The sequence below is a fragment of the Wenyingzhuangia gilva genome (genome assembly GCF_030519655.1).
GTDB classification, from domain to species: Bacteria; Bacteroidota; Bacteroidia; order Flavobacteriales; family Flavobacteriaceae; genus Wenyingzhuangia; species Wenyingzhuangia gilva.
Genome location: NZ_JAUMIT010000002.1, coordinates 57,672 through 115,342 on the forward strand (window position 1 = coordinate 57,672; position 57,671 = coordinate 115,342).

Sequence of the window (57,671 nt, forward strand, 5' to 3'; positions counted from 1 at the left end):
CGTGATCTGCACGTTCCATAATGTCTTTATCGTGTTCTACTACTAAAACAGAATTTCCAACATCTCTTAATTGTTCTAAAGAGTTGATAAGTTTTTCGTTATCACGTTGATGTAATCCAATACTAGGTTCATCTAAAATATAAAGGACTCCAACCAATTGAGATCCAATTTGGGTGGCCAATCGAATACGTTGTGCTTCTCCTCCCGATAATGATTTTGAGGTTCTGTTTAGTGTTAAATAATCTAGACCAACATCCAATAAAAACTGAATTCTTGTTCTGATTTCTTTGGTGATTTCTGCTCCAATGGTTTTTTGCTTGTTGCTTAATTTGGCATCAATAGTATCAAACCAATGAGCCAATTCTTTAATATCCATAGAAGTTAACACTCCTAAATCGTACCCATCAATTTTAAAATAAAGTGATTCTTTGCGCAAACGACTTCCATTACATTCACTACAAATTACATCATTCATAAAATCTTTTGCCCAACGTTGTATGCTTTTAGAGTCGGTATTTTTGTGTTGACTTTCTATAAAAGAAACAATTCCTTCAAAATCTATCTCGTAACTTTTAGTTACTCCTGCAACTTTGGCCTTTACTTGTATAAATTCTTTACCACCATTTAAAATAATATTCATGGCAGTTTCTGGAATTTTAGCAATAGGATCCTCTAAGCTAAATTGATAGGCATTGGCAATGGTTTGCAACTGCTTAAAAATCCAGGTGTTTTTTTGAGTTCCTAAAGGAATAATTCCTCCATCTTTGATAGAAATACCATCATCTGGAATTACTTTTTTTAGTTCAATTTCTGCCACATGCCCTAGTCCATTACATTTAGGACAAGCTCCTTTTGGCGAGTTGAAAGAAAAAGAGTTGGGTTCTGGCAAAGGATAGGAAATACCAGTGGTTGGACACATTAAAGCTCTACTAAAATAACGAGCATTTTTTTCGTTAAATTTCATTACCATTAAAACGCCATCACCAGCATACATGGCAGTTTTAATGGTTTCTTCTAAGCGTTTTTCTTGCTCAGCATTGATGACCAAACGATCGATGACAATTTCAATATCATGTGTTTTGTATCGATCTACTTTCATGCCTTTGGTAATTTCCAGAATTTCTCCATCTACACGAACTTTGGTAAATCCTTGCTTGGCAATTTGCTCAAACAATTCACGATAATGTCCTTTTCTAGATTTTACTACGGGAGCTAAAATCAGCGTTTTTTCACCATCAAAATCTTGTAAAATTAATTCTTTGATTTGCTCATCAGAATAACTCACCATTTTTTCATTGGTGTTGTAAGAATAAGCATCGGCTACACGAGCATATAACAAGCGTAAAAAATCGTAAATTTCTGTAATGGTTCCTACGGTAGAACGTGGACTTTTATTGGTGGTTTTTTGCTCAATGGCAATCACAGGAGATAATCCATCAATTTTATCAACATCGGGTCTTTCTAAACCACCCAAAAACTGACGGGCATAAGCAGAAAATGTTTCTATGTATCTACGTTGTCCTTCGGCATAAATGGTGTCAAAAGCCAAAGATGATTTTCCGCTTCCGCTTAAACCAGTAATTACAACCAGTTTGTCTCTTGGAATTTTAACATCAATGTTTTTTAAATTGTGAGCTCTAGCTCCTAAAACTTCTATGTACTCGTTTGTTGCCATATGTTTTTTGCAAAAGCACGAAGTTAAGATTTTTTACTGCGATTTGGGAGTGGATGAAGTTGTTTGTTTTAACTGAGAATGTTTCTAAATGTTAAATTAATTCTGGGAGATTTTACCAAAGTAGTGGCGGGTAATTTATGTAACCAATGGGTTTGGGTGTCTCCTTTCATGATTAACAAACTTCCTTTTTCTAAGACCAAAGAAACGGTTTGTTTGGTGGTTTTGTGCTTAAAAGAAAATTTTCTATCAGCACCAAAACTAATAGAGGCAATAACAGGTTGGTTGCCTAATGCTTTTTCATCATCGGAATGCCAACCCATATTTTCGTTTCCGTTGTGATATAAATTTAACAAACAAGCATTAAAAGAAATGCCACATTTTTTCTCTGCTAGTTTTTTAAGATTTAAAAGCTCTTTTGTCCATGGCAAAGCTTGTTTTGTGGTGTTAGAATATCCGTATAAAAAATTGGAATCACCATACAATGCAACTTTTCTGTCGGTAACAATATGTTTACCAAACATGATGGCTTCATCGTTTTTCCATTCAATATTATCTAATAAAATTTGATAATATTTTTGTGCAGTTGCCAAATTGACCATATTAGGATAGTAATATACTTCTCCATCAAAAGGTAAAAGGTTGGTTGGATTGGGGTTGAATAAATCCATTTACAATTCTGTTTTTGCAGCTTCCCAACCAATGATAGAAGTTTTTCTAGTAGCTCCCCACATATAATTTCCAAAAACTCCCGTAGATTTAATCACTCTGTGACAAGGAATTAAAAAAGCAATGGGATTATTCCCAATAGCTGTTCCTACTGCTCTGCTGGCTTTTGGTAGTTGAATTTGCTGAGCAATATCTCCGTAAGTACTCAACTTTCCTAAAGGAATTTTTAACAAGGCTTCCCAAACTTTTAATTGAAAATCGGTGCCTTTAATATGTAGTTGTAAAGATGTTTTATTGGTTAGTGGGTTTTGAAAAATATCTACAGCTTGATTTTGCAATAGGTGTTTTTCGTTTTTATAAGTTGCATTTGGATATCTGTTTTTTAAATATTGAATATCGTTCTCCAAATCATCAATAAAAGAAATATGACAAATACCTTTATCTGTATTGGCAATTAAAATAGTTCCAAAAATGCTTGAGTAGTCTTGATAATAAATAGTTAAGTTTTTTCCTTGATTTTTATATTCTCCGGGAGTCATTCCCTCAATTTTAATAAATAAATCATGGAGTCTTCCCGTGCCAGATAAACCTGTTTCTATGGCGGTATTAAATAGGGTTTGTTCTGGTGTTTTTAATAAGTTTTTTGCGTGTTGAATGTTTAAGTATTGCAAAAACTTTTTAGGGCTAACTCCTGCCCATTGCGTAAACATTTTTTGAAAATAGTGCGGACTTAGGTTTACCGCTACAGCGATGGTTTCTAAACTAGGTTGCTCGTTTTTATGTTGCTCAATAAAGGCAATGACTTTTTCTATAATTTGATAATTGCTGTTGTTTTCCATTGATGTTGTATTGAGTCTCTACAAATGTAAGTTTCCTGAAGGATATGTAAAACCCGATTCTTGTTCTCGATATAATTTTATTTCGTTTCACCTCATAAAATCACTCGAACTGACAAGGTTCTCGATACGCTAACGCTACTCGACCTGACATTTTTATTCCATGTTTAAGATATGAAGAGGCCACTTCGAGTTGAGTTTGTCGGAGCAAAGAGGAGACAAACGAAGTGTCGAGAAGTGTTTTGTTGTTGGGCTTTTATTACTTTTAGAAATTCACTTGAACAGAGAAAGTTCTAGATACGCTAACGTTACTCGAACTGACAATGGGATGTTGATGTCACTTCGAGTTGAGTTTGTCGGAGCAAAGAGGAGACAAACGAAGTATCGAGAAGTTATTTTTTATGAGGAAATTTCTTTTTTGCCAAATTAGGAAGTTTATCAAATTCATTATTAATCAATGCTTCTTTTTTAGCTTTCGACCATTTTTTGATTTGTTTTTCCTTTGCTATGGCAACTTCTACATTGGTGAATGTACAATAATAGACTAATTGTACAGGTAATCTTCTTGAAGTGTAACTGTTAAAGTTTTTTCCACTTTGATGTTCTTCAATTCTTCTGTTTAAATGGTTTGTGATACCTGTGTAATAAGTGTTATCTGAGCAGTGTAGTATATAAACAAAGTAAATCATAGAGATTGTAATTAACTGATTTTTTTTGATAGTTGTTCTCGATACAATTTTTTCGTTCCTCAAAAATCACTCGAACTGACAGGGTTTTTGATACAACTTTCTTTTATTATATTTCGGAAATTTACTCGAACTGATATTTTTGTGTCATATTTAAATTTCCATAATTAAAGATATGATTATGTCACTTCGAGTTGAGTTTGTCGGAGCAAAGAGGAGACAAACGAAGTATCGAGAAGTTTTTCTGACAAGGTTAATTCGTAACAGGTTAAAATGCTGTTTTTTTTTGATGTGATTAACAAAAATAAAAAGATGAAACTTTAGGGGTTTCATCTTTTGGGAATATTTTGTTTTAATACTTCTTCTACGGACTCATAAAGCATTTGCTTTAAATCATCATCCATTTGGTTTTGAAGGGCAAACTTATGATTTATTTCTAGTTCAATTCCAGCATATTTTTCTGGGAATTCTTTTCTAAGCGTTTTGGTAAATCCATCACTTACTCCTTTGTAAGGATAGTTAAAACGAACATTTAACTGAGGAGCTCTTTTTTTTAGTTCAATCTTTAATTGTTTGGCAATGTTTTTTTCTAATTCTTTAGCAGGATCATATAAAATACCAATATCACATTTACGAGTGACTCCTTTAAAAACAGGAGTAAACGTATGAATGGATAAATGAAACACACTTTTATTACAATCTAAAATGTTTTCTATTTGTTGAGTGATTTTACTTCTGTAAATTACGTAGTACTGTTTTATTAAAACTTGTTTTTGCTCTTTATTTAAAGATTTTGTGCATTCTGAAAACAAAGCAGGGTGATGTAAAGATCTGTTTAGTTCTATTAACAAACGACTGATTTCATTGCTTTTATAATAAGTTGCAAGTGGACGTAAAAATTTAAACAAATCTAAAGCACCAGGATCATAACCTTTATGCGTTTTTAAAACTGTTTCATGTTTTTGAAACAGTTTGTCGTAGGCTAAAGGAATTTGATTTCCTCCGTGTTCACAAGAAAGAATTAATTTCATGCTTTAAATATCGAATAAAATATTGGATTGTAAACAATCAGCTAATTTTTTATAAACCATTGTAATGTTTTCAGGAGAAATATCATCACCCAAAGCTTTTTCAATTCGGGTTGACAAGGTTCCTTTTGATAAAATAATTTCTATGGCTTCTCTGTAATGAGGAGCAATATTGTTTTTAACATGTTCATATAAGTGTTTCCAAACATCGTTCACCAAACAATGATCTCCTAAACCTAATTCTTCTAAATAACCAAAGTTGGTAATTTCATAATTCTCTCCTTCTTTGATAATTTTATTTAGAATGCCAGCCAACTCATTTTGATGCCAATCTTTTTGTGATGTTAAAGAGGTAAAAGGATGGTATACCAATAATTTTAAAACTTCAATCACCAATACAGCTATGGCAATATCTGCTTTTGGGCATTCTTGAATATCAATCACTCTAATTTCAATCGCATTTCTATCAAACCTAGCAATGGCACCTCTTGAGTTTACAAAATGATAATCTAAAATTCCATCCTCGTTATATGGTGCTATGGCTTTTTGAATAGGTAAATAAATTCCAGTTTCGTAGGCTGCTTTACTAAAAGCTTGTTCTGGAACTACTTTACCCGCAATGACAGGTATTTCTTTTTGATTGGTTTTATAACTTTCTAGTCTACTATCTTTAAAACCAGTAATTTTTCCGTCTAAAATAGGGGAACTAGCACACAATCCTGGAAGTATAGGTAATAAAATACGAATGGCAGCATGTAGTTTTTCAAATTCTTCATCGTTTGCAAAAGGCAAGTTGATGTGCATACTTTGTAAGTTGCTCCATCCGTGACCTCTACAATCAAAAATTTTGTTGTACAATTCGTAAATTTCGTTAGAACCGTGTTCCCAAAGTTTGGTTTCCTCAAAAGGATTCATCAATGGGTGACAAGCAGTTCCTAACAATTCACTATCAAAAGGTTTTAATAGTTTGTTGATTTCTAAAATGTTTTGATGAAATGCATCAGCCAAACCATTCAATTCATCTGTAGGACCATTGGTTTTAATTTCTATTACATGAGCAACCAACTCGTTACTCCAGGCAATGGCTCCGTTTTCAATATCATCAATTAAAACGCCATTTTTAGCAGTTAAAACCTCTGCTACTTTTGGATTTACTTTAAAAGTTGAATTGTTAATTAACATGTATTCTAGCTCAATACCGAATACTTCAAATAAATGATACATAGCACTCATTTTATTCTAAGCGATTTTTAAGGGCAGTTAAAATTTTTGTGTATACCAAATCACCATAATATTCATCTTCTACACCCACATCAATGTTTGGGTTGTCGTTAATTTCTATCACCATAGGTTCATTGTTTATGACTTTGATGTCTATTCCATACAATCCTTTTCCCATCAACTTGGCAGATTTAATAGCCATGTTAATTACTTTTTTAGGAACTTTTTCTATAGGTAAACACTCAGACAATCCGTCTTGTTCTTTTTTCTTTTTGGCACTCCAGTTATAAATTTGCCAGTGACCTTTGGCCATGTAATATTTACATGCATAAAAAGGTTCTCCATCAATAATTCCTATTCGCCAATCATAATCCGAAGGGCAAAATTCTTGAGCAATAATTAAGTCTGATTCTTTTAGCATATCACCCACCATGGTATTATATTCCTCTTTAGAAGTGGCTTTTTTAACACCGAAAGAAAAAGTAGAATCAGGAGCTTTTAACACGCAAGGAAAACCAATACTATCTATTACTTTTTCTTTGTTATCGCTGTGAATAATGGCTGTTTTAGGAGTACTGATATTGGCGTTTTGTAAGGCTTCTGCCATGTACACTTTGTTACAGCATTTTAAAATCGCATCAGGATAATCTACAATGGCAATAGATTCTTGTTGTGCTTTGCGGGCAAACATATAAGCTTCGTTATTCACCTCGGTACTTTGTCTAATAAACAAAGCATCAAAAGAAGTGAGTTTGGACAAGTCTTTAGGCTGAATAATTTCAGTATAAATATGCATTTTCTCAGCAATGTCCATAAATTTTTTAATGGCTTTGGCATTGCTAGGAGGTGCAGGGTCGTTAGGATTTATCAGAATAGCCAAGTCAAAATCGTATTTGGTTAATTTAGGTTTGTCATAACGTTTTTTAGAAAAATATTGATTGGCAAAAACTTGTACATCTTCCATGTGTTCCAAAGGAATTTCTGCTTCGGAAATAGGTTTAATACTTTGTACCTGCCATTTGTTGTTAAAAACAAAGTTGACACGTACAAATGGAATTTGAAAATGCTTGTAGAACAAACTACTCAACTCCTTGTACTTTTGAGCCACGTTTTGACCAAAGTAAATACTTAAGGTAAATTCTCTAGACTTAATGTTTTTTAAACTTTGTTGGATAACATTATCGAATTCATCAGATAAAATCCTAACAATTTTCAGGGTTTTTAAATCTACTAAGTTTTTAACAGTTGGCGATACCAAATGGCCGCGAGCCTCCGCTAATAAAGAAACATAGTATCCTTTAGATTGATAGCTGTAGTCTTTACAAAGGTTGAATATTCTTGCTTTTTTAAGCAAAGCATAATCTGGGTTGGTAAGGTATTCTTGTGGAGAAATCACAAAAATTGTGTCAATCGAAAAATTCCATTTCTCAGGTTGGTTTACAACAATATACTTGTTCATTTAAGGGTGTTCATCTTGCTTTAATTTTAAGATAAATGTATATTAAAAAACAATACGATTTTAGAAAAAGCATTAGAAGATTAAAAAAATATTCAGTTGTTTTTTAGACTGTTATAATTTCATTGTCAAACCAATACGCTTGTTCTCTAAGTCTAGTTGAATGATTTTAACTGTTACAATTTGGTTTAAATGCAAAACATCATTTGGGGAGTTGATAAATTGATTGGTGATTTGAGAAATATGTACCAAACCATTTTCTTTGATTCCTAAATCTATAAAAGCTCCAAAATTGGTAATGTTGCTAACTTGTCCTTGTAAGATCATTCCGTCATATAAGTCATTAATAGTTGTAATGTTTTGACTAAACTCTAGTTGATCTTCTTGTTTTCTTGGATCAATGTTCGGTTTTGCCAGTTCGTTTAGTAAATCGCTTAAAGTAAGCTTTCCTATTTGTTCTTGTAAGTTGAGGTTGTTACTTAAAGATAAAATGTCTTTGTTACCAATCAAATCACCTATAGATAATTTTTGTTGTTTGGCAATTTGAGTAACTACGTTGTATTGTTCTGGATGTATTCCTGTATTGTCTAAAGGTTGTTTTCCTTGAACTCTTAAAAACCCTGCACATTGTTCAAAAGCTTTATCTCCCAAACGAGGCACTTTTTTAAGTTCGTTTAAACTGTTAAACTGTCCGTTTTTTGCTCTGTATTCTACAATGTTTTTTGCCAAACTAGGACCAATTCCAGCAATGTATTGTAATAGGTATTTACTAGCGGTATTTAATTGTACGCCAATTTTATTTACACATTTTTCTACTACGTGATCTAATTCAGTTTTTAAAAGTGTTTGGTCAACATCATGTTGATATTGTCCCACACCAATAGACTTAGGTTCTATTTTAACCAACTCGGCCAAAGGATCCATTAATCTACGACCGATGCTTACCGCTCCACGAACAGTAATATCGTGGTTAGGGAATTCTTCTCTCCCAATTTCTGAGGCAGAGTAAATAGAAGCTCCGTTTTCATTTACCAAATAAATAGCAATGTCTTTAGCAAGGTTTATAGATTTTATAAAGGTTTCAGTTTCTCTTCCTGCTGTTCCATTCCCAATAGCAATGGCTTCTATTTTGTGTTTATTTAGTAATTGTAATACTTTATCTATGCTTTTGCTATGCTGTTTTTGTGGTGGATGTGGATAAATAATAGTGTCTTCTAATAAATCTCCTTGCTTGTTTAAGCAAACTACTTTACAGCCTGTTTTAAAACCAGGATCTATGGATAAAACATTCTTTTTTCCAATGGGAGCTGCCAATAATAATTGTTCTAAATTTTTAGAAAAAACCTGAATAGCTTCTACATCTGCTTTTAATTTTAGCTCGTTTAGTAATTCTTTTTCTAAAGAGGGTTTTAAGTTTTTTCCATAAGTGTTGGCAATGGCTTGTTTTACAATTTCAGCGCTTTGGTTTTTACTTTTGATAAAATTGCGTTCTAACAACTCAATAGCGGTTTGTTTGTCTATGCTAATTCCAGAACTTAAAAGTCCTTCGTTGGTTCCTCTTAAAATGGCTAAAATTCTGTGCGAGGGTAGTCTGGTTGCTTTTTGTTCAAAATCAAAATAAGTTTTGTATATCTGGGCTTCTTGTTCTTTTCCTTTTTTTATTTTACTCTTTAAAACTCCTTCTCTGTTAAACAATCTCCTTAGTTGATTTTTAGTATAAGTATGTTCGGTAATCCATTCACTAATAATATCAATAGCACCGTTAATGGCATCAGTTTCATTTTTGATGTTGTTTTTGATAAAAGGTTGAATGTTGATATGATCACTTTTTTGCGACATGATGATTTTTGCCAAACCTTCCAAACCGTTTTCCTTAGCCACACTGGCTTTGGTTTTACGCTTGCTTTTATAAGGGGCAAATAAATCTTCTAACTGTTTTTTATCCCAACAACTTTCAATGTTGTTAATTAGTAGAGGATTGTCAACTTTTAATTCTTTAATGGTTTCTAAAACATATTCTTTTCTTTTAACCAATTCTTCAATAGCAGTGGCTTCTTTCTGAATTTTAAAAATCTCATGATCTTCCAATCCACCTGTTTGATCTTTTCTATAACGTGCAATAAAAGGAACAGTGGCTCCTTCATTCAATAAATTTAGAACTGTTTGAATTTTGTTCTGAGCTAATTGGGTATTGTTTGCTATTTGTAAAGATAAGATGGCTTGACTCACAAGTTAAATATTTTAAAAGGGAACTGTAAATATAATAGTAGAGGGTGAATTGTTTGTATAATTTTAACAATAAATCTTCTTTTTTAATTACAAATAAAAAGAAGATGAAAAAATACATGTTTTAAGTCATATAAAGTTATGTTGTTACTTAGTTATTATAAGTAGTAACATTTTGTTAACTTGCGCTATATTGATAAAAAGAAATGAGTTTGATAAATGATATTCGACATTTTTTTGAAAAACATGGTTTTGATGTTTCTTCAAGGTTGGCTGATCGTATGGGAATAAGAACGGCCAATGTACGATTGTTCTTTGTGTATATATCATTTGTAACCTTTGGTTTTTCGTTTGCTATTTATTTAACCTTGGCTTTCCTATTAAGGTTAAAGGATATGATAAGGACTAAAAGGACATCTGTATTTGATTTATAAAAACCCTATGCTAAGCAAGATTTATAAAGGTTTAATTTTATTTGCCATTGTTCTGCTTATTGGGACTCTGGGATATTATTTAGCGTTTGACTATTCTTGGTTAGATGCTTTTTTTATGACCATTATTACTACATCAACAGTAGGTTTTGGAGAAGTAAAACCCTTAGATGATTCAGGTAAATTATTTACTATTTTATTAATATTTATGAGTATTGGGGTTTACGGATATTTGGTTACTGTAATCTCAGATTTTTTTTCAAACAATGTACTTATGGAAGCTTTTCGTGTAAAAAAAGAATTAAAAGAAATTGCCAAATTAGAAGGACACACCATTATTTGTGGTTTTGGAAGAAATGGAAGACAGGCTTATGAAAAATTAAAAAGATTTAATAAAACTTGTGTTGTTATTGAGCAAAGTGAGTCTTTTATAGAAAATCCTATGTATCAAGATGTACAGTTTGTAAAGGGAGATGCAACCAATGATGATGCACTTAGAAATGCAGGGATAGAAAAAGCCTCGAGTTTGGTAACCGCTTTGCCTTCGGATGCAAATAATTTATATGTGGTATTGTCTTCTAGACAAATTAACGAAAGGTTAAATATTGTAAGTAGAGCAAATGATGAAAATGCGACTAAGAAATTAAAAATTGCAGGAGCCAATCATGTCATTATGCCCGATAAACTCGGAGGAGACCATATGGCTTCTCTTTTGGTAACTCCCGATTTGGTAGAGTTTGTCAATAGAATTAATATGGAAGGAGATTCTAATGCCAATTTAGAAGAAATTGGTGTGGATGAATTACCAGAAGAATATTTAATGAAATCCATTCAGGATTTAGACGTTCGCAGAAATTCAGGATGCAACGTCATTGGCTTTATTACCCAAGAAGATGAATATATTGTAAATCCTTCTTCTCAAATGATTTTAAAGCCAAAGTGTAGATTAATCGTCTTAGGAAGACCTGAACAAATTAAAAAATTTAAAGAAATTTATGAGTAAAGCTATTAGAAAAACAATTCAAAAAGTATTAGGGGTGCTGCTGTTAATGTTTCCAGCGATGTCTTTTGCCTCCATAGATCAAATTATAGAGGAAAAGTTTCAGCCCATTTCTCATGTAGTTACACAAATAGTGTTTTACCCTGTAACTATTGGTCCTAAACAGGTTCCTATAGTTTTAATTATACTGTTAGGGGGGGCTTTCTTTTTTACACTGTATTTTAAATTTGCTAACATTCGTCTTTTAAAAGTAGCCATCAAAGCTACCAAAGGAGATTATGATGAAATAGATCATACCTTTGAAGAAGATGATGATATTGAAACCATTAAAGAAGTTGCAGATGCTGATAAACAAAGAAAAACAACTCCAGTTATTGGTGTTGTAACCCATTTTCAGGCATTAACGGCGGCACTTTCAGCAACAGTTGGTTTGGGAAATATTGCAGGGGTTGCTGTAGCCATTGCCTTAGGAGGGCCTGGGGCTATTGTATGGATGATACTAGCTGGTTTTCTAGGGATGTCTACCAAGTTGGTAGAGGCTACTTTGGGAGTAAAGTATAGAGAAGTAAGTCCAGAAGGTAATATTTATGGAGGACCTATGTATTATTTAAGACAAGGTCTAAAAGAAAAGAATATGGCTCGTTTAGGAAAGGTATTGGCAACCATGTATGCTATTTTTGTGGTTGGTGGTTCTTTTGGAGGCGGAAACATGTTTCAAGCCAATCAGGCAACAGCCCAGTTCATGTCTTTAACAGGGATGAAATCAGGATTTATTTTTGGTTTGATCTTAGCAGCACTTGTAGGGGTTGTGATTATTGGAGGGATTAAAAGAATTGGAAAAGTAACAGAAAGAATTGTTCCTTTTATGGGAATCTTATTTGTGGGAGCCTCTCTTGTTATTATCTTTAAGAATTTTGATATGATTCCAAATGCAGCCATTCAGATTTGGCAAGGAGCTTTTGGAGGAAATGCAATGATGGGAGGATTTGTTGGAGTGATGATTGTTGGTTTTCAACGTGCAGCTTTTTCTAATGAAGCCGGAGTAGGATCTGCTTCTATTGCCCACGCAGCAGTAAAGACTAAATTTCCTGCAAGTGAGGGAATTGTAGCAAGTATAGGGCCTTTTGTTGATACTGTTATTATATGTAGTATGACAGCCTTGGTAATTGTGATTACTAATTTAAAATATGATTTATTTAGGTATGCAAACTTAGATGGTAGTAATGTAATTATGAACGGAACTGGTGAAAAGTTAGGTGGAGTAGATTTAACTTCAGCCGCTTTCGATTCTTCAATTCCTCATTTCTCAGTAGTTTTAACAATTGCAGTTATTTTATTTGCCTTTTCAACTATGTTGTCTTGGTCATATTATGGGATTCAAGGATGGAGTTACTTATTTGGAAAAGGAAAAGTTGCAGATATTACATATAAAGTGTTATTTTTATTTGTGATTGTTGTTGGAGCTTCGTCTTCTTTAAACTCAGTTGTAGAATTTTCGGATTCTATGATTTTTGCCATGGTTTTTCCAAACATTATTGGTTTGATATTGTTGGCTCCAAAAGTTAGGCAAGAGATAAAACGTTATTTAACAGCTATCAAATATCAAGTAGAAGAATAACTATGTAAATATTTCCTGTTATGAAATTTAAGATGTCCCATTTTGTTTACTCCAAGAGTCAGCGAAATGGGATTTTCTTTTTGATTTTTATCGCTATTGTGTTTCAATGTGTTTTGTTATTTTGTAGCAACTCCCAGCAATCGTCTTTTACAGTTTCTCCAGTATCTAAAAAATTACAATCTCAATTAGATAGTGTTTTATTGATTAATGAAACAAAGAGATTAAAAATCTTTCCTTTCAATCCCAATTATTTGTCAGATTACAAAGCATACCAATTAGGAATGTCTGTAGATGAAATAGATCGATTGATGACTTTTAGAAGTTCTGGGAAATATATCAATTCCTCAAAAGATTTTCAAGAGGTAACCCAAGTCTCAGATTCTTTACTCAACATCATTGCTCCTTATTTTAAATTTCCAGATTGGGTATCTAAGAAGACTTCTGCATCAATGAATATTAAAAAAACAAAAATCATTGTTAAAGATATCAATACAGCTACTCTAGAGGAGTTGATAAAGGTAAAAGGGATTGGTGAGAAAAGAGCTAGTAGCATTATTAAGTATCGAAGTTTGTTAGGAGGTTATACTTATAATGAGCAACTCAAAGAAGTTTGGGGAATTCCACCTGATGTTTTAAAACAGATACAAAAAGAATTTCAGGTATTGTCAATACCTAAGATTGACAAAATTAATATCAATACAGCTAGTGAGAATCAGCTTTCTAAAATTGTTTATATTAATTCTAAACTAGCAAAATCAATCATCGCATATAGAAAAGAAGTAGCTGAAATACAGAACTTAGCTGAGTTAAAAATAATAAGAGATTTTCCTAAGGATAAATTTAACTTAATAAGCTTATATTTGCACGCTTACTAAAAAAACACAAAAACTTTTTTGAATGAATTTCGAGACGAATGAAACCCAAAAAATGATTGCATCATCTATTCAAGATTTTGCGAAAATTCATATTACTCCCAATGTTTACAAGTGGGATGAGTCACAGGAATTCCCTGTGGATTTATTTAAAAAGTTAGGAGAAATGGGGTTTATGGGAGTATTGGTTCCTGAAAATTATGGAGGATCAGGATTAACTTACCATGAATACATAACCGTTATTGAGGAGATATCTAAAGTAGATCCTTCTATAGGTTTGTCTGTAGCGGCTCATAATTCACTTTGCACAGGTCATATTTTGCAATTTGGTAATGAAGCGCAAAAAGCAAAATGGCTACCAAAATTAGCAACAGGAGAGTGGATTGGTGCTTGGGGATTAACAGAGCATAATACAGGTTCTGATGCGGGAGGAATGAATACCACAGCTGTTTTAGATGGAGAAGATTATGTGTTGAATGGAGCTAAAAACTTCATCACACATGCTATTAGCGGGAACATTGCTGTTGTAATTGCTAGAACAGGAGAGAAAGGAGATTCCCATGGAATGACTGCTTTTGTGATAGAAAAAGGAACGCCAGGTTTTAGTTCAGGAAAAAAAGAAAACAAATTAGGAATGAGGGCATCTGAAACTGCTGAGCTTGTTTTTGATAACTGTAGAGTTCCTAAAGAAAATGTGTTAGGAAAGGTTGGAGAAGGATTTATTCAGTCTATGAAAATTTTAGATGGTGGTAGAATTTCTATAGCAGCTTTATCTATTGGGATTGCCAAAGGAGCGTATGAAGCAGCATTAAAATATTCAAAAGAAAGAATTCAGTTTGGAAAAACTATTTCTTCATTCCAAGGTATTTCTTTTAAGTTGGCAGAAATGGCCACAGAAATAGAAGCTTCAGAATTGTTAACGCATAAAGCGGCTGCTAAGAAAGAGTTAGGGGAAAAAATGACCACTATTGGAGCTATGGCTAAAATGTATGCTTCAGAAGCGTGTGTAAGAGTGGCAAATGAAGCGGTGCAAATACATGGAGGTTATGGATATACAAAAGATTATCCAGTAGAGAAATTTTATAGAGATAGTAAGCTTTGTACCATAGGAGAGGGAACCACAGAAATACAAAAAGTAGTGATTTCAAGAAATATTTTAAAATAAAGTATTTATATCGTTTTAAAAACTATCTTTGCAGTCCAAAAATCTGAATTAAAAACATTAAAAATATATTACGACAATGAAGGGAGGTGCTAAATTATGTTAATTATTCCAATTAAAGACGGAGAAAACATTGATAGAGCTTTAAAGCGTTTCAAGAGAAAATTCGACCGTACGAAAACAATGAAACAATTACGTGAGCGTCAGCAGTTTAATAAACCATCTGTAGTAAACCGTAAACAAAGAATTAAAGCTTCTTATGTTCAGCGTTTAAGAACTAACGAAGAGCAAGCTTAATTACTTGTTACAACGTATTAATAAAAACCCTGTGAATTTTCACAGGGTTTTTTTATGTCTTAACTTTCGCTAAGTAAAAGATTCAAACATGGAATTGATTCATAAATTTTTAGAGTATTTATCCTTAGAGAAAAATTATTCTCCACATACCATTACTGCTTATCAAAAAGATCTTAATGATTTCTTTGGGTTTATAGAAAGTGAGTATCAGGAGATGGATCCTTGTGCTGTTGAATATTCTTATATCAGGTCTTGGATTATTAGTTTAAATGCCTCAGGAATCGTTAATAGGTCTGTGAATAGAAAATTAACGGCCTTAAAAAGTTTTTATAATTATTTGCAAAAGATAGAAATGATCACTAAAAACCCACTTTCAAGCCAAAAAAGCTTAAAAACGGCAAAAAAAGTCATCATTCCCTTTTCAGAAAGAGAAATTGAAGAAGTTTTTTTGATAGAAGATGATTACTATACTCCTTTTGAGCAATTAAGAAACAAGTTGATGATTCATTTGTTGTATGCTACTGGAATTAGACAAGCAGAATTAATCGAGTTAAAAACACAAGATGTGGATTTTGAAACTAGAACAATAAAAGTGCTAGGAAAGAGAAATAAAGAGCGTATCATTCCTATTTACACAGAAATTTTAAAGGAATTAAAGCTCTATTTAAATCAACGAGATGGTATGAATGTTGCTACTTTAAATTTGTTCGTCACAAAACGAGGTGGAAAAATGTATGGAGCGCTTGTTTATCGAATTATTAATTCCTATTTTAGTAAGGTCTCGACGAAGGAAAAAAAGAGTCCACATGTATTAAGACATTCTTATGCTACGGATTTGATAAATCAAGGAGCAGACTTGAATTCGGTAAAAGAGTTACTAGGGCACTCTAGTTTAGCCGCAACTCAGGTTTATACCCACAATAGTTTAGACAAGTTAAAACAAGTTTATAACCAAGCACACCCTAGAAGTGCGAAAAAAAAATAAAGTATATGAAAATATTTGTTCAGTCAGTAAATTTCAACGCCGACAAGGATTTGGTAGAATTTGTAAACAAAAAAGTAGAGGGGTTAGAGAAATTTCACGATAAAATAGTAGATGGTGAAGTGTTCTTGAAAGTGCAACAGACCAGTGAAAAGGAGAATAAAGTAACGGAATTAAAATTGAATATTCCTGGTCATGATTTGATGGTTAAGAAAGAGTCAAAAACTTTTGAAGAAGGAATAAGTTTGTGTGCTGATGCCATGAAAAGACAGTTAATGAAGACCAAAGAAAAGGAAAGAGTTGCCTAATGATAAAAAAAAGTAAAATATTTTTAAAATGTTTTGCATGATATCGAAAACTTTATAAATTTGCAGTCCGTTAAGATAGCGGGCTGCTTTTTTGTGGATACTATCTAAAAGCCGATATAGCTCAGCTGGCTAGAGCAGCTGATTTGTAATCAGCAGGTCGTAGGTTCGAGTCCTATTATCGGCTCAACAAGAAAAGAAAGCGTTCTTTTAAATTATTGGATTGGTGGGATACTCAAGTGGCCAACGAGGGCGGACTGTAAATCCGCTGACTATGTCTTCGAAGGTTCGAATCCTTCTCCCACCACAAATAAGGCGTAAAGTAATATTTATGTTCCTTCTGATGAAAATCAGTAAAATGCGAAAGTAGCTCAGTTGGTAGAGCGTCAGCCTTCCAAGCTGAATGTCGCCGGTTCGAACCCGGTCTTTCGCTCAAATTTAAATCCATGCCGGTGTAGCTCAGTTGGTAGAGCGCATCCTTGGTAGGGATGAGGTCACCGGTTCAAATCCGGTCATTGGCTCAAAAGGATTAAAATAGGTTTAAAATAAACACTAATATATAACTAAGAATTAAAATTTATAATCATGGCAAAGGCAACATTTGATCGTTCGAAACCACACTTAAACATCGGTACTATCGGACACGTAGATCACGGTAAAACTACTTTAACAGCTGCTATTACTACTGTATTAGCTAACGCTGGTTTATCTGAATTAAGATCTTTTGACTCTATTGATAACGCTCCAGAGGAAAAAGAAAGAGGTATTACTATTAACACATCTCACGTAGAGTATTCTACAGCTAACCGTCACTATGCTCACGTTGACTGTCCAGGTCACGCGGATTACGTTAAAAACATGGTAACTGGTGCTGCTCAAATGGATGGTGCTATTTTAGTAGTTGCTGCTACTGATGGACCAATGCCACAAACTCGTGAACACATCTTGTTAGGACGTCAGGTAGGTATTCCTCGTATCGTTGTTTTCTTAAACAAAGTTGATATGGTTGATGATGAGGAGTTATTAGAGTTAGTAGACATGGAGGTTCGTGATTTATTATCTTTCTATGACTATGATGGAGATAACACTCCTGTAATTCAAGGGTCTGCTTTAGGTGGATTAAACAATGAGCAAAAATGGGTTGATTCTATTATGGAATTAATGGATGCTTGTGATTCTTGGATTGAAGAGCCAGTTCGTGAAGTTGAGAAAGATTTCTTAATGCCAATCGAAGATGTATTCTCTATTACAGGTCGTGGTACTGTTGCTACAGGACGTATCGAAACTGGTGTTGCTAATACAGGAGATACTGTTGATATCATTGGTATGGGAGCTGAAAAATTATCATCTACTATTACAGGAGTTGAAATGTTCCGTAAGATATTAGATAGAGGTGAGGCTGGAGATAACGTAGGTATCTTATTAAGAGGTATTGCGAAAGAAGATATCAAAAGAGGAATGGTAATTTGTAAGCCAGGTTCTGTTAAACCACACGCTAAGTTTAAAGCTGAAGTTTATGTATTGAAAAAAGAAGAAGGTGGACGTCACACTCCATTCCACAACAACTACCGTCCACAGTTTTACGTACGTACAACTGACGTAACAGGTACAATTAATTTACCTGATGGTGTTGAAATGGTAATGCCAGGTGATAACTTAACTATTACTGTTGATTTACATTCTCCAATTGCAATGAACGTAGGTTTACGTTTTGCAATCCGTGAAGGAGGTAGAACAGTTGGTGCTGGTCAGGTAACTGAAATTTTATAGTCGAAAGATTATTATCATATAAAGAGCTTGTTTTAAAGCAGGCTCTTTTTTTACGGGCGTAGCTCAGTTGGTAGAGCACTGGTCTCCAAAACCAGGTGTCGGGAGTTCGAGTCTCTCCGCCCGTGCAAAATAGAAGGAATTATAATTTTTATAATTCCTTTTTTTAGCAAACAAGTCAAAAAAAGATATAAAGTTATTTACGTGTTGAATAATTTTATATCTTTGCACGACTTTTCAAGAAAATATTATGAATATTCTTAATTACATAAAATCGTCATTTACAGAGTTGAAAGACGAAATGACATGGATCTCTAAGGAAGAGGCTCAAAAATCTACTGTAGTGGTGGCTGTGTTTACAATCATTTTTGCGATCGCTGTTTTTTTAGTAGACCAAGGGTTTCAAAAAACATTAGAAGGTTTTTTTAATTTTATAAAGTAAAGGTAAATTATGGCTGATTCTGTAAAGAAGTGGTATGTAGTAAGGGCTATTGGAGGTCAGGAAAACAAAGTGAAAAATTATATTGAAAATGAAATTTCACGTTTGGGTTTGTCTGATTATGTAGATCAGGTATTGGTACCAACAGAAAAAGTTGTTCAAGTTCGCAACGGAAAAAAATCAACGCGTGAGCGTGTTTATTTTCCTGGTTATATTATGGTAGAAGCTAATTTAACAGGAGAAGTTCCTCACGTTATTAAAGCTGTAACTGGTGTTATTGGATTCTTAGGTGAAACTAAAGGAGGAGAACCAGTGCCAATGAGACAAAGTGAAATTAATAGAATGTTAGGTAAGGTTGATGAATTAACTGTGCAGCCAGATCATAACATAGCTATTCCTTATACAGTTGGTGAAACTGTAAAAGTAATAGATGGTCCGTTTAATGGATTTGATGGTGTGATAGAAAATATTCATGAAGAAAAGAGAAAACTTGAAGTAATGGTTAAAATCTTTGGTCGTAAGACGCCATTAGAATTAAACTATATGCAAGTAGATAAAATATCATAAATAAAGAGTGTTACAAATTAATCTTGTGTTTGCTTCCAACTAATGCACAAGGTTTAATTTAATTTTATATTAAAAATGGCAAAAGAAGTAAGTAAGATTGTAAAGTTACAGGTTAAGGGAGGGCAAGCAAATCCTTCACCACCAGTAGGTCCTGCTTTAGGTGCTGCCGGGGTTAACATTATGGAGTTCTGTAAGCAGTTTAATGCTAGAACTCAAGACAAACAAGGAAAGGTTTTACCAGTTGCAATTACTGTATATTCTGACAAATCTTTCGAGTTTATTGTTAAAACTCCTCCAGCTGCAGTTCAAATTTTAGAAGCTGCTAAACTAAAGGGTGGATCGGGAGAACCAAACCGTAAAAAAGTTGCAAGTATCTCTTGGGATCAAGTAAAAACGATCGCAGAAGATAAAATGCCTGACTTAAATGCATTTACTGTAGAGTCAGCAATGAAGATGATTGCAGGTACTGCAAGATCTATGGGAGTAACGGTAAGCGGAGACGCTCCATTTTAATTGATAAACAAGAAAACATGGCAAAATTAACAAAAAAGCAAAAAGAAGCTCAAGCTAAGATTGACAGTTCTAAAGTTTATTCTTTGAATGAAGCATCTTCTTTAGTAAAAGAAATTACATTAGCTAATTTCGACGCATCTGTAGATGTTGCTATTCGTTTAGGAGTAGATCCTAGGAAAGCAAATCAAATGGTACGTGGGGTTGTAACATTACCACACGGGACAGGTAAAGATGTAAAAGTATTAGCGTTGGTTACACCAGACAAAGAAGCTGAGGCTAAAGAAGCTGGAGCAGATTACGTTGGTTTAGACGAGTACTTAGCAAAAATAAAAGCAGGTTGGACAGATGTTGACGTGATCATCACTATGCCAGCTGTAATGGGTAAATTAGGACCATTAGGACGTATATTAGGACCAAGAGGTTTAATGCCTAACCCTAAGACAGGAACCGTTACAATGGATGTTAAAAAGGCAGTAGCAGAAGTAAAAGCTGGTAAAATTGACTTTAAAGTTGACAAAACTGGTATTGTACATGCTGCTATCGGAAAAGTATCTTTCGATGCTGAAAAGTTAACTGAAAATGCTCACGAATTAATCCAAACAATTATTAAGTTAAAGCCAACTGCGGCTAAAGGAACTTATATCAAGAGTGCTTTTATATCTAGTACTCAGTCTCCTTCAGTTCAGTTAGACCTTAAATCGCTTTAATTAGCTGTTAAAACTCATAGACAATGACAAGAGAAGAAAAATTTCAAGTAATTGAAGATTTAACAAGCCAATTAGCGGAGAATACAGTAATCTATTTAGCCGATATTTCAGGGTTAAATGCTGCTGCAACTTCTAACTTAAGAAGAGCTTGTTTTAAAGCAGATATCCAATTATCTGTAGTGAAAAATACATTGCTAGAAAAAGCAATGGAGAAGTCTGATAAAGACTTTGGTGATTTACCATCAACATTAAAAGGTAACACATCTGTGTTTTACGCTTCAGTAGCGAATGCTCCTGCAAAAGTAATTCAAGATTTCTTAAAGAAATCTAAAGGTGAGAAACCATTATTGAAAGGAGCCTTCATCGCTGACGAAGTATATGTAGGAGCTGATCAATTACCTGCTTTAGTTGCAATTAAATCTAAAGAAGAACTTATTGGTGATATCATCACTATCTTACAGTCTCCTATTAAAAACGTTGTTTCAGCGTTGACTAATGAGGAACGTCCAGATAGAGCTGGTGCTGCTGTAGAAGCATCTACAGAAGAATCAGCAGAATAATTACGCGCACAAATAAATTATAATACACCACGTTTAATAAACGTACAAAAAGAATCAAAATGGCAGAATTAAAAGATTTCGCAGAACAATTAGTTAACTTAACAGTTAAAGAAGTAAATGAATTAGCTACTATCTTAAAAGATGAGTACGGTATCGAACCAGCTGCAGCAGTAGTTGTAGGAGGTGGAGCTGCTGAAGGTGGAGACGCTGCAGAAGCTCAAACTGAGTTTGATGTTATCTTAAAAGAAGCAGGAGCATCTAAATTAAAAGTTGTAAAAGCAGTTAAAGAATTAACTGGATTAGGATTGAAAGAAGCTAAGGAATTAGTTGATGGAACTCCATCTGCAATTAAAGAAGGTGTTTCTAAAGAAGAAGCAGAAGGAATTAAAGCTTCTTTAGAAGAAGTTGGAGCTGTAGTTGAGTTAAAGTAATTTTTTTACTACAAAACCTTATAGGTTTAGGTCTTTCCCACATGGGTTAGACCTAAACCATTTTTTGCGTTTAAATAGTTCCTATATTTATTCGCCCCTATACAAGCTTAAAAAAGAAAATAGAATTATTAATTCACCTAAATTTTTCCCCTTTGGCAACGAAAAATAATACAAGAGTTAACTTTGCTTCAGCCAAACTAAGTACAGAATATCCGGACTTTTTAGATATTCAGATTAAATCTTTCCAAGATTTTTTCCAGTTGAAAACTAAGGCTGACGAAAGAAGCGATGAAGGTTTGTATAAAACTTTCATGGACAATTTTCCAATTACTGACACGCGTAACAACTTCGTGTTAGAATTTTTAGACTATTTTGTAGATCCACCTAGATACTCAATTGAAGAGTGTATTGAGCGTGGTTTGACTTATAGTTTACCATTAAAGGCAAGATTGAAATTGTACTGTACAGATCCTGAACATGAGGATTTTGAAACAATTGTGCAAGACGTGTACTTAGGTACGGTTCCTTACATGACCAATTCAGGTACCTTTATCATCAACGGAGCTGAGCGTGTTATCGTTTCTCAGTTACACCGTTCTCCAGGGGTATTCTTTGGACAATCTTTCCATGCAAACGGTACAAAATTATATTCTGCAAGAGTAATTCCTTTTAAAGGGTCTTGGATTGAATTTGCTACCGATATCAATCAAGTGATGTATGCTTATATTGATAGAAAGAAAAAATTACCTGTTACTACTTTATTCCGTGCGATTGGATTTGAAAGAGATAAGGACATTTTAGAGATTTTTAACCTTGCAGAAGAAGTTAAAGTTTCTAAGTCTGGATTAAAGAAAGTACTAGGAAGAAAATTAGCTGCTCGTGTATTAAGAACTTGGTTTGAGGACTTCGTTGATGAAGATACAGGAGAAGTTGTATCTATTGAGCGTAACGAGATTGTATTTGACCGTGACACTATTTTAGATAAAGAACATATTGATGAAATTGTTGATACAGGAGTAAAAACAATTTTATTACACAAAGAAGATAATGAAAGTGGAGATTATGCAATTATCCACAACACATTACAAAAAGACCCTACTAACTCTGAAAAAGAAGCTGTAGAGCATATTTATAGACAATTACGTAATGCTGAGCCGCCAGATGAGGAAACTGCAAGAGGAATTATTGAAAAATTATTCTTCTCTGAGCAACGTTACAACTTAGGTGAAGTAGGACGTTTTAGAATGAATAAGAAGTTAGGACTTAACGAATCTTTAGAGGAGAAAGTTTTAACTAAAAACGATATAATCACTATTATCAAAAACTTAATTGAGTTGGTGAACTCAAAAGCAGAGATTGATGATATTGACCACTTATCTAACAGACGTGTGCGTACAGTAGGTGAACAATTAGCTGCTCAATTTGGAGTAGGATTGTCTCGTATGGCTCGTACTATTAGAGAAAGAATGAACGTTCGTGATAACGAAGTGTTTACACCGATTGACTTAATTAACGCGAAGACTTTATCTTCTGTAATTAACTCATTCTTTGGAACCAACCAGTTATCTCAGTTCATGGATCAAACAAACCCATTAGCGGAGATTACTCACAAACGTAGATTATCGGCTTTAGGACCTGGAGGTTTATCTAGAGAAAGAGCAGGATTTGAGGTTCGTGACGTTCACTATACTCACTACGGTCGTTTATGTCCAATTGAAACTCCTGAAGGTCCAAACATTGGATTGATTTCATCTTTAGCGGTATATGCAAAAGTGAACAATTTAGGGTTTATTGAAACCGCATACCGTAAGGTAGAAGATGGACAAGTAAACATTACAGATGAACCTATCTATCTAAGTGCTGAGGAAGAAGAAGGAATGAAGTTTGCACAATCTAACATTGATATTGCTGAAAACGGACAAATCAATTTAGAAAAAGTTATTGCTCGTGAAGAGGCTGATTATCCAGTCGTAACTCCACAAGACATTGACTATATGGATGTATCTCCAAACCAGATTGCCTCTATTTCAGCTTCATTGATTCCTTTCTTAGAACATGATGATGCGAACCGTGCCTTGATGGGATCTAACATGATGCGTCAAGCAGTACCATTATTACGTCCTGAAGCTCCTATTGTAGGAACAGGTTTAGAGCGTAGAGTTGCCAAAGATTCAAGAATCTTAATCAACGCAGAAGGAACTGGTGAAGTGATTTATGTTGATGCTAATAAGATTACTATTCGTTATGAAAGAACTGAGGAGGAAGCTTCTGTAAGTTTTGATTCTAACGAAATTACATACGACTTAATTAAGTTTAGAAAAACCAACCAAGGAACTTCTATCAACTTAAAGCCAATTGTTAAAGTTGGAGATACTGTTGAAGAAGGACAAGTATTGTGTGAAGGATATGCTACTCAAAAAGGTGAATTAGCCTTAGGACGTAACATGAAAGTAGCCTTCATGCCTTGGCAAGGGTACAACTTTGAGGATGCGATTGTGATTTCTGAAAAAGTTGTAAGAGAAGATATCTTTACTTCTATCCATATTGATGAGTACTCTTTAGATGTAAGAGACACTAAATTAGGAGCAGAAGAATTGACCAATGATATTCCTAACGTTTCTGAAGAGGCTACTAAAGACTTAGATGAAAACGGAATGATTCGTATTGGTGCTGAAGTGAAGCCTGGTGATATTTTAATTGGAAAGATTACTCCAAAAGGAGAATCTGATCCAACACCTGAAGAAAAATTATTACGTGCTATCTTTGGAGACAAAGCAGGGGATGTAAAAGATGCTTCATTAAAAGCATCTCCATCATTAAGAGGAGTTGTAATTGGTAAAAAATTATTTAAGAAAGCAGTTAAAGATAAATCTAAGAGAGTTAGAGATAAAGAGCAAATAGAGGCTTTAGAAGCACAGTTTACTCATGACTTTGAATCTCTAAAAGACACTTTAATAGACAAGTTGTTTACTTTAATTTCTGGTAAAACTTCTCAAGGAGTTCAGAATGATTTAGGAGAAGAAGTATTCCCTAAAGGTAAAAAGTACACTTTAAAAATGTTAAACTCTGTTACAGACTTTACACATTTAACTAAAGGAGCTTGGACAACAGATGATCACTTAAATAACTTGGTTGCTGAATTAATTCACAATTATAAAATTAAAGTTAGTGATTTACAAGGTGCTTTAAGACGTAAGAAATTTGCGATTACTATTGGAGATGAATTACCAGCAGGTGTCTTGAAATTAGCTAAAATTTATATCGCTAAGAAACGTAAGTTAAAAGTAGGGGATAAGATGGCAGGACGTCACGGTAACAAAGGTATTGTTGCTCGTATTGTTCGTCAAGAAGAAATGCCATTCTTAGAAGATGGAACACCAGTAGATATCGTATTGAATCCATTAGGGGTACCATCACGTATGAACATTGGACAGATTTATGAAACTGTATTAGGATGGGCAGGACAAAAATTAGGTCAAACTTATGCAACTCCAATTTTTGATGGGGCAAAGTTAGATCAAATTAACGCCTTAACAGACGAAGCAGGAATTCCAAGATTTGGACACACTTACTTATATGACGGTGGAACAGGAGAAAGATTTGACCAACCAGCAACTGTAGGTATTATCTACATGATTAAGTTAGGTCACATGATTGATGATAAGATGCACGCACGTTCTATTGGACCATACTCTTTAATTACACAACAACCATTAGGAGGTAAAGCTCAATTTGGAGGTCAGCGTTTTGGAGAGATGGAGGTATGGGCATTAGAAGCCTATGGAGCATCTAGTATTTTACGTGAAATTTTAACAGTGAAATCTGATGATGTTATTGGTAGAGCCAAAACTTACGAGGCAATCGTAAAAGGAGAACCGATGCCAGAACCAGGTTTACCAGAATCATTCAACGTGTTGATGCACGAATTGAAAGGTTTAGGATTAGACGTAAGATTAGAAGAATAGAAATTTAGTACAGAGTATTTAGTATACAGTCCTCAGTTTTTACTGAATACTGTATACCGAGTACTGAAAACTTAAAAAGATCATGGCAAGAAATAACGATAAAAACCCTACGCAAAAGAGATTTGAAAAAATTTCTATTGGTTTGGCTTCACCAGAGTCTATTTTAGAGGCTTCTCATGGTGAGGTTTTAAAACCAGAAACAATCAATTACCGTACACACAAACCAGAAAGAGATGGTTTGTTTTGTGAGCGTATCTTTGGACCTATAAAAGATTTTGAATGTGCTTGTGGAAAGTACAAAAGAATCCGATACAAAGGTATTGTATGTGATCGATGTGGTGTAGAAGTTACAGAAAAGAAAGTACGTAGAGATAGAGTAGGTCACATTAATTTAGTGGTGCCTATCGCTCATATTTGGTACTTTAGATCATTACCTAACAAAATGGGATACCTTTTAGGGTTACCATCTAAAAAGTTAGATATGATTATTTACTACGAGAGATACGTAGTAATTCAACCAGGAAATGCAACTCAATTAGATGGAACGCCATTACAAAAAATGGATTTCTTAACAGAAGAGGAGTATTTAGATATTTTAGAAACTGTTCCTATGGAAAATAGATATTTGGATGATGATGATCCAAATAAATTTATTGCCAAAATGGGGGCTGAGTGTTTAATAGAGTTGTTGGATCGTATTGATTTAGAAACTTTATCATATGAATTAAGACACAAAGCAAACACAGAAACTTCTAAGCAACGTAAAACAGAAGCTTTAAAACGTTTGAATGTTGTAGAAGCTTTCCGTGAATCTCAAAAGAACAGAGAAAACAATCCGTCATGGATGATTTTAAAGGCTATTCCTGTGATTCCACCTGAATTACGTCCTTTAGTACCATTAGATGGAGGTCGTTTTGCTACTTCTGATTTAAATGATTTATACCGTAGAGTAATTATCCGTAATAACCGTTTAAAGCGTTTGGTAGAAATTCAGGCTCCTGAAGTTATTTTACGTAACGAAAAACGTATGTTACAAGAATCTGTAGATTCATTGTTTGACAATACTCGTAAATCATCAGCAGTAAAAACAGAATCTAACAGACCCTTAAAATCTTTATCAGATTCATTAAAAGGTAAACAAGGTCGTTTCCGTCAAAACTTACTTGGTAAGCGTGTAGATTATTCTGCTCGTTCGGTAATTGTTGTTGGGCCTACTTTGAAATTATCTGAGTGTGGAATTCCTAAAGATATGGCAGCTGAATTGTACAAACCATTTATCATCCGTAAGTTGATTGAGCGTGGCGTTGTAAAAACAGTAAAGTCTGCTAAGAAAATAATAGACAAAAAAGAGCCTGTAGTTTGGGATATTTTGGAGAATGTAATTAAAGGACACCCAGTTTTATTAAACCGTGCCCCTACGTTACACCGTTTAGGAATCCAAGCTTTCCAACCTAAATTAATTGAAGGAAAAGCAATTCAGTTACACCCGTTAGTATGTTCGGCATTTAACGCCGATTTTGATGGGGATCAGATGGCGGTACATTTACCGTTAGGACCTGAAGCTATTTTGGAAGCTCAAATGTTATTGTTAGGTTCTCACTCTATCTTAAACCCTGCTAACGGTGCACCTATTACAGTACCATCTCAGGATATGGTATTGGGTCTATATTATATGACCAAATTACGTGTTACTGATGAGAAGCATACGGTAAAAGGAGAAGGATTAACTTTCTACTCACCAGAAGAAGTTACCATTGCTTTTAACGAAAAGGCAGTTGAATTAAACGCTGGGATTAAAGTTAGAACTAAAGATATTGATGAAAACGGTAACCAAGTAACTAGAATTATAGAAACTACTGTTGGTAGAGTATTGTTCAATGAACATGTACCACCAGCAGCAGGATATATCAATGATATTTTAACTAAGAAATCTTTAAGAGGAATTATCGCAAAAGTTTTAAAAGCTACAGATATTCCTACAACTGGAGAGTTCCTGGATAATATTAAAGACATGGGATTCAAGTTTGCCTTTAGAGGTGGATTGTCATTCTCATTAGGAGATATCATTATTCCAGCTGAAAAGAAGCAAATGATTGCTGATGCCAATGTTGAAGTTGAGATGATTATTCAAAACTATAACATGGGTATGTTAACGAATAAAGAGCGTTACAACCAGGTGATTGATATTTGGGGATCTACAAACAACCAATTGACAGAATTGTCTATGAAACGTTTGAGAGAAGATCAACAAGGATTTAACTCTGTGTTTATGATGCTTGATTCTGGAGCCCGTGGTTCTAAGGAGCAAATTCGTCAGTTAACAGGTATGCGTGGATTGATGGCGAAGCCTAAAAAATCTACTTCATCAGGAGGAGAAATTATTGAAAACCCAATTTTATCTAACTTTAAGGAAGGTTTATCAATTTTAGAATACTTTATCTCTACGCACGGTGCTCGTAAAGGTCTTGCCGATACGGCATTAAAAACAGCCGATGCAGGATATTTAACACGTCGTTTGGTAGATGTTGCACAAGATGTAATCATCAATGAATTTGACTGTGGTACTTTAAGAGGTTTAGAAGTATCTGCTTTGAAGAAAAATGATGAAATTGTTGAATCTTTAAACGAGCGTATCGTAGGTCGTGTTGCATTACACGATGTTAAAGATCCAGTAAATCATGAAGTAATGGTAACTGCAGGTTCTGAGATTACAGAAGAATTAGCAGCTATTATTGAAGAGTCAGGATTAGATACTGTAGAAGTACGTTCGGCTTTAACTTGTGAATCTAAAAAAGGTATTTGTTCTAAGTGTTATGGACAATCAATGTCAACACGTGATATGGTTCAAATTGGAGAGTCTGTTGGAGTTATTGCTGCACAGTCTATTGGAGAGCCAGGTACACAGTTAACATTACGTACTTTCCACGTTGGAGGGGTAGCAGGAAACATTTCTGAGGATAATAAGTTAATAGCTAAGTTTAGTGGTGCATTAACAATTGATGACTTAGTAACAGTACCAGGTAAGAATCCTCAAGGTGAGCCAGTAGAGATTGTTATTTCTCGTACAGCAGAAGCTAAGATTATTGATGATAAAATTGGAACTGTATTAAGTACTACAGTAATTCCTTATGGTTCTTACATATTTGTAAACGGTCAATCAAAAATTAACAAAGGAGATGCTATCTGTCAATGGGATCCATTTAACGGTGTAATTGTTTCTGAGTTTGCAGGTAAAATTGCCTTTGAAGATTTAGAACAAGGTACTAACTATGCTGTTGAGATTGATGAACAAACAGGTTTCCAAGAAAAAGTAATTATTGAATCTAAAGACAAGAAGAAAATTCCTGCTTTATTGATTCAAGATCTTGATGGAAATACTTTAAGATCATACTCTTTACCTTTAGGAGCACACTTAATGGTGAATAATGGTGAAGAAATTGAAACAGGTAAAACATTGGTTAAGATCCCTCGTAAGTCTGGAAAGGCTGGGGATATTACAGGAGGTTTACCACGTGTAACAGAATTATTTGAAGCACGTAACCCATCTAACCCAGCGGTAGTTGCTGAAACAGATGGAGTGGTATCTTTTGGTAAAATTAAGCGTGGTAACCGTGAAATTATTGTTGAGTCTAAGTTTGGTGATGTTAAGAAATACTTAGTAAAGTTATCTAGTCAAATTTTAGTACAAGAGAATGATTACGTAAAAGCAGGTATGCCTTTATCAGATGGTTCTGTAACTCCAGAAGATATCTTGAGAATTCAAGGTCCTTCTAAAGTACAAGAGTACATTGTAAACGAAATTCAAGAAGTATATCGTTTACAAGGGGTAAGAATTAACGATAAGCATTACGAAGTTGTAGTACGTCAAATGATGCGTAAGGTTAGAATTATTGATTCAGGAGATACTTTATTCTTGGAGAACTCTTTAGTGCATAAGAATGACTTTATAGAGAAGAATGATGAGATCTATGGAATGAAAGTAATTGAAGATGCTGGAGATTCTGCCATCTTTAAAGCTGGTCAAATTATTACTGCTCGTCAATTAAGAGATGAAAATTCAAGATTGAAGCGTGAAGATCGTGCTGAAATTGTTGCAAGAGATGCTAGACCTGCAACGGCAGAGCAAATTTTACAAGGGATTACAAGAGCATCTTTACAAACCAAATCGTTTATTTCTGCAGCATCGTTCCAGGAAACAACAAAAGTGTTGAATGAAGCAGCTGTAAGTGGTAAAATTGATTACTTAGAAGGATTAAAAGAAAACGTTATTGTTGGTAAGAAGATTCCTGCAGGTACAGGAATGAGAGCTTACAACAATGTTATTGTAGGTCCTAAAGAGGAGATTGAAGAAAGTTTTGAAATTAAATAAGTAACTTACTTGATATAAAAAGAAAACGGATTCCTATAGGAATCCGTTTTTTTTTGGTTTATAAATATGCTATTTTAGTGCAGATAATAAGAACATACATTATGGAAGAGTCTAAAGACAAACAAGGAAATATAAATATAGAATTAACACCTGAAGTTGCAGAAGGAACCTATTCTAATTTGGCTATTATCAATCACTCAAATTCTGAATTTGTATTAGATTTTGTGAATATTATGCCAGGAGTACCAAAGGCAAAGGTAAAGTCTAGAATTGTACTTACGCCACAACATGCCAAACGTTTGGCACAAGCTTTAATTGATAATATCAATCGTTTTGAGGCACAAGTAGGAGAAATAAAAGAATTTGAACAACAAGATTATCCTATAAACTTTGGACCGGTTGGAGAGGCTTAAAATACTCTTAGTTATACTGATGTTTTCTACTTTCAGTATAAAAGCTCAGCATACCATAGAGAGGATAGGAGATGTAGGTTTATATTCCATGCCTTTTGTTGCTTTGGGAACTACTCTCTTAAAAAAAGATAAACCTGGAGCTTATGCGTTTTCAAAAGCTTTTGTTTTGAATACGGTTGTAACTTTAGGATTGAAAGAAATTACTCATAAAGAAAGACCAAACGGAGAAGATTTTAAATCCTTTCCCTCAGGACACACTTCTATTACTTTTCAAGGAGCTGCTTTTTTGCAAAAAAGATATGGATGGGATTATGGTATTCCTGCTTATGCTGTTGCTGCTTTTACAGGTTTTAGTAGGGTGTATGCAAAAAAACATTATGTAGAAGACGTTGTTGTTGGTGCAACTTTTGGAATTTTGTCTTCTTATCTTTTTACCAAGAAATTAAACAGCGATCAACTTAGTTTTTCTTTTGATAAAAGAGGAAAAGATTATTGTTTGAGTTATCGATATCAGTTTTAAAATAAAAAAACCCCGATGTAGTACACATCGGGATTTTTAGTTTGTTTAATAGGAAAAATATTACTTTTTTCCTTTTTGTCTAGCTTGTTGTTCTTGAGCTTGTTTCATCGCTTCATCTAAACGTTGCTTAAACTTGCTTGTTTTTTTAGGCTTCTTTCTGTTCTCGTGAATCTTAGCTAAGATTTTTTCTTCATCAATTACATAAGTTTTAATTACATACATAATTGTTAACGTTAATAAGTTAGATACAAAATAGTACAAACTCAATCCTGATGCATAGTTGTTAAAGAAAAACAACATCATGATTGGAGAGAAGTACATCATCATCTTCATCATTTTTTGCATGTCTGGCATTCCTTCTTGTGCAGGTTGTTGCATACTCATTTGTTGACCTTGGTTCATTCTCATGTAAAAGAAAATTGCAATAGAAGCCAATACTGGGAATAAACTAAAGTGGTTTCCGTAAAAACTAGATAGAATAGGAATGTGAGTAGACCATTCAAAAACACTATCATATGATGATAAGTCATCAGCCCATAAGAAAGGTTGTTGTCTTAAATCTATTTCGGATGGGAAAAAACGGAATAAGGCAAAGAATACAGGCATTTGTAACAATGCAGGAATACAACCCGCCATCATATTTACCCCAGATTTACGTTGTAACGCCATAATTTCAGACTGACGTTTCATTTGGTTTTCTTTACCAGGGAATTTTGCGTTGATGGCATCCATTTCTGGTTTTAAAACTTTCATTTTTGCACTAGAAACATATGATTTGTACACCAAAGGAGACATCAATAAACGAACTACTAAAGTCATTAAAATAATAACAATTCCATAGTTCCCAATAAAGCTGCTTAGGAAGTGAAAAATAGGAATGAAAGCATTTCTATTGATCCATCCAAAAATTCCCCAACCTAGGTTCATTACATTTTCTATTCCTTTGTTGTAAGACGCTAAATTCTTGTGAATGTTTGGTCCAATATAAAAATTCATATTATAACTCAATGCACCATTGGTTAGTTTTAAAGGAGCTACAGTGCTAAAACTTTTAGTAGCAAGAGTGTCTACCAAAACATCTTTTACCAATGATTCTGAAGTCAATTCAGCCTTTTCAAAAGGAGTGTTGCTCAATAAAATAGTAGAAAAGAAATGTTGTTTGTAAGCAATCCAATCTACATCAGATTCTATTTCATCATCTTCGGAACCTACGGATAAATCATCATATTTACCATCTTCTTTTTCATAATGCAAAGCGGTCATTTGATTTTCGTACTTGATACTTTTCTCTTGGCGATTTGCAGTCATGTCCCACTCAAGATTGATCTTGTTGTTGCTGTTGATGACATTTTCTAATCCTACAGATCTTACAGAAAAATCTAACATATAATCGTTAGGTTTTAATTCATATCGGTATTCTAAATATTGACTGTTAGATACTTTTAATTTAAAAGAAGCAACTTGATTTTTTCCGTTTTTTGAAGTTGTAGGAGCAAAAATTAAATCTTTGGTGTTGATTAATTTATTGTCTTGTGTACCAAATTGGATATTAAAATTAGAGTTATTGTCTTTAATTAAATATAAAGGAGCTTTTTGATAGTCTTCATAATTTTTTAATTGTGCTTCTATAATTTGTCCCCCTTTGTTAGCAATGACTAATTTTAATACGTCATTTTCTAAAGTAGTGGTTCCATTTTCCTCAGTTCCACTAGCCACTGCATAAGCAAAGGTTCCATATTTTTGAACAGCTGCTGCTTGTAACAAAGAATCCGTAACTACAGCATCAGAGGTTGAGTTTTCTGGTTCGTTACTTTGTACTATTTCTGTTTTGGTATTTTCTGCTACAGGCTCTTTGTCCTTTTGAGTCATTGTGTACCAAACTAACACTGCTCCAATTAATGCAAAACCAATTAACTGGCTAATGTCTAATTTCTTTTTTTCTTCCATTGTTTTAAAAAATAGAAGTCTGTCATGTATATAATGACAGACTTAATGGTTTATTGTGTGTGATTTATTTTGATTCTAAATATTCTAAACTAGCGTTTACAAAGTCTTTAAATAAAGGATGAGGATTTAGTACCGTACTTTTGTATTCTGGGTGATATTGAACAGCTACAAACCAAGGATGAGATGGAATTTCTACCACTTCTACCAATCCTGTTTTAGGATTGACACCTGTAGCTTTCATTCCAGCAGCTTCTATTTGTGCTTTATAGTCACTGTTAAATTCATATCTATGACGATGTCTTTCAGAAATATTTTCCTTTTCGTAGGCGTGGAATGCTTTAGAATCTTTTTCTAATACACAGTCCCAAGCACCTAAACGCATGGTACCTCCCATATCCGTAACCTCCTTTTGATCTTCCATCAAGTTGATCACAGGATATTTTACGTTTTCATCCATTTCGGTAGAATTAGCATTTTCTAAACCTAATACGTTTCTAGCAAATTCAATTACAGCCATTTGCATTCCCAAACAAATTCCCATAAAAGGAATGTTATTTTCACGAGCATAACGAATGGTTTCAATTTTTCCTTCGGTACCACGGTTTCCAAAACCAGGAGCGACCATAATTCCGCCAAGACCATGTAATTTTCTAGCTACATTGTCTTTGGTAATATCTTCAGAGTGAATCCACTCAACTTTTACTTTAATTCTTTGAGAAGAACCAGCGTGTATAAAAGCTTCTGCAATAGATTTATATGCATCTTGTAATTCAACATATTTCCCAATAACTCCAATTTTAACTTTGTGTAATGGATTTTTGTGTTTTTCAACAAATTTATTCCACTCAATTAATTTAGGTTCTTTGGTGCTTGTTAATGCTAGTTTTTTCATCACCACCCTGTCCAAACCTTCATGTAACATCATGTTTGGTACATCGTAAATGGTTTCAGCATCTAAAGAAGAAATTACTTCTTCTTTTTTTACATTACAGAACAAAGCTAGTTTGCGTTTGATGTCTTCAGAAATAAAATGTTCTGATCTACAAACTAAAATATCGGGATTTAAACCGTTTTGCATCATCATTTTTACAGAATGTTGCGTAGGTTTTGTTTTTAATTCTCCTGCAGCAGCCAAATAAGGAATTAACGTTAAATGAACAACAACGGAATTGTTATCCCCTAATTCCCATGTTAATTGACGTACAGATTCTACGTATGGTAAAGATTCAATATCTCCCACAGTACCACCAAGTTCCGTAATGATGACATCGTAATCCCCAGTTTCACCTAAAATTTGGATACGTTCTTTAATTTCATTGGTGATATGAGGAACTACTTGAACAGTTTTACCTAAAAACTCTCCTCTACGTTCTTTATCAATCACAGATTGATATACTCTACCAGTAGTTACATTGTTTGCTTGAGATGTATTTACATCCAAAAAACGTTCATAATGTCCAAGATCTAAATCTGTTTCTGCTCCATCATCGGTTACAAAACATTCTCCATGTTCGTATGGATTTAAAGTACCTGGGTCTATATTAATGTAAGGGTCGAACTTTTGTATTGTAACTCTGTATCCTCTTTCTTGTAGTAATTTAGCTAAAGAAGCAGCAATAATTCCTTTACCTAAAGATGAAGTAACACCACCGGTTACAAAAACATATTTCGTATTTGCCATTCGTATTTTGTTTGTGCAAAAGTACAAACTTCTGTAGAAATAGAAGTATAATTTTATAGACTATATCTAAGTAATTGTATATCTTTTTGATAAGTTCTTAAGTGATAGATATAATGGTGTTTTTAGGACTTGCGAAAAAACTTTAATTTTTCAATAAAAAACATTTGTAATTCTTAAATAATCATTTATATTTGCACACGCTTTGGGAAACCCTATAAGTGTCCAAGTAAACAGCAATAAACAAACGACGTAAGATATAATACAATGAAAAGAACGTATCAACCATCGAATAGAAAAAGAAGAAACAAACACGGTTTCAGAGAGAGAATGGCTTCAGCTAATGGACGTAAAGTCTTAGCTAGAAGAAGAGCTAAAGGTAGAGCAAGCACAACTGTTTCTTCGTCTCCAAGACATAAGAAATAATGATGCATTCATTATAATATATCAGGTGTTACTTTTAAGTAACACCTTTTTTTTGAAATTTTTTTTTAGAATCTAGTTCAACCAAAGATAATCAGATTGTTATCTTTGTCTTAAAATTAAACGTATGCCTAAAAATCCTAAAATCAAATCGGTTTTAATTATTGGTTCAGGACCTATCGTAATTGGTCAAGCTTGTGAGTTTGATTATTCTGGGTCTCAATCCATCCGTTCATTAAAAGAAGAAGGAATTGAAGTCACTTTAATCAATTCTAACCCTGCAACCATTATGACCGATCCGTCATTAGCAGATAACGTGTACTTAAAGCCTTTAACGACTAAGTCAATTAGAGAAATTTTAGAAGCACATCCAAACATTGATGCTGTATTACCTACTATGGGAGGTCAAACAGCATTAAACTTGTGTATTGAAGCTGATGAAAAGGGGATATGGGAAGATTATAATGTAGAAATGATTGGAGTAGATATTGCTGCCATCAATATTACAGAAGATAGAGAACAGTTCCGTGAATTAATGGGAAAAATAGGTGTTAACATGGCACCTCAGGCAACAGCAACATCATTCTTAAAAGGAAAAGAAATTGCTCAAAAATTTGGTTTTCCATTATGTATTAGATCTTCGTTCACTTTAGGTGGAGCAGGAGCTTCTATTGTATATAAAGAAGAAGATTTTGATGATTTGTTGGCTACAGGATTAGAAATTTCTCCAATCCATGAGGTGATGATTGACAAAGCCATGATGGGATGGAAAGAATACGAATTAGAATTATTACGTGATGGAAACGATAACGTGGTAATTGTTTGTTCTATTGAGAATATGGATCCTATGGGAATTCACACAGGAGATTCTATCACTGTTGCACCAGCAATGACTTTAAGTGATAGTACTTTCCAAAAAATGCGTGATATGGCCATTAAGATGATGCGTTCTATTGGAGATTTTGAAGGAGGATGTAATGTACAGTTTGCGGTATCTCCAGATGAAAAAGAAGATATTATTGCTATTGAAATCAATCCACGTGTTTCTCGTTCTTCTGCATTGGCATCAAAAGCAACAGGATATCCAATTGCAAAAATTGCAACTAAACTAGCTCTAGGTTATAACTTAGATGAGTTGAATAACCAAGTTACGGGAAACACATCAGCATTATTTGAGCCAACTTTAGATTATGTAATCGTAAAAATACCTCGTTTTAACTTTGATAAGTTTGAAGGATGTGATAGAACTTTAGGATTACAAATGAAAGCGGTTGGTGAAGTAATGGGAATTGGACGTTCTTTCCAAGAAGCATTACACAAAGCAACACAGTCTTTAGAAATTAAACGTAACGGTTTAGGAGCAGATGGTAAAGAAGAAACTCACTACGATACCATTATTTCTAAATTAACACACGCTTCTTGGGATAGAGTATTTACAATCTATGATGCAATTAAAGCAGGAATTTCGTTAAAGAAAATTTACGACATCACTAAAATAGACATGTGGTACTTAAAGCAATACGAAGAATTGTTTGCTTTAGAAAAAGAAATTTCAACTTATAAATTAGATACTTTACCAAAAGCATTATTGCTAGAGGCAAAACAAAAAGGGTATGGTGACAGACAGATTGCTCATATGTTAAAATGTTTAGAGTCTGAAGTATATAACAAACGTGAGGAGTTAAATATTAACCGTGTTTATAAGTTAGTAGATACTTGTGCTGCAGAATTTGCTGCCTCTACACCTTATTACTACTCAACTTTTGAAAACACCATGACTTTGGCAAATGGTCAACCATATGCCGATAATGAATCTGTAGTTACAGATAAGAAAAAAGTAGTGGTTTTAGGATCAGGACCTAACCGTATTGGTCAAGGAATTGAGTTTGACTACTGTTGTGTACATGGAGTTTTGGCTGCTAAAGAAGCAGGATATGAAACTATTATGATTAACTGTAACCCAGAAACGGTGTCTACCGATTTTGATACAGCTGATAAATTATATTTTGAGCCAGTATTCTGGGAACATATTTATGACATTATTCGTCATGAAAAACCTGAAGGAGTGATTGTTCAGTTAGGAGGACAAACAGCCTTAAAGTTGGCAGAAAAATTAGAGGCTTATGGAATTAAAATCATGGGAACTAGTTTTGAAGCTTTAGATTTAGCAGAAGATAGAGGACGTTTTTCTGATATGTTAACTTCTTTAGACATTCCTTTCCCTAAATTTGGAATTGCAACAAATGCTGACGAAGCTTTAGATATTGCAGATCATTTAGATTTCCCGATCTTGGTTCGTCCTTCTTATGTATTAGGAGGTCAAGGGATGAAAATTGTTATTAACAAAGAAGAATTAGAAGAACACGTAGTAAGTTTATTGCGTTCTATTCCTGGAAACAAATTGTTGTTAGATCATTATTTAGATGGGGCTATAGAAGCAGAAGCAGATGCTATTTGTGATGCAGACGGAAATGTTTACATCATTGGTATTATGGAGCACATTGAACCTTGTGGAGTACACTCTGGAGATTCAAACGCTACCTTGCCACCATTTAACTTAGGAGAGTTTGTGATTCAACAAATTAAAGATCACACTAAGAATATTGCTATCGCATTAAAAACGGTTGGATTGATTAACATTCAGTTTGCCATTAAAGACGATACGGTTTACATTATTGAAGCAAACCCAAGAGCTTCACGTACCGTTCCTTTTATAGCAAAAGCATATGGAGAACCTTATGTAAATTATGCAACAAAAGTGATGTTAGGCGTAAATAAAGTAACAGACTTTACTTTTAATCCTCAGTTAAAAGGATTTGCGATTAAACAACCAGTATTCTCTTTTAATAAGTTCCCTAATGTTGATAAAAAATTAGGACCAGAAATGAAATCAACTGGAGAGTCAATTTTGTTTATTGATGATTTAAAAGACGACACTTTTTACGAGTTATACTCTAGAAGAAAAATGTACTTAAATAAATAATTTAAGATTATCTAATATAAATAAAAAAGAGCCACTCAATGAGTGGCTCTTTTATTTAGTACCATTTTCTAGATTGATTTTAAGTTTTAAAGCCAATCCATTTTGAACTTCTTGTTTGATAAGGTTTGGAATGTTGATATTGTAATCATTAGGGCTTAAGCGATAACTAATTTGTAAGGTGTAATTACCATTATAATTGTTAAAAAAGCCTCCTTTAAGGGTGATAATCTGTGCAGCACCATTCATGTTTACATAACTTTTAAATCTAATATCAGTATTTGTATTCTTAAATAGACTGCTTTTAAAAATAGAAGTACTAGGGATTTTTAAAAAATCATTTATTTGTTGAATAGGAACTATTTTTTCAAGTTGATTTAAATTAAAGGAATAATGATACCCTTTGATAAATGGAGAAGACGTAATTGATCTTTTAATAGCCTCAAGATCGTTAATATCTTTCTTTTTTTGTTGTTGTTTTGTTTTTAAAAAGTTAATATCATTAGAGTTAAATGATGGATTACTATCCTTATTTATCACTTGCGCAGGTAATAAAGTAGTGTAGCAGATACTAAAGAATAGTATTAAAAATAAATGCTTTTTTGAAAAATTATTCAGGATAACCATCAGCAATCCATTTTTTGATCAAATCAATTGTTACCTGAGGTAGTTTACTTGCATTTCGGGGCATTTCCCCAAGTTCAATTTGTATTAAAGCACCATGGTTTTCAAATGCATCTTTAGTAAGTGCATAAGTTTCTAAACCAATTCCACTAGCAGGATTGGTTCCTTTATGGCACCCTGTGGTAGCACAACTATTATTCATAATGGGTTGAATGTCTTTTGTATAAGTGGTGGCTGGAATTGATTCAATACCATTTCCTGATAAATTTACATTTGCTAGTATCGTGTTTTCTGCTGTAATTGTAATGACATCATTATAGCTTTGTACTTTTGTTGGTGTAAAGTCAACAGTGATGGTTTTAGAGGCATTAACCGCTAATGAAAAAGATGTTGGATTGATAATAAATTGAGCAGAATTCTTGCTCAGTATGATGGAGTTTATATTTTGATTTCCTGTATTATTAATAGAAAAAGTCAATTGTTTTGTGTTGTTTGTTTGTACATCAGCAAAACTTAAAGATGTTTTACTACTTTGAATACTTGTAATAGGCATTGTAATAATTCCTTTACCAGTTACTTTTAACGAACCTAGAACGGTTTCTCCTAATTTTAAAGTAAAAGTGTCAGCGTAATTTTGATCTTGACCAGGACTAAAGGTTACTGTAAAAGTTTTAGATTCGTTCTCTGATAATGAAAATGTTGTAGGTGATACAGAAAAAATGGAATTTGAGTTTGTAATATTAGCATTGTTAATACTCGTGTTTCCGGTATTACTTACAGTAAAAGACAATTCAGAACTCGTATTTACTTCTGTATCAGAAAAAGGAATTGTTTTCAAGGAAGTGCTAATAGAGGTTGTAAACTCAATTTCCTCAGTTGAATCTGAACCACAAGAAATAAGCAATAAGAAAATAATAAGACAGAAGTATTGAATTACTTTTTTCATCATTTTGTTTTTTAAAAAATAATATTTAAGATAGTGATTTTTTAGTTAAAGATAAACTGTGAATATCTTTCTTCTAAACTAGTAAAAGTTTCTTTTATATTTGTTGTTCTTTGAACAATTAGACTTGTGATGTATTTCACAAATTATTGTCATTATTTTTGTTTAGAAAAACATCATAAATTCATCTTCATGAAAGTTTGTATTGCCGAAAAACCAAGTGTTGCTAAAGAAATTGCTGCTGTATTAGGAGCCAATATTCGTTGTGATGGCTATTTTGAAGGAAATGGTTATCAGGTGACATGGACTTTTGGGCATTTGTGTGGTTTATATGCTCCACATGAATACAAACCGCATTGGAAAAGTTGGAATTTAGATACGTTACCTATGCTTCCAGATCGATTTGAAGTTAAGGTGATGGAAGACAAAGGTGTGCAAAAACAGTTTAGAACTATTAAGTTTTTATTTGACAAAGCAGATGTAGTCATTAACTGTGGCGATGCGGGTCAAGAAGGAGAATTGATTCAAAGATGGGTAATTAATCAAGCAGGTTACAAAGGAAAGGTAGAACGTTTGTGGATTTCCTCATTAACTACAGAAGCCATTAAAGAAGGTTTTGAAAAATTGACTCCAGCAGAAAAATATGATAATTTGTATTATGCGGGAAGTTCAAGAGCTATTGGAGATTGGTTGTTGGGAATGAATGCGACTCGTTTGTATACTTTAAAATATGGTAGAGATCGTCAAGTACTTTCTGTTGGACGAGTACAAACACCAACTTTAGCCATGGTGGTAAAAAGATTTCTAGAAATACAAAATTTTAAACCACAACCTTACTGGGAAATTCAAACCACTTATAGGGATACCGTTTTTAACAATGAACAAGGACGTTATTTAAAAAAGGAAGATGGTGAACAAACTATGGAATTGATTAAAGATGAGCCTTTAGAAATTATCTCTGTAGAAAAAAAGAAAGGAAAAGAATACGCTCCAAAATTGTTCGATTTAACAGGGTTACAGGTTTATTGTAATCAGAAATTTGGGTTTACTGCTGATGAAACCTTAAAGTTAACACAAGGTTTGTATGAACAAAAAGTGGTAACGTATCCTCGTGTAGACACTACTTTTTTACCGAATGACATGTATCCAAAAGTAAGAGGTATCTTATCAAAATTGACTAAATACGCAGCTTTAACAGAACCTGTTTTAGCTGAACCAAAGATTAAAAAATCGACTAAGGTTTTTAATGATAAAAAAGTAACGGATCACCATGCTATTATTCCTACAGGAGTAGAAATTCCTTTGCATGCCAATGCACAAAAGGTGTACGATATTATTACTCGTAGGTTTATCGCAGTTTTTTATCCCGACAGTAATGTTTCTAATACCACAGTATTGGCCGAAGTGGCTAAAATAGGATTTAAAACTACAGGAAAAGAGGTGTTGTCTGAAGGTTGGCGAGTAGTGTTTAAAACTCCAGAACAAAACCAAGCAACAGCAAATAAAACCGATGAGGAAAACATCATGCCTACTTTTGTAAAAGGAGAATCTGGACCACACGATCCTTCTTTTTTAGAAAAAGAAACCAAACCTCCAAAACAATATACTGAAGCAACTTTGTTACGTGCTATGGAAACGGCTGGAAAGCAAGTAAAAGATGATGAGTTAAGAGATTTGATGAAAGAAAATGGTATTGGAAGACCTTCTACGAGAGCGAGTATTATTGAGACTTTATTTAAACGTAATTACATAGAACGTAATAAAAAACAGCTATTACCAACCTCTACAGGAATTCAATTGATTGCAACTATTCAGAATAGACTGTTAAAATCTGCCAGGTTAACTGGGGAATGGGAAAAGCAATTAAAAGATATTGAAAGAGGAACCTACCATGCAGGAACCTTTATTAAAAACATGAAAAAAATGGTAGATGATTTGGTGGTAGAAGTTCGCCTATCTAATCATAAACCTATTTTTATCGATCCCGTTTCTAAAAAAGACGAAAGTCCAGCTAAAAAAGAAGTCAAAGGTGTGGTAGGGTCTACTTGTCCTAAATGTAAAGAAGGACACTTGTTAAAAGGAAGCAAGGCTTATGGTTGTAGTAAATACAATGATAATTGTGATTTTGTGCTTCCCTTTGAATTTAAAGGAAAGAAAATTTCAGATAATCAAATATTACGATTGATTAGCAAAGGAAGTACAGTAAATTTAAAAGGATTTACATCGGAAGGAAGAACTGTGGATGGATCTGTAACTTTTAATGATGCTTATAAAATGATCTTAAAGACTAAAAAAGCAACTCATAAAACAATCAAAGTACCTGATGTTTTGACTTGTCCTAAATGTAAAAAAGGAACTGTGTTAAAAGGAAGTTCAGCTTATGGATGTTCAGAATATAAATCAGGATGTGATTTTAAAGTTGATTTTGCTACCATTAAAGAAAAAGCAGCAGGAAAAGAAATTACCAAAGCTTTGGTTTGGGAGATTTTAAATGATTGATGTTTTTTTTAAGATAGATTTCAATAGATTTGTTTTCTTCTTAATATTTTTAAATGAACCTTATACTCCATGAAATTTCAAAAGAAAACAAAAAAGTTTTTAAAACTTTTTTTGATAGGCATTACGAAGAGCTCGTAAAATTTGCCAATGGCTATCTTTTTGACAAGGATGCTAGTGAAGATATTGTTCAGGAAGTATTTATTTATATATGGGAAAACGCTTCTAAAATTAAAATAGAAACGTCCTTAAGAGGTTATGTGTTTACCATGGTTCGTAATCGATGTTACAATTTTTTAAAATCAATTAAAATAACAGAGAGCTATGAATATTTAGATTTTAACATTGGATTGGTTACAGAATATGTCTTTGATTCTACAAATGAAGATGAAAAAAAAATTGTATATCATCAAATGCTAAAAATTGTAGATGCTCTACCTGAAAGAATGCAGCAAGTTGTAAAACTTAAGTTTTTACAGAATTATAAATACTCTGAAATTGCAGATGAACTAGGGATTTCTATTAATACAGTTAAAACTCAATTAAAAAGAGCAAAAGAAATTATTTCTCAATCAATTACGATAATTGCTGTTTTGCTAGAAACGTATAAATAACCTTTTAAATAAATATAAAAAACACCAAAAAGGATGTTTTTTTAAATATTTATTAATTTTTTGTCACCCATTTTAAGTTATTGATTGTCGTATAGGTGTAGAAGGTTAAAAACAAAAAGGTGAAATTCAAAATTTTAATAAAAAAACTAAACAATAGTCTCACAAAAGAAGAAGAAATTATTTTTTCTGAGTGGTACAAATCTTCAAAACTTCACAGAGATTATTTTGATAGATTAAAAAATAATTTTGAAAAGGAATTAGATTTTATTGATGTAGAACAAGGTTGGATTTTACTTAACAAAAAATTAAATTCAAAACGAGTAATCAAAAAATACTTTAATTACGGAATTGCAGCTTCTATCGCAATTCTCCTTAGTCTTGTTTATGTTGTTTTTGAAAAACACAATCATCCAAAAGTAGAAATAGCGGTTAATAAAAATCAAAATAAAATTTTTCCAGGATCTGATAAAGCTATTTTAACCTTAGCAAATGGGGCTAACGTTGCTTTAGAAAAAGGAAATACCCATGTTTTAAACCATGCATCTAGCAATGGCTCCGAAATAATATACACCAACAAAAATAAAATTTCTCAAGAAGTTGTATATAACTATTTAACAATCCCAAGAGGAGGACAGTTTGTTCTTCAACTATCAGATGGAACCAAGGTGTGGTTAAATTCTGAAACAAAACTTAAGTACCCTGTAAACTTTATTAAAAATAAAGTACGTGAAGTTGAATTGGTTTATGGAGAAGCATATTTTGATGTTTCTCCCAGTTCAGAACACAATGGAGCTGGTTTTAAGGTCTTTCAAAATAATCAAGAAGTATCTGTTTTGGGTACAGAGTTTAATATAAAAGCTTATAAAGATGAAACTTTTATTTATACTACGCTTGTAGAAGGAAAAATATTTTTGCAAAACAACAAAAGCAAACAATATTTAACACCAAATGAACAAGCTATATTAAATTTAAACACTCAACAACTTTCAATTCAATCAAATATAGATACATATAATGAAGCCTCATGGAAAGATGGTGTGTTTAGCTTTGAAAACAAACCTTTAGAGGAGGTTATGAAAGTATTGTCTAGGTGGTATGATTTTGAAGTTATATTTGAAAACAAGGAAATACAAAAAGAAGAGTTTATAGGGGTCTTAATGAAAGACAGAAATATAGAAGACGTTCTTATTTCAATAAAAAGCTCAGGAATTATAAATAATTACAAATTTAATGATCATGTTTTGATACTCAAATAAAAATAAAAAGAGGGAGATATAGCTCAGATATTTAGCGGTTTCCTAACTATAGTCCCTCTATATACATTAATTAAACAAAGTCTAACTAATAACAACTAAATTATGAAAATTAATTTTATTAATTGTCGTTTTAAATTTTTAAAACGGCTTACTCTAACTATGATTAAAACTTTTTTAATTCTTTTTTGTTCAACAGTATTTGGATTAAATACAGAAATCACCTTTTCTCAAGAAAAGATAGAAATAAAGAAGAATCAATTAGTTTCTCCCAAGCAAGTATTTAAAATTATACAAAAACAAACAGATTACAGTTTTATATATCCTAAAGACCTATTTGATAACATTCCTAAAATTCAATTAAAAAAAGGAAAGGTTCAGGCTGCGGAGTTACTAGATCAAATTTTTACTCCCAATCATTTAAATTACGAGGTCACCAAAAGCAAAAGCATTATTATTAAAAGTTTTTTTAAACAAGAAAAAATAATAATTACTGGTAGAGTAGTTGATGAAAAAGGTTTTCCTTTAATAGGTGTAAACGTTCTAGAAAAAGGACAAAGCAATGGTACTATTACAGATTTTGAAGGAAATTATAGTATTAAAATAAATCCTGGTTCTACATTGGTCTATAATTTTGTAGGATATGTATCTGCCGAGAGAACATTTACTCAAAACACAACAATTAACATTGTTCTTAAAGAGGATACATTTTTATTAGATGATTTAGTGATTGTTGCTTACGGGGAGTCTAGCAAAAATAAAATTACAGGAGCTGTTCAAAAAGTAGATGCTGAAGAGTTAGAAGATATTCCAGTAGCTCAAGTAACACAAAAATTACAAGGGAAGTTATCAGGAGTGCAAATACTTCAAAACACAGGAACACCAGGTGGTGGAATGTCAGTAAGAATTAGAGGTCAGGCTTCTATTTCTGCAGGAAGTGATCCACTTTATGTAGTCGATGGTTTTCCTATTACTGGTGATATTGCCAATTTAAACCCAGATGAAATAGAAAATATTACGGTATTAAAAGACGCTTCATCAACAGCTTTGTATGGGTCTAGAGGAGCCAATGGAGTTATTTTAGTAACCACCAAAAGAGGAAAAGGAAAAAGCACCATGTCCTTAAGTGCTTATACAGGTATGCAACAAATTCCTGCTAAAGGAAGACCAGACATGCTTAACGCAACAGAATTTGCTCAATTTAAAAAAGAAATTTTTGAAGCAAGAGGACAAGCTGTTCCTGCTGCCTACCAAAACCCTGAACAATACGGAGAGGGAACAAATTGGTTTGATGCCATTACAAGAAACGCAATGATTCAAAACTATAGTTTATCTTATACCGGTGGTGGAGAAAAATTAAAAGCATCTGTAGTTGCTGGTTTTTTTAATCAAGAAGGTGTATTGTTAAATTCAGAATACAAGCGTTTTTCTTTACGTGCTAACTTAGATTATGAAGTTAATGATAAAGTTAAAGTAGGATTTAATGTTGCACCAAATTTTACAACCAGAAAGTCACCTCAATCAGATGGGGTTTGGTATGAAACCGGTGGAATTATTCAGGGAGCTATGTTAACCAACCCAATGTATAGTTATATTAATGATGATGGATCTTATCCATATGCTTTGCCAGGTTGGGATAATGAATTTTTTGTAAACGGTATTGTACCTATGCCTAACTGGTATCATCAAGTTCAAGCTGTAAAAAATAGAAATATCAATGTTGGAATCTTATCTAACGCGTTTTTAGAAGCTGAAATTATCCCTAATTTAACGTATAAAATTATGGCAGGGGTAGATTTAGGAAACTCTGTGAGTGATAGTTTTAGACCCTCAACAGCAGGTAATGTTTTTGACCCAGGTAATCCAAATGATGCCACAAGAATTTCAGGAGGACATGCAAATAGTTATGGGTACTCATGGGTGATGGAAAATACTTTAAATTATGATATAGATTTAGGAGATCACCAAGTTGAAGTATTGGCTGGTTACACCACGCAAGCCGCAAGAGGAGAAAGCGGGTCTTTTGGAGGAACAGGATATCCTGATAACAAAGTAGAAACATTAAATGCTGCAACTACAATTACAGGAGGAACAGATATCCAAGAATGGAGTTTAGCATCTCTTTTAGGTAGAGTTAATTATAGCTTTAAGGATAAGTATTTACTTTCTGCGGCATATAGATCTGATGGTTCTTCAAAATTTGGAAAACAAAATAGATGGGGGAACTTTCCTTCATTGTCTGCAGGATGGATTATCTCAAAAGAAAATTTCTTAAAAGACAAATCATCTATTTCTTTCTTAAAATTTAGAAGTAGTTACGGGCTTACAGGAAATAATAATATTGGAAACTATACCCAATACGCTTCTGTGGTTCCTACAAATTATCCAATAAACAATACGTTAAACGGAGGAAAAACGCTGGCTGGTTTAGACAACTCTGAACTAGGGTGGGAAAGAACTACTCAGCTAGATCTAGGACTTGAATTAGGTTTGTTTAATGATCGTATAAACTTTGCTTACGATTACTATGATAAACTTACCACAGATTTATTATATACTGTAGAAATTCCTATTTCTTCTGGATTTTATAATTACGCAACAAATATTGGTGATTTTAAATTTTGGGGACATGAATTTAGTTTAAATACCAAAAACTTTGTAGGAGATTTTAACTGGACTACAGATTTTAATATTTCGTTTAATAGAAATGAAGTTCAAAAACTAGGAGTAGATGACGCACCTGTTAGAGGGGAATATACCATTACTGAAGTAGGAAAACCTATGGGGCAACTTTATGGTCTTAAAGCAGATGGAATTTTTCAAAATCAAGATGAATTTGACGCTGGTCCTAAACACAATGGTGCTGCGGTAGGAACCATAAAGTTTGAAGATCAAGATGGAGATAATGTGATTAATAACGATGAGCGTGATTATACATATTTAGGAGATACCAATCCAGATTTTATATACGGATTTACGAATACTATTAAATATAAAAACTTCGATCTTACCGTAGTTGCACAAGGAGCGTATGGGAATAAAATAGTAAATGTAGCAGAAAGATTTACAGGAAACTTAGATGGATCTTTTAATGTAAATCGTGGCGTTTTAGATAGATGGAAGTCCGAAGCAAACCCTGGAAGCGGTAGATATGGAACTGTAGCAGCAGGAACAACAGGACCTGAAAGAGACTGGTTTCATTCTAAGTTAGTTTATGATGCTTCATATTTAACTATAAAAAACATTACTCTGGGATATACGGTACCGGTTTCTAAAGCTAACTTTTTATCCAATTTAAGAGTATATGCAAGTGTACAACAAGCATTTGTATTTTCTAGTTTCCCAGGAGCTAATCCAGAGGTTTCATCTGCAGGAGGTTTGTTTTCAGGTTCAGACAAAACAACTTACCCAGTTCCAAGAACATTTACAATAGGATTAAACCTATCGTTATAGAATTCTTGACTAATAATAAAACAGAAACATTATGAAAATTAAATTATATATAATATTTGCCATCGGAATTTTATGTTCTTCATGTGAAGAAGAATTTTTAACAAAACTCCCAGAAACGGTGGTTGCTGGAGATGACTTTTTTAAGACAAAAGAAGATTTTCAACAAGCAACTATTGGAATGTATGCTCCATTAAGAAACTTATACGGAATTGGTCTTGCAGACTATGGAGCATGGATTACTGGTGAAATGCGTTCGGACAACACTATCTTTTTATATAATAATGCTAATAGAGGATATGCGGGCTTAGAATATATCGATCAATTTATTGATGATGCTAATGGAGGGCATGTAGGTACAAAATTTGATAATAATTATATTTTAATTGGTAGAGCCAATCAAATTATTAGCAGAATTGACGAAGCGGATATAGAAGAAGCTTCTAGAGACAACTATAAGGGACAAGCTTTAACAATGAGAGCTTTTGCTTACTTTGATTTGTTGCAGTATTTTGGAGATGTGCCTTTAAAATTAGATCCACCTACATCTTATAAAAATACTTCAGGACCTAGAATTGATTCGGATATTATTTACAATCAAATTATAGATGATTTAATTATTGCAATTGATTTACTTCCAGGAGTAGCAAACCAAAGTCCTGGATTAATTTCAAAAGGAATGGCTCAAACATTATTGGGAAATATTTATTTAGTGCGTAAAAATTGGGAATTGGCCGAAGAAGTACTGTTAAAAGTATCAGGATATACATTATTATCAGATTACGAAGCCATTTTTGATCCTGCTAATAAAGGAAATTCAGAATTAATTTTTGAAGTACAATATTGGGATGATATTAGTGCAGGATTGAGTAGTAATTTTGGATATAATTTTTTACCAATTTTACCAGATGTAGGAGTTATTAACGGATTTCCTTCAGGACATTCTAATGGTTATGCAGGATGGAATATTCCAAGTCCAGAATTGTTAGATGCCTATGAGCCTGGAGATTTAAGAAAAGATGCTTCTATTGCTTATTATACAGGAGGTCAATACACTAATTTTCCTTATATCAAAAAATATACACAAGGGTCCACTTTAGCTCCAAATACAAATAACAATTGGCCTGTATATAGATATGCCGAGGTTTTGTTAATGATTGCAGAGGCTAAAAACGAACAAAACAAAACAGATGCCATTGATTATTTTAATATGGTTCACGCACATCCAAGAACAGGGCTTGCAGCCGTTCCTTCAGCAACTCAATCAGAGTTAAGAGATTTAATTCTTGACGAAAGACAAGTAGAGTTAGCTTTTGAAAATAAAAGATGGCTTGACTTGGTAAGAACCGATAAAGCTATTTCTGTAATGAATCAGCAAGGAGCTTCCATAAAAGCCAACCCTCAAGATTATTATTATCCAGCAGGTATTGGTTTGCCAGCAGGAGCTTACAGCGTATCTAGCAAGCATTTATTGTTGCCATTACCGCAGAGAGAAATTAGAGTAAACCCAGAAATTACACAAGAAGATCAAAACCCTGGTTACTAAATAAACTCAACATATACGTTAGTTATTTCTAACCCTTGACCTAATTGTGAGTTAAGGGTTAGAAACCTACGTCTCATTTTTAAATCTTAATTATTCTTATAAAATAGTTGTTTATGAAATTTTTACACAAAAAAAAGCAATTCTTTGCCTTACTCTTACTCTTATTTGTAAAGAGTTTGTATGCACAACAAACATCGGAAATCTTATTAAGCAAACTTAGTTTAGAAGAAAAGGAACGTATTGTAATAGGTTCTGAAATGGAAATTCCATGGTCCGAAGGAGGAGATACAGGTGTTGGAGAGGTAGGAGGAAATGTTCCTGGAGCCGCAGGAAAAAGTTTAGCTAATGAGCGACTTAATTTACCTGTAGTTATTTTTGCTGATGGTCCAGCTGGAGTTAGAATTAATCCACATAGAGCTTCAGTACCAGACAAAACATTTTATGCCACTGCATTTCCTGTAGCTTCCTTGTTAGCTTCTACTTTTAATACAGAATTGATGAGACAAGTAGGGAAAGCTTTTGCTCATGAAGCAAAAGAATATGGTGTAGATATATTATTGGCTCCAGCTTTAAATATTCACAGAAATCCACTAGGAGGTAGAAATTTTGAGTATTATTCTGAAGACCCATTATTATCTGGTAAAATGGCTTCCGCTTTTACCAATGGAGTACAGTCTTTAGGAATAGGAGTTTCTGTAAAACATTATGCAGTTAATAATCAAGAAACCAATAGAAGTAGAATTAATGCAATAGTTGATGAAAGAGCTTTAAGAGAAATATATTTAAAAGGATTTGAAATTACTGTAAAAGAATCTAAGCCATGGACGGTCATGTCTGCTTATAACAAGGTTAATGGAGTTTATGCATCTGAAAGTTATGATTTGTTAACCACTATTTTAAGAGAAGAATGGGGATTTAAAGGTTTTGTGATGACTGATTGGTTTGCAGGAGAAAATGTTCCTCAACAACTTAAAGCTGGAAATGATTTGTTAATGCCAGGAACACCTAACCATAAAAACATGATTGTAAATGCTGTTAAAAAAGGACTTTTAACAGAAAAAGAGTTAGATAGAAATGTAAAATCTATTTTAGATATATACCAAAAAACGCCCTCTTTTTTAGGGTATAAGCCTAGTGGTACACCAGATTTAAAAGCTTCACAAAAAATAGCTAAAGAAACAGCAACAGAAGGAATGGTTTTATTAAAAAATGATGAAAACACATTGCCATTAACTATAAACAAATCACAAAAATTGGCTTTGTTTGGAGTAGCAAGTTATGAAACTATTGCTGTTGGAACGGGAAGCGGAAATGTAAATATGGCTTATTCTACTTCTTTGTTAGAAGGTTTAGAAAAAAAGAATTTGTTCATAGACAACAGTGTAAAGGAGGGTTATGTAGAATACATAGAAAAAACCAAAGCTGCACTACCTCCTAAAGCATGGTCTTTTGGTCCTGATAAAATATTACCAGAGAAAAAATGGACATCAGAAGAATTAGATGTAATCGCACAAAAAACATCAATGGGAATTTTTACTGTAAATAGAACATCGGGTGAGTTTTATGACAGGCAACAAGGATATGATTTCTACTTATCTAAAGAGGAACAAACATTACTTAAAAAAATATCAGAAGCTTACCACAAGCATCATAAAAAAATGGTTGTTGTTTTAAATATAGGAGGTGTTATAGAAACAAACTCTTGGAAAAAAGATGCAGATGCAATTCTTTTAATGTGGCAAGGAGGGCAGGAAGGAGGAAACGCTGTAGCTGATATTTTAGTGGGTGAACGAAATCCTTCAGGTAAATTACCAATGACATTCCCTATTCAGTATATGGATCATTACTCTTCTATAAACTTTCCTGGAAAAGAATTGGTAGACAATCCATATCCTAGTGGTACTGTTGGTGTAAAATCGGAAGTAATTTATGAGGAAGGAATTTATGTAGGTTATCGTTATTTTAACACATTTAATGTACCTGTATCTTATCCTTTTGGTTTTGGACTTTCTTATACAGATTTTGAAATTTCTAAGGGAGATTTTAAAACAACTAAAGACGGAAAATTAGAGCTTAGCTGTTGGGTGAAAAATATAGGAAACAAAGCAGGAAAAGAAGTCGTACAGTTTTATATATCATCGCCTGAGGTAGAATTAGAAAAACCAACAAAAGAACTTAGGGCATTTGTAAAAACAAAACAATTGAAACCTGGAGAAAAACAAGAGGTTAAAGTGATATTAAATGCTACAGATTATGCTTCTTTTTCTCCAAAAAGATCTGCATGGATATTAGAGTCTGGAATCTACAATATTGAAGTTGGAAATTCTATAGATCACATTTTTTTCAAAGAAACATTTAAAAGAAATGAGCTGCTTGAAGTCTTAAAAACAACTAAAAGTTTGGTGCCAAAAAGAGAAATTTCTGTATTAACTAAAAAAAGTAAATAATGAAAAAGTATTATCAATTTTGTAGGCTGTTTTTATTGTTTTTGACTTCTGTTACTTATGGACAAATGACTTCAGCAGATTTTTTAAAAACAGACGGTACTGTATTAAGAAATCAAAATGGATTGGGTGACACGATAACTTTACGTGGAACAAATTTAGGAGCTTGGTTGAGTATGGAGTATTGGATGGGCCCCGTAGGAAAAGGATCTTTAAATAGAAGTCAATGGGTTGCAAGCGCATCATCTACTTACTCTGGAACAAATGTTCAAAATGTTTTTGATAGAGATTTAAATTCTCGCTGGTCATCAGGAGCAGCACAATTACCAGACGAATCACAATATTTTATGGTAGACATGCAAGAACAGGTATTGTTTAATCGTATTTCTTTTGAGGCTAGAGGCTATACGGGAGATTATCCAAGAGGATATAGAATTGAGGTTTCAGATGACCAATTAAATTGGGAAGAAGTAACTTCTGGAACAGGAACTTCTGAAGATATTTTTGTGCAATTACCTAATATTTACCACAAGAGATATGTAAAAATAGTTCAAACAGGAACTGCAAATTCAAATTTTTGGTCTATTGCTGAATTCAACCTTTTTATGGAAGATGATTACACAGTAAGAAATTCTTTATATGATAGGTTTGGAGCCGATATGGCAGATACCATATTAGATAGTTTTCAAGAAGCATGGATTACTTCTAGTGATTTAGACAATATTCAATCTATGGGTATGAACATGGTGAGAGTTCCTTTTTATTGGATGGAAATTATGTACAATGACGGAACCATAAAACCTCATGGCTTTGATCAATTAGATTGGGTAATTAATGAGTGTAATGACAGAAACATGTACGTTATTTTAGATTTACACGGAGCACCTGGAGGAATTAATGGTTTTATAACCAGTGGTCAGGCAGTTATTAATAATTATTGGACCGATCAGAATTCTCAAAATATGACAATAGATATTTGGAAGGCAATTGCTACCCGTTATAAAGACAACCCAACAGTAGCCATGTATGATTTATTAAATGAGCCATTAAGTTCAGATCAATCAAATTATCCGATACATCAATTTTATAATGATTTGTACAATGAAGTAAGACAAATAGATCCAGATCATACTATTTCCATAGGAGCTTTTCCTGGGTTTAGTTTTGTTGTTGCTCCCCAGCATTACGGTTGGACAAATGTGGTTTATCAAGTTCATCACTATAATGAAGATAAAACAAATTGGACTTCTCAAGATGGTTTTATTGATGCTGTTTTGTTAGATGTTGCAAACCATATGCACAACTGGAATGTTCCTGTATTAGCCGGAGAATTTAATTTATGGAATTTCCCAGATTTGTGGCAAAAATACATCAGTGGATTAAATGCTCTAAATGCATCTTGGTCTAACTGGGCTTATAAAGTGAAAAGAATTGATAATCCTGTTGAAAATTGGGGGTATTACGATGGTTATCCAGGAGAAATACCTGACATACATTATGACACAGCAGAAGTAATTTCTCAAAAATGGTCTCAATACGTAACTCCAAATTTTAGAGAGAACACAAATCATATTAATAATATATCTCCTTTAACACAAGCAACTATTTCTGTAGCTCCTATAGGAATGAATATATGGATAAAGGGAAATAATTTAAAATACCTGAGTTCCGAAGGAAATGACAATCCGATGACTTGTATTAAAACAGAACAGAATGCATGGGAAGTGTTTAAAGTTGTAGATGCAGGAAACGGTAAAATAGCATTACTAGGCTCTAATGACAAATATGTAAATGCAGGAGATGGAACTGGATCAATGTATTGTAACGCTGATGCTATAGGAGAAACTGAGAAGTTTACTTTTATACAGTTAGGAGAAAATAAATTTGCTCTAAAAAGTAATGTCGGATTTTATCTTAGTTCAGAAAATGGAGTAAATCCAGTAATTTCTAATAGACAAACTATTGGAGGTTGGGAGCTTTTTACTTGGGGTGACGCCACAGAGAATACAGTAAGTAAAACAACAGAGTTTGAAATATATCCTAATCCGGCTTCTAATGAAGTTTCGGTAATTGTAGAGAATGCAGAAAAAAATTACAATTTAAAAGTATATGATACTACAAGTAGATTAATTGTAGCGCTGAATAAAGTAAAAGATAAGGTAGATATTGATGTGTCATCTTTTTCTTCTGGTCTCTATTTCTTTCATCTAACAAATTCTAATGAAAAGTTTATCAAGAAGATATTTATAAACTAAACGCAAAAAAAATAAATGAAAAAAATAAAACATATCCTAATTCTGTGCTTATTATTTGTTAAAGGATTTGGACAAGTCCACCTGAGTGATTTAAAAGTAGAGTCTAAAAAACAAGCTATTGGGTTAGATATAGAAAAGCCTAGATTTAGTTGGAAGATGCTTTTGAAAGACTCGTATAAAAAAAATGTTTTTCAAAAAGCATATCAAATTATTGTTAAAAATGAAAAAGAGAAAACAGTTTGGGATACGGGGAAAGTAATATCTGATAAGTCTATAAACATAGCATACGCAGGCGAATCATTACAGCCAGGAACTAGATATAATTGGCACATAAAAGTATGGGATCAAGAAGATAAAACACTTGAAAAGAACTCCTTTTTTGAAACAGGTATTATGACTTCTACTTTAGAGGGATGGGAAGGTGCAAAGTGGATTGGAGGAAACGATAATGATTTAATGTTATACTCTCATGCACTTACCGTTTTTAAAATGGACTACAAAGTTAAATTAGACAAAAGTACGAAGTCTGCTAAAGCAGGATTTGTTTTTGGGGCAAATGACGTACGTTTGATGAACAAAAACTTAAATATTTTAGGCGTTGAAAATCAGAAAGACGAAAGTTATTTGGTATTTCAATTAGATATTAGTGAACTTAAAGAAAATAAGGGAGAAGCTAAATTACACGTATTTAGGAGTGGATATGACTTAAATGATAATATTAGTAGACCACTATTTACTTATCATATTCCCACCTCTTTAATTAACCATCAGAATAAATACAATTGGCATCAGGTTGCCTTAGAAATGAATTTTGGAAAATGTTTAATATATATAGATGGATATGAAAAAGAAAATTTAATAAACAACGATCCTAATGTGCCAGAATGGGTGGATGTTAGAGGGGTATCTCTTAATCCTTTAGGAGATAATGGAGGAGATTTAATAGTTTATCCTGCTTTGGCCGATATTGGCTTTAACATGAAAAAAGGAGAGTTTGCTTATTTTAAAGAAGTAAGAATAACCAATTATAGAAAACCTTCAAGTGTTTTATTTCAGGAAAATTTAAGTACAAAAGAATCTTATAAAGGAATATTTGAAGATCAGTTAAGCAAAGGATTAAAAATTCAAAATAAAACCTATAAAGTTGGATCGAATGATCACTTCATCATTTTAACAGCTAACCCTAGTAAAAATGCAACGCCATTGTTGAGAACTACATTTAACCTTAACAAAAAAATAAGCAAGGCTACTATGTATGTTACTGCAAGAGGAATTTATGAAATGTATGTTAATGGATATAGAGTTGGAGATGATTATTTTAACCCTGGTTTAACTCAATATAACAAAACACATATGTATCAAACATATGATGTAACAACACTCTTGCAAACGGGAAAAAACATCATTGGGTCTAGTTTAGGTGAAGGATGGTGGTCTGGTAATTCAACCTACAGAGGATTTAATTGGAATTATTTTGGAGACAGACAATCTTTATTATTAAAATTAAAAATACAATACAGTGATGGTACCACTAAAACCATAACTTCTAACAATAAAGATTGGAAAGTGTTTACGGATGGACCTATTCGTTATTCAAGTTTTTTTCAAGGAGAATTATACGATGCAAGAAAGGAAACAAAAACGGAAGGATGGAAAACCAAAGAATACAATGATTCAACTTGGCATGCCGCTGTAGAAATTCCTGTAAACTCAAATAATGCTTTTGTAAATGAAACATTTAATTACAACGACTTACAACTTATTGGTCAGATTGGAGAAAATGCTAAAATTGTTAAAACCCTACAAGCAAAATCTGTAGAGGAAGTGAGGCCTGGTGTTTTTATTTATGATATGGGACAAAACATGGTGGGGGTGCCAAGAATTAAGCTAAAAGGTAGTGTAGGAGATACAATTACCATGAGGTATGCAGAAATGAAATATCCTGATTTACTTGAATATTCTAAAAATGTTAATATGATTATGACGGAGAACATTAGAGGAGCTATGACTACAGACCGATGGATACTGAAAAACAATTCAGAAGAAATTATTCAGCCTCACTTTACTTTTCATGGTTACAGGTTCCTTGAAGTTACAGGAATTAACAAAGCTTTACCTCTAGAAAATGTAGAAGGATTGGTGTTGAGTTCAATTCAAAAACTATCATCATCTTACAAGACTTCTAACAATTTGGTTAATAAATTATGGGAAAACATTACATGGTCTTTTCGTAGTAATTTTTTATCAATTCCAACAGATACTCCTGCTAGAAATGAGCGAATGGGGTGGAATGGAGATATTAATGTATTTGCCAAAACAGCAACTTATTTAGGTGATGTGAATGCTTTTTTAGAAAGACATTTAATAGCGAATAGAAATTTGCAAGAAAAAAATGGAAGATTCCCCGATATTGCTCCCATAGGTACAGGATTTGGCGGTACACTTTGGGGAAGTGCAGGTGTTACAATTCCATGGACTTTATATCAGCAATATGGAGATAAAAAAGTTTTAGAAAATCATTACGGTGCCATGAAAGCTTATGTAGATTTCTTAAGTTCTAAACAAGATCCTGTTACTGGAATTTTAGATGAAGGGCCTTTGGGAGATTGGTTGAGTCCAGAAGGATATAAAAATGATAATTCTTTGTTTTGGACTGCTTATCAAATAAAGACTTTAGAAATTTTATTTAAAACTGCTGCTATTCTAGGAAAAGAAAAAGATGCTTCTAAATATCAATCACTTTACCAGAAAAGGAAGGCTTTTTTTAATAATACTTATGTTGATGTAAAAACTAAAAAAACAACTCATTCTGGATATTCAGGAGAATCTTTAGCGACTAAACCTAAAAATTTTCAATTGGCTAAAAAAGGAGATGTTATAGATACACAAGCTTCTTATGCAATCCCATTAAATTTTAATGTGTTTAATAAAGAGAATAGGCCGTTAGCTGAAAAACATTTGGTTACTACTATTGAAAGAAAAAATAAAGATTATGAGGGGATTAATAGGCCTGAATATTCTTTAATGACAGGGTTTATTGGAACAGCAGCGCTTTGTACTGCTTTATCTAAAGCTGATAAAAGTAACGTAGCGTATGAATTATTACAACAAACCAATTATCCATCTTGGCTTTATTCAGTCGTTAATGGAGCTACTACTATTTGGGAACGTTTAAATTCATATACTACAGAAAACGGTTTTGGAGGTAACAATAGCATGAATTCCTTCAATCATTATTCCTTTGGAGCTGTTGGAGAGTGGATGTATGCTTACTCTTTAGGGATTCAACCTTTAGAGCCTGGATATAAGAAAATATTAATAAAACCTACTCCAGATACTACAGGAAAAATGACATGGGCAGAAGGATATTATGATTCTATGTATGGAAGAATAAATAGTAAGTGGGAAATTACAAAAGAAGGTGTTTTCTATTTTGTTGAAGTCCCTCCTAATACAACAGCGGAGTTTCATGTTCTTTGCGATAAATATCAGTCGGTTTACATGATAACTTCTAATAAAAATCATAAAAAAAAGGAAGGTTTAAAGGAAAGTAAAGAAAGAAAAGTGATAGAGTTAGGCTCTGGATCTTACCAGTTTTTAGTAAAATAGTCATCATTTTAACATCAAAAAAATAAAAATGATAGAATTTAAAATCACAGAAAATTCCTGTCAGCCTAAATATGTACAAATTGCAAATCAAGTAATAGACCATATTACATATGGTACTTTACAATTGAATCAAAAAATGCCCTCTGTTAATTTATTTAGTAAAGAATATGCTGTTTCTAGAGATACGGTAGAGAAAGCATATAATTTGTTAAAAACAAAAAAAGTACTGATTGCAAAAAAAGGTAAAGGAACCTACGTGAATCTACCAAAAAATAAAAAAAAGGAAAAGATTATTTTTTTTATTAACAAATTATGTGCATATAAATTAAAAATTTACGAAGCTTTTGTAGATCAATTAGGGGATAAGTATCAAGTAGATATTGAAATATATCATTGTGACGAACAGCAGTTTATTGATTTATTAGCTAAAAATATAAACCGATATGATTATTATGTAGTGATGCCACATTTTATGTTAAGATCAGAGAAGTTTGATGAATATAAACACGCTATTAATACAATTTCCAAAGAAAAACTTATTATTCTAGATAACAATGATTTGGTAATAGATGGAGATATTATAGAGATTTATCAGGATTTTGAAAGAGATGTATATATTGCATTAAGGCAAGGGTTTTTGTTGCTAAAAAAATATAATAAATTTAATTTAATAGTGCCAAGTAAAGAACAATATCCA

At 33.1% G+C, this 57,671-nt stretch carries 42 protein-coding genes and 5 tRNA genes (2 of these 47 cut by a window edge); 35 read left to right on the plus strand and 12 right to left on the minus strand.

All coding sequences use genetic code 11. From position 1 onward, the window contains the following. The 8 genes from uvrA to QVZ41_RS05345 all read right to left on the minus strand — a co-directional run. Window positions 1–1,675 carry the 5' portion of an excinuclease ABC subunit UvrA gene (uvrA, locus tag QVZ41_RS05310; protein ID WP_302883525.1) on the minus strand. Its footprint begins 1,145 nt before the window's first position, so only the first 1,675 of its 2,820 coding nucleotides appear in the window; the start codon lies at window positions 1,673–1,675; the stop codon falls past the left edge of the window. A 68-nt stretch (window positions 1,676–1,743) separates the two neighbouring features. After that, entirely contained in the window at window positions 1,744–2,343 is a 600-nt protein-coding gene (locus tag QVZ41_RS05315; RefSeq protein ID WP_302883526.1) for an alpha-ketoglutarate-dependent dioxygenase AlkB family protein, read from the minus strand. Further along, window positions 2,344–3,180, minus strand: a complete 837-nt coding sequence (locus QVZ41_RS05320; protein WP_302883527.1) for a bifunctional helix-turn-helix domain-containing protein/methylated-DNA--[protein]-cysteine S-methyltransferase — start codon at window positions 3,178–3,180, stop codon at window positions 2,344–2,346. It abuts the gene before it with no gap. Window positions 3,181–3,569: 389 nt separating this feature from the next. Next, window positions 3,570–3,866: a GIY-YIG nuclease family protein gene (locus QVZ41_RS05325; RefSeq protein WP_302883528.1), complete on the minus strand. Its 297-nt coding sequence runs from the start codon at window positions 3,864–3,866 to the stop codon at window positions 3,570–3,572. A gap of 326 nt (window positions 3,867–4,192) precedes the next feature. Then, window positions 4,193–4,894, minus strand: coding sequence for an N-formylglutamate amidohydrolase (locus tag QVZ41_RS05330; protein ID WP_302883529.1), 702 nt, complete (start codon window positions 4,892–4,894; stop codon window positions 4,193–4,195). 3 nt (window positions 4,895–4,897) lie between these two features. Beyond that, window positions 4,898–6,124, minus strand: coding sequence for a carboxylate-amine ligase (locus tag QVZ41_RS05335; protein WP_302883530.1), 1,227 nt, complete (start codon window positions 6,122–6,124; stop codon window positions 4,898–4,900). A gap of 1 nt (window position 6,125) precedes the next feature. After that, a complete protein-coding gene (locus QVZ41_RS05340) occupies window positions 6,126–7,571 on the minus strand; it encodes a RimK family protein (protein WP_302883531.1) in 1,446 nt (481 codons plus the stop codon). A 111-nt stretch (window positions 7,572–7,682) separates the two neighbouring features. Continuing rightward, the gene (locus tag QVZ41_RS05345; RefSeq protein ID WP_302883532.1) at window positions 7,683–9,797 is read right to left on the minus strand and encodes a Tex family protein; all 2,115 of its coding nucleotides are present in this window, start codon (window positions 9,795–9,797) and stop codon (window positions 7,683–7,685) included. A gap of 203 nt (window positions 9,798–10,000) precedes the next feature. On the opposite strand from QVZ41_RS05345, the gene QVZ41_RS05350 reads away from it, so the two are divergent. The 24 genes from QVZ41_RS05350 (at window position 10,001) to QVZ41_RS05465 (ending at window position 30,712) form a co-directional block, all read left to right on the plus strand. Further along, on the plus strand, window positions 10,001–10,228 hold the full coding sequence (locus QVZ41_RS05350; protein ID WP_302883533.1) for a PspC domain-containing protein: 228 nt from the start codon (window positions 10,001–10,003) through the stop codon (window positions 10,226–10,228). A gap of 7 nt (window positions 10,229–10,235) precedes the next feature. Then, a complete protein-coding gene (locus tag QVZ41_RS05355; protein WP_302883534.1) occupies window positions 10,236–11,228 on the plus strand; it encodes a potassium channel family protein in 993 nt (330 codons plus the stop codon). Next, window positions 11,221–12,843 (plus strand): alanine/glycine:cation symporter family protein, encoded by a 1,623-nt coding sequence (locus tag QVZ41_RS05360; protein ID WP_302883535.1) that lies wholly within the window; start codon window positions 11,221–11,223, stop codon window positions 12,841–12,843. The genes QVZ41_RS05355 and QVZ41_RS05360 overlap by 8 nt, the downstream gene beginning before the upstream one ends. Before the next feature lie 20 nt (window positions 12,844–12,863). After that, entirely contained in the window at window positions 12,864–13,718 is an 855-nt protein-coding gene (locus QVZ41_RS05365) for a ComEA family DNA-binding protein (RefSeq protein WP_302883536.1), read from the plus strand. Window positions 13,719–13,740: 22 nt separating this feature from the next. Continuing rightward, entirely contained in the window at window positions 13,741–14,880 is a 1,140-nt protein-coding gene (locus QVZ41_RS05370) for an acyl-CoA dehydrogenase family protein (protein ID WP_302883537.1), read from the plus strand. Window positions 14,881–14,976: 96 nt separating this feature from the next. Continuing rightward, a complete protein-coding gene (gene rpsU / locus QVZ41_RS05375) occupies window positions 14,977–15,174 on the plus strand; it encodes a 30S ribosomal protein S21 (protein WP_073121067.1) in 198 nt (65 codons plus the stop codon). An 88-nt stretch (window positions 15,175–15,262) separates the two neighbouring features. Beyond that, window positions 15,263–16,159, plus strand: a complete 897-nt coding sequence (locus QVZ41_RS05380; protein WP_302883538.1) for a tyrosine-type recombinase/integrase — start codon at window positions 15,263–15,265, stop codon at window positions 16,157–16,159. 5 nt (window positions 16,160–16,164) lie between these two features. Continuing rightward, window positions 16,165–16,464, plus strand: coding sequence for a ribosome hibernation-promoting factor, HPF/YfiA family (hpf, locus tag QVZ41_RS05385; protein ID WP_302883539.1), 300 nt, complete (start codon window positions 16,165–16,167; stop codon window positions 16,462–16,464). 110 nt (window positions 16,465–16,574) lie between these two features. Then, window positions 16,575–16,648: transfer RNA gene (locus QVZ41_RS05390), tRNA-Thr, on the plus strand. 38 nt (window positions 16,649–16,686) lie between these two features. Continuing rightward, window positions 16,687–16,768: transfer RNA gene (locus QVZ41_RS05395), tRNA-Tyr, on the plus strand. A gap of 53 nt (window positions 16,769–16,821) precedes the next feature. Then, window positions 16,822–16,894 (plus strand) — tRNA-Gly (locus QVZ41_RS05400). 15 nt (window positions 16,895–16,909) lie between these two features. Next, window positions 16,910–16,982, plus strand: a tRNA-Thr gene (locus QVZ41_RS05405). A gap of 64 nt (window positions 16,983–17,046) precedes the next feature. Next, a complete protein-coding gene (gene tuf, locus QVZ41_RS05410; protein WP_302883540.1) occupies window positions 17,047–18,231 on the plus strand; it encodes an elongation factor Tu in 1,185 nt (394 codons plus the stop codon). 52 nt (window positions 18,232–18,283) lie between these two features. After that, a tRNA-Trp gene (locus QVZ41_RS05415) sits at window positions 18,284–18,356 on the plus strand. A gap of 122 nt (window positions 18,357–18,478) precedes the next feature. After that, the gene (gene secE, locus QVZ41_RS05420) at window positions 18,479–18,670 is read left to right on the plus strand and encodes a preprotein translocase subunit SecE (RefSeq protein ID WP_302883541.1); all 192 of its coding nucleotides are present in this window, start codon (window positions 18,479–18,481) and stop codon (window positions 18,668–18,670) included. 9 nt (window positions 18,671–18,679) lie between these two features. Next, a complete protein-coding gene (nusG, locus tag QVZ41_RS05425) occupies window positions 18,680–19,234 on the plus strand; it encodes a transcription termination/antitermination protein NusG (protein ID WP_073121076.1) in 555 nt (184 codons plus the stop codon). 75 nt (window positions 19,235–19,309) lie between these two features. Beyond that, on the plus strand, window positions 19,310–19,747 hold the full coding sequence (rplK, locus tag QVZ41_RS05430) for a 50S ribosomal protein L11 (RefSeq protein WP_073121078.1): 438 nt from the start codon (window positions 19,310–19,312) through the stop codon (window positions 19,745–19,747). Between the two features lie 17 nt (window positions 19,748–19,764). Continuing rightward, a complete protein-coding gene (gene rplA / locus QVZ41_RS05435; protein ID WP_302883542.1) occupies window positions 19,765–20,454 on the plus strand; it encodes a 50S ribosomal protein L1 in 690 nt (229 codons plus the stop codon). Between the two features lie 23 nt (window positions 20,455–20,477). After that, window positions 20,478–21,014 carry a 50S ribosomal protein L10 gene (gene rplJ / locus QVZ41_RS05440; protein WP_302883543.1) on the plus strand — a complete coding sequence of 179 codons (537 nt, stop codon included), beginning with the start codon at window positions 20,478–20,480 and terminating at the stop codon, window positions 21,012–21,014. 59 nt (window positions 21,015–21,073) lie between these two features. Further along, window positions 21,074–21,445, plus strand: a complete 372-nt coding sequence (gene rplL / locus QVZ41_RS05445) for a 50S ribosomal protein L7/L12 (protein WP_302883544.1) — start codon at window positions 21,074–21,076, stop codon at window positions 21,443–21,445. Window positions 21,446–21,597: 152 nt separating this feature from the next. Then, window positions 21,598–25,410, plus strand: a complete 3,813-nt coding sequence (gene rpoB, locus QVZ41_RS05450) for a DNA-directed RNA polymerase subunit beta (protein WP_302883545.1) — start codon at window positions 21,598–21,600, stop codon at window positions 25,408–25,410. Between the two features lie 82 nt (window positions 25,411–25,492). After that, complete coding sequence (rpoC, locus tag QVZ41_RS05455) at window positions 25,493–29,779, plus strand: DNA-directed RNA polymerase subunit beta' (protein ID WP_302883546.1); 4,287 nt, start codon at window positions 25,493–25,495, stop codon at window positions 29,777–29,779. Between the two features lie 101 nt (window positions 29,780–29,880). Further along, a complete protein-coding gene (locus tag QVZ41_RS05460) occupies window positions 29,881–30,192 on the plus strand; it encodes a DUF3467 domain-containing protein (RefSeq protein ID WP_302883547.1) in 312 nt (103 codons plus the stop codon). Between the two features lie 19 nt (window positions 30,193–30,211). Further along, on the plus strand, window positions 30,212–30,712 hold the full coding sequence (locus tag QVZ41_RS05465; protein ID WP_302883548.1) for a phosphatase PAP2 family protein: 501 nt from the start codon (window positions 30,212–30,214) through the stop codon (window positions 30,710–30,712). Between the two features lie 60 nt (window positions 30,713–30,772). Here QVZ41_RS05465 and yidC read toward each other — a convergent pair whose 3' ends face one another. Together yidC and QVZ41_RS05475 are read right to left on the minus strand one after the other, a co-directional pair. Then, window positions 30,773–32,659 (minus strand): membrane protein insertase YidC, encoded by a 1,887-nt coding sequence (gene yidC / locus QVZ41_RS05470; RefSeq protein WP_302883549.1) that lies wholly within the window; start codon window positions 32,657–32,659, stop codon window positions 30,773–30,775. Between the two features lie 64 nt (window positions 32,660–32,723). After that, window positions 32,724–34,340, minus strand: a complete 1,617-nt coding sequence (locus tag QVZ41_RS05475; RefSeq protein WP_302883550.1) for a CTP synthase — start codon at window positions 34,338–34,340, stop codon at window positions 32,724–32,726. A gap of 264 nt (window positions 34,341–34,604) precedes the next feature. Here QVZ41_RS05475 and rpmH point away from each other — a divergent pair, with 264 nt between their 5' ends. Together rpmH and carB are read left to right on the plus strand one after the other, a co-directional pair. Beyond that, window positions 34,605–34,763: a 50S ribosomal protein L34 gene (gene rpmH / locus QVZ41_RS05480; protein WP_073121092.1), complete on the plus strand. Its 159-nt coding sequence runs from the start codon at window positions 34,605–34,607 to the stop codon at window positions 34,761–34,763. Between the two features lie 124 nt (window positions 34,764–34,887). After that, complete coding sequence (gene carB / locus QVZ41_RS05485) at window positions 34,888–37,743, plus strand: carbamoyl-phosphate synthase large subunit (RefSeq protein ID WP_302883551.1); 2,856 nt, start codon at window positions 34,888–34,890, stop codon at window positions 37,741–37,743. Between the two features lie 51 nt (window positions 37,744–37,794). On the opposite strand, the gene QVZ41_RS05490 is transcribed toward carB, so the two are convergent. Beyond that, window positions 37,795–38,367 (minus strand): hypothetical protein, encoded by a 573-nt coding sequence (locus QVZ41_RS05490; protein ID WP_302883552.1) that lies wholly within the window; start codon window positions 38,365–38,367, stop codon window positions 37,795–37,797. Beyond that, entirely contained in the window at window positions 38,351–39,310 is a 960-nt protein-coding gene (locus tag QVZ41_RS05495) for a choice-of-anchor D domain-containing protein (protein ID WP_302883553.1), read from the minus strand. The genes QVZ41_RS05490 and QVZ41_RS05495 overlap by 17 nt, the downstream gene beginning before the upstream one ends. 189 nt (window positions 39,311–39,499) lie before the next feature. Here QVZ41_RS05495 and QVZ41_RS05500 point away from each other — a divergent pair, with 189 nt between their 5' ends. The 9 genes from QVZ41_RS05500 to QVZ41_RS05540 form a co-directional block, all read left to right on the plus strand. After that, entirely contained in the window at window positions 39,500–41,806 is a 2,307-nt protein-coding gene (locus tag QVZ41_RS05500) for a type IA DNA topoisomerase (protein WP_302883554.1), read from the plus strand. A 53-nt stretch (window positions 41,807–41,859) separates the two neighbouring features. Beyond that, the gene (locus QVZ41_RS05505) at window positions 41,860–42,417 is read left to right on the plus strand and encodes an RNA polymerase sigma factor (protein ID WP_302883555.1); all 558 of its coding nucleotides are present in this window, start codon (window positions 41,860–41,862) and stop codon (window positions 42,415–42,417) included. Between the two features lie 119 nt (window positions 42,418–42,536). After that, window positions 42,537–43,673 (plus strand): FecR family protein, encoded by a 1,137-nt coding sequence (locus QVZ41_RS05510; RefSeq protein ID WP_302883556.1) that lies wholly within the window; start codon window positions 42,537–42,539, stop codon window positions 43,671–43,673. A gap of 159 nt (window positions 43,674–43,832) precedes the next feature. Continuing rightward, the gene (locus tag QVZ41_RS05515) at window positions 43,833–47,123 is read left to right on the plus strand and encodes a SusC/RagA family TonB-linked outer membrane protein (RefSeq protein WP_302883557.1); all 3,291 of its coding nucleotides are present in this window, start codon (window positions 43,833–43,835) and stop codon (window positions 47,121–47,123) included. Window positions 47,124–47,154: 31 nt separating this feature from the next. Further along, window positions 47,155–48,666, plus strand: coding sequence for a RagB/SusD family nutrient uptake outer membrane protein (locus QVZ41_RS05520; protein WP_302883558.1), 1,512 nt, complete (start codon window positions 47,155–47,157; stop codon window positions 48,664–48,666). A gap of 113 nt (window positions 48,667–48,779) precedes the next feature. Continuing rightward, window positions 48,780–51,113, plus strand: coding sequence for a beta-glucosidase family protein (locus QVZ41_RS05525; protein ID WP_302883559.1), 2,334 nt, complete (start codon window positions 48,780–48,782; stop codon window positions 51,111–51,113). Then, entirely contained in the window at window positions 51,113–53,365 is a 2,253-nt protein-coding gene (locus QVZ41_RS05530) for a cellulase family glycosylhydrolase (RefSeq protein WP_302883561.1), read from the plus strand. The genes QVZ41_RS05525 and QVZ41_RS05530 overlap by 1 nt, the downstream gene beginning before the upstream one ends. Window positions 53,366–53,380: 15 nt before the next feature. Then, entirely contained in the window at window positions 53,381–56,974 is a 3,594-nt protein-coding gene (locus QVZ41_RS05535) for a family 78 glycoside hydrolase catalytic domain (protein WP_302883562.1), read from the plus strand. Between the two features lie 28 nt (window positions 56,975–57,002). Beyond that, a protein-coding gene (locus tag QVZ41_RS05540; RefSeq protein ID WP_302883563.1) for a GntR family transcriptional regulator crosses the window boundary here: on the plus strand, window positions 57,003–57,671 show its 5' portion. 348 nt of this gene lie beyond the right edge of the window; the window shows 669 of its 1,017 coding nt (coding positions 1–669); its start codon is at window positions 57,003–57,005; the stop codon falls past the right edge of the window.

Coding starts and splice junctions, on each gene's coding strand:
- QVZ41_RS05320 (WP_302883527.1), bottom strand. CDS start 3,180: ATGGAAAACAACAGCAATTATCAAATTATAGAAAAAGTCATTGCCTTT.
- QVZ41_RS05335 (WP_302883530.1), bottom strand. CDS start 6,124: ATGAGTGCTATGTATCATTTATTTGAAGTATTCGGTATTGAGCTAGAA.
- QVZ41_RS05365 (WP_302883536.1), top strand. CDS start 12,864: ATGAAATTTAAGATGTCCCATTTTGTTTACTCCAAGAGTCAGCGAAAT.
- carB (WP_302883551.1), top strand. CDS start 34,888: ATGCCTAAAAATCCTAAAATCAAATCGGTTTTAATTATTGGTTCAGGA.
- rplA (WP_302883542.1), top strand. CDS start 19,765: ATGGCAAAATTAACAAAAAAGCAAAAAGAAGCTCAAGCTAAGATTGAC.
- QVZ41_RS05465 (WP_302883548.1), top strand. CDS start 30,212: ATGTTTTCTACTTTCAGTATAAAAGCTCAGCATACCATAGAGAGGATA.
- QVZ41_RS05505 (WP_302883555.1), top strand. CDS start 41,860: ATGAACCTTATACTCCATGAAATTTCAAAAGAAAACAAAAAAGTTTTT.
- QVZ41_RS05520 (WP_302883558.1), top strand. CDS start 47,155: ATGAAAATTAAATTATATATAATATTTGCCATCGGAATTTTATGTTCT.
- secE (WP_302883541.1), top strand. CDS start 18,479: ATGAATATTCTTAATTACATAAAATCGTCATTTACAGAGTTGAAAGAC.
- hpf (WP_302883539.1), top strand. CDS start 16,165: ATGAAAATATTTGTTCAGTCAGTAAATTTCAACGCCGACAAGGATTTG.
- QVZ41_RS05315 (WP_302883526.1), bottom strand. CDS start 2,343: ATGGATTTATTCAACCCCAATCCAACCAACCTTTTACCTTTTGATGGA.
- QVZ41_RS05490 (WP_302883552.1), bottom strand. CDS start 38,367: ATGGTTATCCTGAATAATTTTTCAAAAAAGCATTTATTTTTAATACTA.
- rpmH (WP_073121092.1), top strand. CDS start 34,605: ATGAAAAGAACGTATCAACCATCGAATAGAAAAAGAAGAAACAAACAC.
- QVZ41_RS05355 (WP_302883534.1), top strand. CDS start 10,236: ATGCTAAGCAAGATTTATAAAGGTTTAATTTTATTTGCCATTGTTCTG.
- QVZ41_RS05530 (WP_302883561.1), top strand. CDS start 51,113: ATGAAAAAGTATTATCAATTTTGTAGGCTGTTTTTATTGTTTTTGACT.
- rpsU (WP_073121067.1), top strand. CDS start 14,977: ATGTTAATTATTCCAATTAAAGACGGAGAAAACATTGATAGAGCTTTA.
- QVZ41_RS05460 (WP_302883547.1), top strand. CDS start 29,881: ATGGAAGAGTCTAAAGACAAACAAGGAAATATAAATATAGAATTAACA.
- QVZ41_RS05535 (WP_302883562.1), top strand. CDS start 53,381: ATGAAAAAAATAAAACATATCCTAATTCTGTGCTTATTATTTGTTAAA.
- QVZ41_RS05330 (WP_302883529.1), bottom strand. CDS start 4,894: ATGAAATTAATTCTTTCTTGTGAACACGGAGGAAATCAAATTCCTTTA.
- QVZ41_RS05525 (WP_302883559.1), top strand. CDS start 48,780: ATGAAATTTTTACACAAAAAAAAGCAATTCTTTGCCTTACTCTTACTC.
- rplK (WP_073121078.1), top strand. CDS start 19,310: ATGGCAAAAGAAGTAAGTAAGATTGTAAAGTTACAGGTTAAGGGAGGG.
- QVZ41_RS05360 (WP_302883535.1), top strand. CDS start 11,221: ATGAGTAAAGCTATTAGAAAAACAATTCAAAAAGTATTAGGGGTGCTG.
- QVZ41_RS05495 (WP_302883553.1), bottom strand. CDS start 39,310: ATGAAAAAAGTAATTCAATACTTCTGTCTTATTATTTTCTTATTGCTT.
- QVZ41_RS05475 (WP_302883550.1), bottom strand. CDS start 34,340: ATGGCAAATACGAAATATGTTTTTGTAACCGGTGGTGTTACTTCATCT.
- QVZ41_RS05500 (WP_302883554.1), top strand. CDS start 39,500: ATGAAAGTTTGTATTGCCGAAAAACCAAGTGTTGCTAAAGAAATTGCT.
- nusG (WP_073121076.1), top strand. CDS start 18,680: ATGGCTGATTCTGTAAAGAAGTGGTATGTAGTAAGGGCTATTGGAGGT.
- rplJ (WP_302883543.1), top strand. CDS start 20,478: ATGACAAGAGAAGAAAAATTTCAAGTAATTGAAGATTTAACAAGCCAA.
- QVZ41_RS05340 (WP_302883531.1), bottom strand. CDS start 7,571: ATGAACAAGTATATTGTTGTAAACCAACCTGAGAAATGGAATTTTTCG.
- rpoC (WP_302883546.1), top strand. CDS start 25,493: ATGGCAAGAAATAACGATAAAAACCCTACGCAAAAGAGATTTGAAAAA.
- tuf (WP_302883540.1), top strand. CDS start 17,047: ATGGCAAAGGCAACATTTGATCGTTCGAAACCACACTTAAACATCGGT.
- QVZ41_RS05370 (WP_302883537.1), top strand. CDS start 13,741: ATGAATTTCGAGACGAATGAAACCCAAAAAATGATTGCATCATCTATT.
- yidC (WP_302883549.1), bottom strand. CDS start 32,659: ATGGAAGAAAAAAAGAAATTAGACATTAGCCAGTTAATTGGTTTTGCA.
- QVZ41_RS05350 (WP_302883533.1), top strand. CDS start 10,001: ATGAGTTTGATAAATGATATTCGACATTTTTTTGAAAAACATGGTTTT.
- QVZ41_RS05380 (WP_302883538.1), top strand. CDS start 15,263: ATGGAATTGATTCATAAATTTTTAGAGTATTTATCCTTAGAGAAAAAT.
- QVZ41_RS05325 (WP_302883528.1), bottom strand. CDS start 3,866: ATGATTTACTTTGTTTATATACTACACTGCTCAGATAACACTTATTAC.
- rplL (WP_302883544.1), top strand. CDS start 21,074: ATGGCAGAATTAAAAGATTTCGCAGAACAATTAGTTAACTTAACAGTT.
- QVZ41_RS05515 (WP_302883557.1), top strand. CDS start 43,833: ATGATTAAAACTTTTTTAATTCTTTTTTGTTCAACAGTATTTGGATTA.